Below are 57671 nucleotides of genomic sequence, written 5' to 3'. Positions count from 1 at the left end.
AATACCAGTCCGCATAGGTCATTACCCACTCAGTGGGCAATTATCTACGCGGACTGATATAACAGCGTTAATGATAACTGGGTATTTGAAAAATGACGGATAAGCGCCAATTTCAACGGGTGTCACTGAATGTAAATGGCACACTGGCACACAATGACGTTAGTATTGATGTGGTAGTCAGCGACGTATCGCTTCAAGGCATTAAACTTCAAGCTACCGAAACGGCGTTGTCACACTTACCTTTTGACAGTCACGACCCTTACACTGCTACCTTCCAAGCAAATGAAGACAGTCCTGTAATAACCCTTTCTATTTCGCAGTTGTATCGTCATGCCGACAGTAGAAAAGAACGGGTTTCATTAGGCTGTAAAGTTGAGCGAATGGATGTAGACAGCATTAGCGCCCTTCGCCGTTTAATTACTTTAAACAGCGACGACGCCAGTATTGAAGAGAAAGACCTGAATGCATTAGTTGATGCGGTTTATCAGGCGCCACATTAACCTTTAAAAAACGCGTTTCACTCGTTTAATGCAGGAAAGGCCCATTTAATAGGCCTTTCAATTTAACAGGCACCGTCAACACTTTACTTAAATGTTGAGCCTTCCGCATTACTCAAGCGCGTCTAACGCCTCAGATAAGCGCGCTACCGGCACCACTTTCATACCATTAATGGCTTGCTTAGGCGCATTGGCTTTTGGCACGATCGCCCGCTTAAAACCATGTTTCGCTGCTTCGATAATGCGTTCCGTTCCGTTAGGAACCGGGCGAATCTCGCCGGCTAGCCCGACTTCGCCGAATACAATTAAATCTCTGGGCAGCGAGCGATTTCTAAAGCTTGAAATCATGGCCAATAATAAGGCTAAGTCTGCACTGGTCTCTGATACTCTTACACCGCCTACCACGTTGACAAAAACGTCTTGATCGTTCATTTGCACATTGCCATGGCGATGCAAAACCGCGAGCAGCATCGACAAACGGTTCTGATCCAACCCTACAGCGATTCGCCTTGGGTTCGACATCTGTGAATAGTCTACCAACGCCTGTATTTCTACAAGTAACGGGCGGGTGCCCTCCCAGATAACCATAACGCTAGACCCTGGCGTTTCATTGTCACCTCGACTTAAGAATATGGCCGATGGGTTGCTTACCTCTTTAAGGCCTTTTTCTGTCATGGCAAACACGCCGAGCTCATTTACCGCACCAAAGCGGTTTTTATGACTTCGAAGCGTACGGTAGCGACCATCACTTTCTCCTTCCAGCATCATAGAGCTGTCGATACAGTGCTCAAGAACTTTCGGACCCGCCAAGTTACCGTCTTTTGTTACATGGCCAACAATGAACATAGCAATATGATTTTGCTTGGCAAAGCGTGTTAAATACGCCGCGCTTTCTCGTACTTGCGACACACTGCCTGGCGCAGACTGAACGTCTGACACGTGCATCACCTGAATAGAGTCGATAACCATAATTTTAGGCTTTTTCGTAAGGGCTAAATCGCAGATAGTTTCCACGTTTGTTTCGGCTAACATCATCAGCTTGTCGTCAGGTAGATTTAAGCGCTTTGCTCGCATGGCGACTTGCTGAAGCGACTCTTCCCCCGTGACATAAAGCGCGGTTTCACTTTTTGCCATCTGACACATTACTTGAAGCAGAAGCGTACTCTTACCCGCTCCTGGCGATCCACCAATTAACATAGCTGCCCCAGGGACTATTCCGCCCCCTAACACTCTATCTAGCTCTTTAAATGTTGACGAGAAACGCGGTAGTGATTCGAGATCTATTGCATTTAATGTCTCAATTTTGGCAGCGGTTTGCCCAGCATAGCCTGACGTGGTTTGGCGTGCGACACTTTTGGCACTTGCAACCACAAACTCACTTATCGTATTCCACGCTTTACACTCTGAACATTGACCTTGCCAGCGAGGGAACTCTGCACCGCAGTCAGAACACACGTAAGCAGTTTTACGTTTTGCCATATTCCAGTTTTATCCATTGCTTAAAAAGAGTATTCTAACACTTAACAACGGTGAATTAAGCACAAACCTAAGGTCAGTTCTCCTCCAGTAAAACTGGTACAAAAGTATAACGATTTTACGGGTTAATGAGTTTTGCTGATTTGCCGATAACAACTAAAATAATGATACTAAACAACAAAGTTGCGCATTCATGAGTCAAGATTTAAAGCAATATGCTGATATTATTGAACAGCTAAAGCCCATGGTTAATGAGCCTGAGTTTAACCAGGTATTGCTTCAAACTGCATCTGATGTGCCGAAAGAAAAGCGCTTCCTCATCAAAATGGAAGTGAAACGCCTAGCCAAACCCTGTATGCGCACCATAGACTTGCGTGGTCATGTTGACGGAAAGTGCAATAAATATGTACACGAAGGACGTAGCCATTACATGGATGACGTCGCTGTTGACAAGTTTGAAGAGCAGTTGAGGGTATTTGGCCGATATACTTACGGTGTTTACGAAGCGGTACAAAACACCGAAAACAACTTTCGCTTAATGCGCGAAAAAGAACTCGCACAAGAACGCGCTGATAAAGAAAATCCTGAACTCAAAAAGCGCTCAGCAGTATTGGAGCAGTTTAAAGTTCCTACCGTAAACCTGCTTGATTACAGACAGCGCAACACTGAACGCATGAACTTCGCTGTGGCGGTAGAATTATTTAATAGCGCCAATCAATCAATGCGCGGTTTGAGTGTTGATATATCTCTTGAAGGCTTACAGGTAAAACTCTCTAAAGACGCGTTTTTCAAAAAAGGAGAAACGCTGTTTATATTCTTTAGGGGCTTAGAGAATGAATTTGCCATGGACAAAAAGAATGGCATTGCATATAAGCTCGTAAAGATAATAACTAAAAACGATGTTAACTATCTTGCCTTGCAACGAGATAAAGAAAAGCCAAGCCCCGCATTCGACAAATTCTTAGAAAGCTTTATACACGGCAATAAACGCCGATATAAAGTTAATATGAGCAATACGATTGAGGCGATTACCAGTAAGATTTGTGAGCAGTACTTTTCGCCGCGTAGCCCCACGCTGCCGGTGTATATAGACGTCATTAATAAAACGCTGGTTCCCCGGTTTGCTATGGTTAACGAAGTGAACCGCGAAACCGTGCAGTATTGGCAAGACGAAGACGATAACTGTCGATTGAACTTCTTACTCACCCAGGAAAGGCTTATGCGCGTATTGCAGAAGTCAGAAGAAGTAAGAGAGATTTTCGTATTTAGTTTTACTCATTTGCAGAACGACAAGGTCTACTTTTACTCAGCGTCTTACGAGGAACTCTTGCAAAAAGACGTACTAACCCGAGTATTTTTAGGGTTTGGCTCTAAAAAAGCGAGTTGGCGGGTATTTAAAATAACCTTAACAGAGGTTGACCCTGAGCAGGCCCATATTCCGCTTTCCATTCCGGATTCTGTAGGTAATAAAGTTAAAAAACTGAACACTCCGCCATCGGCTCGACTAATGTCAAAGCTGAAAAACCTGCGATTCTTGGCACACGTAACCGATGTAACCTCAGTAACAGGGCAAGAGACCTACAACGAGTTTAAGTTTAATCGAGAAAACCTCTCTCATCTGCGAAATTTTGGGCATCCGCGCAATCGCGCTCCTTCGAATGTTCAGGTTGTCAGGTTTAAATATGAAGAGCAACGCATTGAAAGTCGCTATCAGCTGAGAACCCAAATTGAAGCTCGCTTCAATAATGAAGAACTGGTGCACAAAGGGATCAGCGAAGATATTTCGGTGCATGGACTTGGACTTCGTATAGAGTTGAGCAAAGAATATAAAGGTAATTTAGAGGGCAAAGTAGAAGTCGCCTTCCCTCGTCTGCAAGAAATTGCCAGTTCCTTTGATGTCATGCATTTGCAATACGAAATCATTTATCACAACGTCGACAAGAACATTCTTCATTTAAAAACTATGCCGGGCGACGAAGGCAAAAGTGCTAGAAACTTCTTTGAAGAACTGATTAAAAAGAACAAAGGCAGCCTTAAAGTAGAGAACGACGAAGAAGAAGTACCAGGCATGGGACAGGCGCTTCGTTGTATTAATGCGCGAAACGCTACTTCCCTATCCTTCTTAATGAGTAAGGAAGGTGTTCGCTACACTCCACAGGCTTGTATTGTCGGAAAGCAGGACGAACGCATAACCACCCTAACCACGCAATACGCCGAACGTGGGCAAGTGAATTTAGAGTTTCTCTTTAGAGACAGAAAACAAGATATACCTTTTGTACAAAGTGGCATTAAGGCCGTTAAGCTTGAAAATATGCCGTTGCGACAGGAATTATTTATCTCATTCGATGCATCACAAAAAGAGCCGCGAATGGCGATCATTCCTCGCTATTCCGATAAATTCGAAAATAACGAGCAGCGCCGAGCGTTTATTAGAGAAGCTATGGTTCGCGGCCAGTTCGTAGCTATTCATGTCATGCTAACCACAACTGGCAAGCCAGACATGACCATGCTGCAAACGGAAATCAATTACGTCACCATGTACGCCATGCACCGGGCCCGTGAGCTAGAGAAGAAAATGTGGAGTATTGCAGCGTGCTCTCACCTAGTCGATGTCACAGATGAAGTACTTATAAGATACGGCTTTACAGTGGAAGACATCACGGCAAATAAAACGTTAAAAAGTGCGGTTCAACCTAAAGCTATTGCGCGCAACGCGTAGTGAAATCGCAAAGCCTATCAATTTAAATGAGCCCGTAGGTTAAGACCCATCACGGGAGGATTTTAATCACAAGATTTTGGAAACTTGTGGCTGGTGAAAGGTAACCGATAAAGTGTGAAGCGCTAGTTTTATTGCCCCAAAACTAACGCTTGTATTACAGACTCTCGCTAACTACTTGTCTAGAAAATACAGAAGGCTATGTAAACTGCCAATGCGGATTGCCACATCCGCCTTTTCATTAACCAGTGGCTTACCGTGACACGCCACGCCTAGCGCTGATTCAGCCATCATGACCAAATCGTTAGCTCCATCACCCATAGCAACGGTTTGTTTGGCTGAAATTTGCCACTTCTCGGCAAGGGCGTTTACGGTTCGCGCCTTAACGTCTGCATTGACAATTTCACCCTCTACTTTTCCAGTCAGCTGCTCGTTTTTCACCGCAAGCGTGTTAGAAATGGCAAAATCGAGTCCAAGCCTTGCTTTTAGGTGGTCAGCGAAAAAGGTGAATCCACCTGAGGCGATCGCTAATTTCCAATTATGCTGTTTCAAGTGAGTAAGCAAGGCTTGAATGCCGGGCATGATAGGTATGCTGTCACGAATTTGATTAAGGTGACTAACTGGCACGCCTTCCAAGCAGGCCACTCTATGCGTTAAGCTATCATTAAACGCAATTTCTCCACGCATTGCCTTAGCGGTAACTTCTGCCACCTGCTCGCCAACACCCGCCAATTTAGCTATTTCATCGATACATTCAATCGCGATGACAGTGCTATCCATGTCCATGACCAGTAGTCCTGGCTCAGACAATGAGGGGCGAGAGCCCTGCAAACCAACATCAACATTATATGCCTTGGATACGTCGCCCAGCAGTGGCTTAATCTGCTCAAGTTCAGTGTTTTGCAAAGCACCTCTAATTTCTATTACATCATCCCCCATTTGCTTGTGTAAATGATGGAACGCAGCGCTAGAAGGAGTAAACACATCGTTGAGTTTAATTAAAACGCTGTGCAGTAGATAAGGTGTTACAGCTTGACCAATAACGGTTAACGTATGTGAATACGCACTGTCGTTGTGACTATTGCTAACTACATGAGACAAAAAAGAAGCTAAATGGATATCGTCATTATCGATATTATTAAGAAGAGTGTCTTTCATAACGCACACAGAAACTGCGGTGATTGGCAAATGGTGCTCTAATGCTAACCAATTAGGCTAACTAATAAAATATCTCCTTTTAAATTATTTCGAATTATCCTACTGTTAGGCAACCCTCGTGACTTTATGGAAAAGCGAATTGGTAGACGGGCTAAGCAAAGCAGCTTCACAAACAAAGAATGACTCGCATTCGTTGTACACAGTTCTAAAGCGATTGTTCCACACAATAGTAGTGAGTGCGGTGTTTGCTTTGATAGTGGTATTGCTTCTGTTATTCCAACAATACCAAAACGACTGGCTTACCGTGCAAACTCGCTTCTCTGGTGAGAGCATAGCAAGGCAGTATGCAAAACTGCTACAACCTGCCTTTATCGCTGACGCACTTTCGAATCAGGAAACTGAGAACAATGTAGATTCCGCGCTATCTGATACTCTCACTCAACGGGAGTATATTGAAAGTGTCGCCTCTATTTTGGTCGACGAGCCACACATTCTTGCCTTGTCTGTGTTTGATAAGGACGGGAGGTATATTGCTCCTTTGCCTCAAATTGCCAGTGTGGTGTCGATGAGTCAGTCGCAAAGTGTAACGCCGCTAACCTATGTTGGCGTTATCACTGACGATAATGAAAATTTACTAGGTTATGTGAATATTCACATGAACACGCAGGCTGTCCTCGAAAGTCCACTGACATTGCGTTACCAGCTTGCTCTTATTGCGTGTATTCTCGTCTTTTTAGCGCTCATGCTAGGTATTTACCTAACCCGGGCCTTTTATAAATCTCGCCCATGGTTTATTCAGGTAATCGAATCAAAAAGAAATAAAGAGAAGCGCTAGATAGCTAATTTGGAAGTCTATGCTTCACTTCCAGCATCAATATCAAATAGTCGAGTGTAGTTCGCTGTGGTGGTGGACACTATTTCTTTATGTGACATGCCATAGCGGTCGCTTATAACATCAACGACATCTGATAAATAACGAGGTTCGTTTGCTTCTCCTTGTCTACCGCACATGGGCATATCAGGGGCATCCGTTTCTAAAAGCAATTTATCAAAATGATGTTCTAACAAAAAACCAAGGGTGTTTCGTGTTTTTTGAGCACGCTCATAGGTAATCGTACCGCCTATACCTAGGTAAAACCCTCTTTCAATATACTCTTTGGCCGCTTCAATACTTCCTGAAAAAGCATGTACAACGCCTATACCTTGGTATTTGGTTTGCTTCAATGCTTCAACTAGCAGATGATGACTTTTTCTGTGATGTAAAATTACGGGTAACGATACTTTATCGGCAAGTTTCAAGTGGTTATGTAGCGCTTCCTTTTGAAGCGCTAATGGCACGCTTATATGCCCATCGAAACCTGTTTCCCCCAAGGCTTTTACCGAAGGGTGCAACTTAGCCGTAGCGTCTTCAAGTTGACGAAGACTCTCCTTGAGTGTTTGCTCTGGCTTTTCAAGCTCGCTGCCAGTCAAAAAATAAGGGTGAAGCCCAAGCGCAGTATCTATAGATAAAAGACTTTCGTAGCGTTCACTGAGCGCTTGTAACGCCTGCCAAGATTCGGGGTTAATGCTAGGCGCCATGATGCGAGTAATCCCTGCGGCTTTGGCACTTTCTAATGCAACTCTAAGATCTTTCTTTTGTGCAAGCAAGTCGAGATGGCAATGGCTATCAATCACGATTTAGACGCCTCCTTGTTACTTATCTCTCCGCACGCTATCTACAAGCTCAATAGTTAAACGGGCTCATATTCTAGAGAAGTAATTTAGCGGGAACGAAAGGTGAACTTATTCCCTACGGCATAAGGCGCTGTGTTACCCACGCGCCATCTTCAGTTTTGTTGTATTCAAAGCGGTCATGTAGCCTATCTTCTCCACCTTGCCAAAACTCAATTTGATGAGGCACGATCCTGAAACCGCCCCAAAAGTCCGGCACGGGAAGCTCTTTGTTAGCAAACTTATCTTTTAATTGCTTAAACTGGGTCAGTAGAAGCTCCCTGCTGCCAATAGGTTTGCTTTGTTTTGACGCGTACGCTGCTAGCTGACTGTCTTTCGGTCGCGAAAAGAAATAAGCAGCATTCTCAGAAACAGAAAGCTTTTCAACGCTTCCACATACACGAACCTGACGCTCCATAAAAAACCAGGGAAAATGGCACGACACTTTAGGGTTTACCGCTAACTCTTGTGCCTTACGGCTGCCTAAGTTAGTGAAAAACACAAAGCCCTTTTCACTGACATCTTTTAACAAAACGATACGCTGAGAGGGTTGGCCGCTGGCATCGACGGTGGCAACCGTCATTGCAGTAGGATCAGGAATTCCGGCGTCTATGGCGTCTTTTAACCATTTATCGAACATGATAAATGGACTTGAAGTAATATCTGACTCACTCAAACTGCCCTTTGAGTACTGCCTGCGCATATCTGAAATTGCCATATACCGCTCCTAAAAAGAAGTTGTTGTGCCTGCTAGAGATGTTGAAACCGAGTAAATAAACCACCGTGTAAATGCTCACATAAGCGCATCTAACTGAGGTAGTTGCCCACAAACCATACGGCTACGCCACTTGGCGAAAATGCTGACTCACTATCTTTGCTAATATAACGTGCTAATATAACGCCAGTTACAGCTAACTAGCGTTATAAAGATAATATTAGCGTGAACTAGAAGTTACTGTCGTCACCGTAACCTAGAGAGCGTAGAGCACGTTCATCATCAGCCCAGCCTTGTTTCACTTTCACCCAAAGTTCTAGAAATACTTTGTTGTCGAACAAGTTTTCCATATCTTTACGCGCTTGCTCACCAATGGTTTTCAAATGCTTTCCGCCTTTGCCGATGATCATGCGTTTTTGGGTTTCACGCTCTACCAAAATCAGACCGCTGATACGATAAACACCATTGTCTGCCATTTTGAATTGCTCAATTTCCACAGTAGTAGAGTAAGGCAATTCATCGCCAGTAAAGCGCATAAGCTTTTCGCGAATGATTTCAGCAGCCATAAAACGGCTTGAGCGGTCAGTAATGTAATCTTCTGGGAAGAAAAACTCACTTTTAGGTAGCGACTTGGCCACCAACTCTCTAATTTCGTCAACCATTCGGCCCTGTTTAGCACTGATAGGGATCATGTGCTCAAACGGGTGCTTTTCGCCAAGCTTTTTAAGGTGAACCATAAAGTTTTCTTTATCTTCAACCTTATCCATCTTGTTTACGATGAGATAGCAAGGAAGGTTTGCTTGTTTAACCTTACTTAATACCATTTCATCTTCGGCGTTGAATCGATCGCCTTCGACAACAAAAAGCACAAGGCCAACTTCAGCCAAAGAGCTTGATGCCGCGCGGTTCATGTAGCGATTAATCGCGCGCTTTTCGTCTTGGTGAAGCCCAGGGGTATCAACGTAAATCGCTTGATAATCACCGTCGGTGTCTATACCAAGAATACGGTGGCGAGTAGTTTGCGGCTTACGCGACGTAATACTTACTTTTTGACCTAGCAAGCGATTGAGCAAGGTCGATTTACCCACATTAGGGCGACCGACTATGGCAACTAGGCCACAGCGAGTTTGAATATCGGGCATTTCAGGCAAATTCGATTCATCATGCGTTGTCATCAAGCTTCTCCAATGTTAAACGAGCAGCTTCTTGTTCTGCTTTTCGGCGGCTATTGCCAGATGCCACTACGGCTTCTGGTAAGCTTTCTACCTTGCAGCTAACTTCAAATGTTTGTGCGTGATCTTTCCCTGAAATAGACAACACCTCATAGGTTGGCAGCGCTTGTTTACGACCTTGTAAAAACTCTTGAAGACGAGTTTTGCTGTCTTTAGGGTGGGCATTAGGGTCTAGTTTGTTTATGCGGGTTTCCCATAAACGGTCTATAACACCGCGTACCTCATCCATACCGGAATCGAGGTAAATAGCCCCTAAAATAGCTTCAACTGCATCGGCTAAAATCGAACTTCTACGATGACCACCGCTTTTGAGCTCACCGGGCCCTAAGTTAAGTAGTTCACCCACACTGGCTTCCTTTGCAAGTTCTGCCAGTGTGTCTCCTTTAACCAAAGTAGAGCGCATTCGTGTGAGTTTGCCTTCTGGCACAGTTGGGAATCGCTTAAACAGCGTTTCCCCAACAATCATGCCTAAAATAGCGTCACCTAAAAATTCTAGTCGCTCATTGTGCTGTTTAGCCGCACTGCGATGAGTAAGTGCTTGTTCCAATAAAGCTTCATTGGTAAATGTGTAGCCTATCGCCTTGTACAGACGACGATATTTATCAATTCCCTGCATTAATGAATGCCACCTGCTCGCTCAAATCGAACACCTGTTGGTACCCAAGTTGGAAGGAAGTCTGACGGACTGCGCTCAAATTCAAATGAAATCCAAATCGCCACCGCTTTTCCAACCAAGTTTGCATCTGGCACAAAACCCCAAAAACGGCTGTCGCGGCTGTTGTCACGGTTATCGCCTAGCACGAAATACTGACCTTCTGGCACAATCCACTCATTGCTGCGCGTTCCAGGCTGGGTATAAAAATTAACCGGCGATATCTCGCGTACTGGGTGGCGCAAAATGTCGTGCTCTACTGTGCCTAAATCTTCGGTGTAACGCATAAGCTGCGCCATGTCCTGTACGAACTCACCACGCTCTTGGAACGTAAGCGGTACGGCTTTCAATTTAGGACAGTTGTTGCCAGTCTCACACTTCGGTTTGATATAAACCTGTTTGTTTTGATAAACCACAGTATCGCCCGGTAAACCGATCACGCGCTTAATGTAGTCTATTGAAGGCTCTTCAGGGTACTTGAAAACCACCACATCACCACGCTCTGGAACGCCAGTTTCAATAAGCTTACTTCTGAAAACCGGGTCTTTCACGCCATAGGCAAACTTTTCAACCAAAATGAAGTCACCCACTAACAGAGTGGGCATCATTGAGCCTGAAGGAATTTGAAATGGTTCATATAAAAACGAACGCAATACCAATACGAAAGCAATAACAGGAAAAATCTGTTGCGAAGTATCAACAAGGTACGGCAGTTGAGGATCTTCTCCATAGCCCGCTCCTTCTGCGGTTGCCGCAGCCTGTAAACGTGCTTTTCGCTTTGGTGCAAACACTAGGCTATCCACTAGCCAGATTAATCCTGTTATTAAGGTGAGTGCCACCAAAATCAAGGAGAAGTAATTCGCCATTATTTGCCCACCTTCAATACTGCAAGGAACGCATCTTGTGGCAATTCAACATTACCCACTTGCTTCATTCGCTTTTTACCTTCTTTCTGCTTTTGAAGTAGTTTCTTCTTACGGCTTACGTCACCGCCGTAACACTTCGCGATTACGTTTTTACGTAGCTGTTTAACTGTACTTCTTGCAACAATATGGTTACCGATAGCCGCCTGAATAGCGATATCGAACATTTGTCGTGGAATAAGCTCGCGAAGCTTTTCGACCAGCTCACGACCACGGCCTTGAGAGTTTTCTCTGTGCGTAATTACTGCTAACGCGTCTACACGTTCACCGTTAATTAGAATATCAACACGCACCATGTCTGAGGCCTGGAAACGCTTAAAGTTGTAATCAAGCGATGCAAAACCACGGCTCGTAGATTTCAAACGGTCAAAGAAATCGAGCACCACTTCTGCCATTGGCAGCTCATAAGTTACCGCCACTTGCTTACCGTGGTATGTCATGTTGGTTTGCATACCGCGCTTTTCAACGCAAAGTGTAATTACGTTGCCTAGATACTCTTGTGGCACAAGAATATTGGCTTCAACCATAGGCTCACGAATTTCCGCAATATCGTTTACCGGAGGTAGCTTAGCTGGGCTATCTACGGTAAGGGTTTCGCCCTTGGTCGTTTCTACTTCGTAAATTACCGTTGGCGCAGTAGTGATAAGCCCCAAGTCATATTCACGCTCTAAACGCTCTTGAATGATTTCCATGTGTAGCATGCCAAGGAAACCAATACGGAATCCAAAACCTAGCGCTGCAGAGCTTTCCGGCTCATAGAACAGTGAAGCGTCGTTCAGACTTAGTTTCGCAAGGGCGTCGCGGAAGTCTTCATAGTCATCAGAGCTTATTGGGAAAATACCGGCATAAACCTGAGGTTTAACCTTTTTAAAGCCAGGAAGCATTGCGTCAGCTGGCTCGCGAGCCAAGGTAATGGTGTCGCCCACAGGCGCGCCTTGGATATCTTTAATTCCTGCGATGATAAAGCCTACTTCGCCGGCTCTTAATGTGCCCGTATCGAGTGGCTTAGGCGTAAATACACCAATTTTGTCAACCTGATGCGTTTGACCATTTGACATAATTTGAATTTTGTCTTTCTTAGTCAACTGGCCTTCGACAATACGTACCAGTGAAACAACGCCTTGATAGTTGTCAAACCAAGAATCGATAATCAACGCCTTAAGTGGCGCTTCGCGGTCACCTTCTGGCGGCGGGATTTTATTTACAATAACTTCAAGTACATCTTCAATACCGATACCGGTTTTTGCTGAGCAGCGCACAGCGTCCAGCGCATCGATACCAACAATATCTTCAATTTCTTCTGCAACGCGGTCTGGTTCAGCCTGAGGCAGGTCGATTTTATTTAGTACAGGCACCACTTCCATATCCATCTCGATGGCGGTATAGCAGTTTGCCAATGTCTGTGCTTCTACGCCCTGACCTGCATCAACAACCAAAAGCGCACCTTCACAGGCAGCAAGAGAACGAGATACTTCATAGGTAAAGTCAACGTGTCCAGGAGTGTCGATGAAGTTAAGCTGATAAGTTTCACCGTCGCGCGCTTCGTAGTTCAGCGTTACGCTTTGCGCTTTGATAGTAATACCGCGCTCTTTTTCCAGGTCCATTGAGTCGAGAACCTGTTCAGCCATTTCACGGTCTGTTAGCCCTCCACAATGCTGGATTAGACGGTCTGACAGCGTAGACTTACCGTGGTCGATGTGGGCGATAATACTGAAGTTACGAATGTGCGATTGTTGCATAATGCTGGAAATTACCTGCAGAAAAATTCATTAAACAAAAAATGCTGCTTGCCTTGCTTAAAGGGTTATACGCAGCGCGTGCGGATTTTACCCATTTCTTGCGCGAAAAGCGAATTGGCGTGGTGGAAAATTTATTACTTTCAAGAAACATAACGAATGGAAGTGGCAACCTGACGTGACTTCCTCGGCCTATCTCAAAACTTGGCTACATTGATGAGCGTGAGTTAACACTATAATCTCGTATAAATTGGCCTCGTATAAAACGGCATGTATGGAGCAGTCCCGTATTAAACCATTGAGCAGCGTAAAGCCCTTCAAAAAATCAATGTTCTACTGCACTGTGATCTTGTTGACCCAATAGGACAGGTTGATATTTCGTACGTTCTACACGACGCAACTTGTAAGCAATTAGCTTATAGGTAAAGAAGGTTACTAACCCACTTGGCAGCATGGCCCATAACTCGTGAGTAAATCCGTTACTACTAAGTAATGATATAGACACCGAATATGCCCCGATAAACGCTATGAGCGGTAGTAAATACAACCAAGCCGATGCACTTAAAATACCTGCTTCCGGTATGCCTACAGTCACTTCTTGGCCAACCCGCACAGGCATGGGAGTGCGCAGCGTCAACTGCTGCGTTTTCGGTGCAAGCGCACGAGAAATAACGCCGGTACCACAATCACTTTGTGCTTGGCATGCGTTACAGGTCGATTTAATCGCTGCTTCTACGGTGACCGTATCGCCATTAACGGCAACTACGGTGGCGGTTTCTCTTATCATTGTTACTCAATTGCGCGGTTATTCACTTACACTGCTGACGGGGCGTAAAGACGTAGCAATAGCGTTAGCGGTTTGCAAAGGTATTTCTCCCACCACTGTCACCTGGGCTTTGCCGTCTGTTAACGTTAAGAACGTACTCACTTCATTGCGCAGCGCCAGCGTTTCACCTAACGCATCTTCCGCAGGCTGAACATACACAGATACGTCAACCAATCCATCTGAAAAGAGTTTATATTCTACAATCTGTCCTGTTAAGGCCAATCGTCTTGTATCTTGCTTTATTTCTCGCATGCCAGCCGGCAAATAGGTGACATCCCATTTGTGTGCACGATTTGGCGTATTGCTCAGCGCCATGGGCGCGGGTAACGACGCAGAATTAATTCGTGAGAAATAATCAGCAGGCTCTGGCGATATCGCAAATGCCGTGACCTGAATCTGCTCTAATAGCGCCCCTTGCAAATCAAGCATATTCAGTTTGAGCAACATACCAGACGACTCATCCAGCCACAGTTGATAACCAAATCGCGTGTTATCTCGGCTGACTATTCGAATTTGTTGCGCTGAACGTCCTGCCACCCGCGCTCTTCCCACAGCGACGAACTCATAGGCTTCGGCAAGCTGTTCAGGATGATACAATAATACGCTTGGTATTGGGCCGTTGATATGCTTTGAACGCAAGCTATAGGGTTGTACATCTGGCTCAAATACACTCACCACATCGTTCACACGAATAAGCTCGCGGCCTGGTCCATTTTGAAGATTTAACTGCTCTAATTCAGAGCCATCTTCCATAATCCCGTGGCGCCATAAATATGGAACGGTTTCCTTTCCTGCAATAGTTTGCACAAAAGACACTTGGAAATTGGCATTGGTTATAATGTTTTGAAGTTCAGCTAGCCACTGATTGGCCGATTGAGGCTCTCGTGTGCGAGAAGCAGATGCATTTTGCTCGCTTCGACTTTGTTCAAGTTGCTCTTGAATCACGTCTTCTCGCACTGCTTCTTCTTGATCAGCTTCATCTAGTCGGCCAGCTCTCGTGTTTGATTCTGAGTTAGCGTCTAATTCAACGTCGCCATCATTCACGTTTTGGACTGGGGCAATAGGAGCTTTCGTTTCTTCGCTCAGCGAAGTAGTTTGGGCAATAGTGGGCTGAATAGCCGCGCCCGAAATGAAAAAAAGTGCAAGGATAGAACTACAGCGCATTTTTTCCTGCCTTAAAACAAACATACCAGCAGTATATGCTGGTATGATTAAAATATGAAATGTATGTCAGTCGCAATTTACTTGCGAAAGCACATTCCAACTAATGTTGACTGGCTGCGATAACTTATGGGCGCTCTGGTCCACTTGTTTCGCTTTCACCTTCGTCCTCTTGCGCTTGCTTAAGCTTTATTTGCTGCTCATGATCAGCAATCAATGCATTAATTTTGCGCTTCTTCTCAAGCATTTCATTCATGTCGTTACGTGGTAACGTTCTGGTTTGTTCCAAACTCACTGGAGACAATCCACCTTGAGGAGCAATCGTTGGCGCTGTCATAAATGGCTCGGTAGGCGCTTCTTGATTAGTGTATTGAACACCAAAGATAACTGCCACTGCCACCGACGCAGCTACTGCAAACTGGCCTGACTGCTTCGCAAAAGGAACAACATTGCCAATCAATGGTATCGACTGCCAGCGCGAGCGTTTAGGTGCGACTATAGCTGGCTCGTTTTCAAGCGCAGCTGCTACGCTTGCGGTGATGTCCAACTGTGGAGCAACACTTGCTTCTTTTCGCATTGCACCGCGATACACATGGTAACGTTGCCATTTGGCCTGAAGCGCTTCATCTTGCTTAATCGCATCGATGATGTCATTGCCTTCTATCTCACCATCCATGAATGCGGACAATTTTTCTTGCTGTTGCGTCATATATTCATTTCCAGATCAAAGTGATCGTTAACTACCCTAACACAGCTGTTAGTCATCGTGGAAAAAAGAAAGTTCATCTTTTTTTGATTTTATTTCTTTTTAATTTTCTAACAACGGTTGAATAACTTTATCAATCGCCTCGCGAGCCCTAAAAATACGGGATCTCACCGTACCCACAGGACACGACATTACGTTCGCGATTTCTTCATAGCTCAACCCTTCAATTTCACGCAGCGTTATCGCCATACGTAAATCGTCCGGCAGCTTCTCAACTACCTTAAACAGGGTTTCTTCAATTTCCTCAGATAACAGGCTTCGCTCGGGTGTAGATTGCTCTTTTAATGCATCACTACCCTCGTAGAAATCTGCTTCGTCAGCATCGACATCGCTTGCAGGCGGCTTGCGACCTTGAGATACAAGATAGTTCTTGGCACTGTTTACCGCAATGCGATAAAGCCAAGTATAAAATGCACTGTCGCCACGAAAATTAGGTAAGGCACGGTATGCTTTGATAAACGCTTCTTGCGTTACATCAGCAACGTCACCGGTATTTTTCACATAGCGAGAAACGAGATGCATCACTTTATGTTGATAACGAGTTACCAACAAGTTGAACGCATTTTTATCGCCACGCTGTACCTTTTCGACCAGTTGTTGGTCGGTTATCTGCTCGCTCATTCGAGCCATTACTCCCTACTTCAACTACACAATAGCTCTAACAAGCATGTGTATAGACGCGTTCTTTTTACAAAAGTTCTGTAAAAGCATTAAATATTTTAAAAAATGCTTAGGCCAGGGGGCAAGAATGATTGTGTTTTGCTACTCATCCTTTAGACTTGCCGAACCTTTGCTCGTTTGAATTGATATAAAAATACATGAAATCTGTATCGTCTTCACTAACTTCCACATCAAATGCAATAGAACACCGTTGTGACGTATTGATTATTGGGAGTGGCGCGGCAGGATTGAGCTTAGCGCTTAAGCTTGCCGACCATTGTCAGGTTATTGTACTTAGTAAAAGTGACCGCAATGAAGGCTCTACCCGCTATGCACAAGGTGGTATTGCCGCAGTATTCGATGAACAAGACTCCATAGACGCACACGTAAAAGACACGCTTGCTGCAGGTGCTGGGCTTTGCGAAGAGCCAGCCGTAAGATTTACTGCAGAACGAGCAAAGGCGTCACTTGAGTGGCTTATCAGCTACGGTGTACCGTTTGATACAGAAAAAAGTGAATCTGGTGAGGAGCGCTTTCACCTTACCCGCGAGGGTGGACACAGCCACCGGCGAATTCTTCACGCTGCAGATGCCACAGGCGAAGCGCTTCAAATTACATTAAACGACGCGGTATCGACCCATCCAAACATTCACATATTTGAGCGCTATAACGCCATTGATCTCATTCCTTCAAAGGAAGAAAAGAACAGCGTGGTGGGTGCTTATGTTTGGAATAGACAACAAGAGCACGTTGAAGTAATTCGCGCCCCTTTCGTTGCGCTAGCGACTGGCGGTGGTAGCAAGGTGTACCAGTATACATCGAACCCCGATGTGTCGAGCGGTGACGGCGTTGCCATGGCATGGCGAGCGGGTTGTCGCGTGGCCAATATGGAATTCAATCAATTTCATCCGACTTGCTTATTCCACCCGCAGGCACGTAACTTTTTGATTACAGAAGCGCTGCGCGGCGAAGGCGCAAACCTCTGCCACGCCGACGGTACCCGCTTTATGCACAAATTTGATGAGCGTGGCGATCTTGCGCCGCGCGACGTAGTCGCTCGCGCAATCGATTATGAAATGAAGCGATTGGGCGCTGACTGCATGTACTTGGATATCAGTCATAAGCCTGCTGACTTTATCGTTAAGCACTTCCCTAATATTTATCGAAAGTGCCGCTCGCTTGGTATCGATATAACCCGTGAACCTATCCCAGTCGTGCCTGCTGCGCACTACAGCTGTGGCGGAGTGATGACCGACTTTAATGCCAAAACCGACTTGAATAATGTATACGCAATCGGTGAAGTGGCCTACACAGGTCTGCATGGCGCCAACCGCATGGCATCTAACTCTTTACTTGAGTGTGTGGTTTTTGCCAGCGCTGCAGCGGAAGATATTATTAAAAATCTTCCCAGTGCAGACTGTGAAGAGTCTATTGCGCCTTGGGATGAGAGCCAAGTGTCTAACTCTGACGAAGAAGTCATCATTCAACATAACTGGCACGAACTTAGGCTGTTTATGTGGGATTACGTAGGTATTGTACGCACTGATAAGCGCCTTGAACGAGCCATGCGCCGCATTAAGCTATTAGAGCAAGAGATTACTGAGTATTACTCACACTTCAGGGTAAGTAATAACCTGCTAGAGCTTCGAAACCTTGTTACGGTTGCAGAACTCATTGTGCGATGCGCGATGGAGCGAAAGGAAAGCAGAGGGTTACACTTTAATTTGGACTATCCTGAACAGTTAGACAACCCCGTTCCTACAATACTTATTCCCAGAAAACAGCTGTCAGGCGCTGACGTTGGCTCGCTAATTACTCAAGACAGCTTCGCCGATGCCGACTAGTGCATAAAGTAAGATCTGTATCAGTCTAAAGAAGGCGCTAATGTTAATGCGCCTTTTTTTAATAACTGGACAATACATTCACACAGCATCATTTAGCGCTCAATAAAACACGTCAAACAAAAAGAGAGCATCACAGCATGCTCTCTTTTCACCGTCCACAGTATTATACCAGTCTATTCCCTTTCAAATTCACACGCTTTGCTAGGAAACTTGCCAGCGACTTCTGAGTGAGCAATGATCTATGCGGATTGTTATAACCTTAGGTTATCTCCCGCTTATCTTTTGCTTATCTGCACCTGATTAAACGTTAATTCAGGCCTGATTAAACACTAAACTAGCAGATAAGTGCACAAGGCTGTCATTACTATCGGTAACGTCTATTAGCACACTATTATCTGTTTTACAGTGTTGTTGAATATGGATGTCACAGGGCAAAAACACGGGTTTTCTAAAGCGGCAATTTACTTCTTTTACGCTCATAGATTGTCTGAAGTCTTGATGACTTACAAACGCCGACACAGCGCGTGACAATGTCCACATGCCGTGCGCTATAGGCTGTTTAAACCCAAATGCTTTGGCAGATATTGCAGACAAGTGAATAGGGTTATAGTCGCCAGAAAGCTTTGCATAGCGGCGACCTGTATTAGCCGAGGCACTAATTTCGCCGATGAGCGCCCTATTCTCTAATTCACAATCGTCATGTAAGTCATTTTTAGCACCAAGTGGAGCTACATGAACGGCTTTCACCTTCACTAAGTAACTACTTATCGCCCTGTAAACCAGATTCCCTGCCTGCAGCGCCTCTAACATCACATCCACTTCCCAACCTCGGTTATGCGGTCTCACATCGTGAAAGCGCACGCGACATTCAAAGGGTTCGCTTAAATCGCAATGGTCTATTACCGATACTTTGTTAGCGGCGTGAATAAGGCCAAGCAATGGAAATGGGCTTTGTTTGTCCAGCAAACACTGCATTTGCAATGGTAAGGAAAGCATCTGCAAATAAAGTGGATGGCTATGCTCATTTGCCGGCCAGTCAACTTCCTGACAAAAAGAAGCGTAGTGCACATTGTCGACATTGAGCGTTTTGGTATAGATGCGCTGAGGCAACGTAGGCGGTTTAAACTGCATAAGCTGCCTGGCGTCAACGCGTTTAAATAACGCTTTGGTATACTCACGAAACATCTTTTTAATTCCTTTAAGGCGTTGCTTTTCGGGCCAAGATAATGGCTCTAGCCAACCGGCGATAGTCTGCTTCGCAGCACTCACCTTTTAAGATCCAAGCGAGATGGCTATGATCTTTTTCAAACCATCTACGTTTTTGGCGCAGCACATTGATACACAGCCCCCAAGTAAAGAGCTGGGAAGAATGATGAATGTTCATTGATGTGCCGTCGACCTGAGCATCAACTAACAAGCTACCTTTTGGCATGCTTTGCAAATCCAGTGGGAGCGTGCTGTCGTTAACAACCCGGATAATACCATCGCTGGTCAAAGAGAGAGCGTATTGAGTAGCAGAAATTTTGTTACTAAACGCGTCATAAAGACGCCAGAAAATAACTAACGTAGTTGCAGCAGCAACAAGCGCTATCAATTTTGAGAAGCTCAGCCAAGACCACAAGTATTGAGGAAGGCTGCACAATGCTGCGAAAAGACAAACAGCAACGCATACTTCCCCAAATAACCTTCTAAACCTATTGTGCGTAATGCAAATTCTATACTTTGACACGGTTGACGATAGTCGCCACCATGGCGGCTAGTTCAGGGTCTTCGCACTTTTGGTGTCCCATGATCCATGCAAACAAATCAGGGTCATCACTGGTAAGTAAACGTTCAAATGTTTCTTGATCTTCATAACTTAAAGAATCGAAGGCTTCTTCCACGAAAGGAAGTAAAAGTACGTCTAATTCTAGCATGCCTCTGCGACACGCCCACTTTAATCGCGCTAATCTTTTTGGTTCAAACATATGTCTTTCATACCGTTTTTTATTCGCTAACAATAATACCATGCCCTATGCGTGGGGATCACTGCTCTTTTGGTCAGATAGGCAAACTAAATAGAACTTAATCTGCGCACATTCCCATGTATTGCCCTTGAATATTGGTGGTTTTACCATACCTTGAGTACATACAGCGAATTTTACAGTGGTGAATATGACATCTATCGCATCATTACAAAGTCTTCCAAGTGAATTTGTGGTCAAGCTTTCAAATGCCATGATAATTTCTTTGGAAGGAGAACAGGCCGACAGTTACCTGCAAGGGCAAATTACGGTCAACATTAATAAGCTAACCGAGAATACTGCCAGGCATTTCGCCCATTGTGATAATAAAGGCAAAACGTGGTCTACCGGGTACGTAACTCGCCACCAAAACAAATTATTGTTGGTTACCAATGAAGATGCGGGTAGTCATTCATTAGCACAGCTTAATAAATATGGTGTGTTCTCTAAGGTTGATATTCTCGACGACACACAAACATACAGCGCTTATTTTATTTCGCTTGATGCAGTGAAGACTAACGAAGTAAAGGCAGCGTTAAGCCAGCTTTTCTCCGAAAACGAAGTGGAACGCCTTCTAGAGAGCGATACTCCTGACAATGGCTCTCTTGAAAAGGTCGAGAGCGAACACGGCGTCGCCTATTTTGCCAATACTAGCTGCAAAGGAATTATTGTTCTTTTAGATGATAATGGCGCAAAGCAAATAAATTCGTTAATAGAGGCGCAAACCCTTTCTTGCTATCCCCAAACCGTGTTTGACGCTATACAAATTCAAAGCGTACACGCTTTAGTGCAAGGCGACGCAGTGGCGGAATACGTGCCCCAGATGATTAATGTGCAGGCGCTCAACGGTATCGACTTTGATAAAGGCTGCTATATGGGGCAAGAGGTGGTTGCGCGAACCCGCTTTCTGGGTAAAAACAAACGCGCCGCCTACAGCTTTAAGCTTGAAGGTAACGCAGATATTAAACCTGGCGATGCATTAGAAAAGCAGTTGGGCGAAAATTGGCGTATAGCGGGCAAAATACTCAATGTTGCATCGCTTGATAATGAAACCTGGTTTATTGCAGTGCTCAACAACGATACCACCAGCGAAGATTTACACAGATTGGCTGATAATAACGCCATTACCTGTTACCCTAATACTTTGCCGTACAGTATTGAGCAGAAAGCTAGCAATATTGTGAAAAAACGTCGATAAGCAGTTTTTACTGCATTACATTTATTGCCCTTTTTTAAAGGGCCAAGATAGGATTTGTTATGACAATTACTTCTGACAGCGTTGTAACGCTACACTACACCGTATCTACCGAAGACGGCACAACGCTAGACTCTTCAGAAGGGAAATCGCCACTAGTAGTACTACTAGGCCGTCGCTTCTTAATTGAAGGACTAGAAGATGCACTTATTGGTAAATCGAAGGAAGATAGCTTCAACGTTTCAGTAAACCCTGAAAAAGCTTACGGTGAACGTGCTGACGAACTTGTACAAACTGTACCACGCTCAATGTTTGACGGTATGGATGTTGAAGTGGGTATGTCTTTCCGCGCAACTACGCCACAAGGTGAGCAATCGGTCATTATCATTGAAACAACTGACGAAGAGGTTGTTGTTGACGGTAACCACCCTCTTGCCGGTATTCCGCTAACTTTTGACGTAACTGTTGTTGACGTACGAGAAGCAACGAAAGAAGAGCTTGAGCACGGTCATGTACACAGTGAAGGCGGTTGTGGTCACGACCACTAAGTCACGTTGCTATTAAGCTTTAATAAATACTTAATATATTAAAAAAGGAGCCATTGGCTCCTTTTTTTAATAAACACCATTTAATTAAATCGCGTCTTCGTTTTGTTCACCGGTACGAATTCGTACGGCGGTCTCAACGTTGTAAACGAAGATTTTCCCGTCGCCAATTTTGCCTGTCTTAGCTGACGTTTGAATAGCTTCAACCGCTTGCTCAACGCGGTCATCGTCCAATACAAGCTCAATTTTGATCTTGGGTAGGAAGTCAACTTGGTACTCAGCACCGCGATAAAGTTCAGTATGGCCTTTTTGACGACCAAACCCTTTCACTTCTGACACTGTCATCCCTGCGATACCGACTTCAGCTAGCGCTTCCCTAACATCGTCCATTTTGAACGGTTTAATGATAGCTTCAATTTTTTTCATGACTACAACTCATCGTAAATTGTTGGAATTGGCACACGTTTATGCTGTGTACGCTCATAAATATAGAGCAATTTCTCTTCCACTTCCGCAGAAACTGGCTTTCCTTCCAAAAAGTCATCAATTTGGTCGTAAGACATGCCCAATGCTTGCTCATCGGCTTTTTGCGGAGACAGGCTTTCCAAGTCAGCAGTTGGCGCTTTAGTGATGACGTTATGTGGTGCACCCAAATGGGCTGCCACTGCACGTACTTGGCGCTTACTGAGACCAAACAACGGCGCAAGGTCACATGCACCATCACCATACTTGGTATAAAACCCTGTAATATTTTCAGCCGAATGATCGGTACCTAAAACGAGGCCATCAACCATCCCAGCAATTTCATACTGGATAACCATACGAGTACGTGCTTTAACATTTCCTTTCACAAAGTCTTGTTTCGCTTCATTGTCGGGAAGAAGGTTAGCACTGGCAAGCGCTTGTGAAGTAGACGCATGAATAGCATCTGCGCCAGGTTTTACATTCACTGCAAGAGAATGAGAGGGCTGGATAAAGTCGATAGATTTCTGTGCATCGTCTTCATCGGCTTGGGTATCATAAGGTAAACGAACCGCGATAAATTGGTATTTTTCGTGGTGCTCATCGTTTAATTCATTTACTGCTAATTGAGCTAACCGACCCAATGTGCATGAATCAATGCCGCCACTAATACCCAGTACCAGCGAATTTAAACCAGAAGTAAGTAACTGCTTTTTTATGAACGAGACTCGACGTGCGACTTCGTACTCTACGTCAATTTCAGGCAGCACTTTCATTTCATCAATAACTGCTTGTTTTTGCATCATTATATCCACGTATTTTTGGGGCGTCCTGGAACTTGATTCTACGACAATCTGACCGCAGATGTTAGTGGTATCCGCGCATCTATTTGGATTTACTCTTCTGGTATTGCAGTTGTGCAGCACTTAAGGTCAGCAATTTATTTATTATTAAGTTGAGATTCAAGCACAGCAGAACGACAAGCCATTAAACGTAAGGCGTATGGCCAAATATGCGGTTGCGCGGTAAAACATACCTTTGCCAACTCAAATTAGTTTACCCTAAAATATGAGTAAGTAGCGTAAAATTATGGCGCTACAACATTACATTGGAGAAAGGCGGCGCAAAAGCAAACCCGCCTGTTTCTCTTTATAGCAACGCGTGGAATCGAATACCGTTTATGACAAACACTAGGCTTACAGCACGACTATCCATAATGTCGAGACAGCAAGGATTAACCCTTCTAGAAATGCTTGTTGCCGTCGCTATTCTTGCCATTATTCTCACCACAGTTGCGCCTGGCATTCAAAATATCGTAATCAAAAATAGAATTACCTCTGACTTAAACAATTTAAGTGCAGTGGTTCAACGCGCTCGCTTTTCTGCGGTAGACGAACAAACCAACGTAGTGCTCTGCCCTACGCAAAACTATACAGCCTGCACGTCGAGTTGGCGCAATGCAAAAATGGTGTTTATAGATGCAAATGGAAACGGCGGCCGGGATAACAATGAGGTCTTAATTGTAGCAAGCGATCCACTTAGTAATGCCAATACCATCTCCGGTATAACCGGCAGCCTTATCTTCGACGAGCAAGGCGGGATAGACCGTGCCGCAACCATCACCTTATGTCCCAATAACAACGATGCAAACTATGCATCAGCACTTTTATTATCGCTTTACGGAAGAATATCTGTTGCCGTAGACAGTGATGACAACGGCAAAAAAGAAGACCTAGAAGGTAATGAGTTAAGCTGTAGCTAACCGTTCACTTTTCGTATCGTTAAGTTTCGAGCATTTTCTTACCAACATTCTGTGGGCGTCAGTGCGTCTTCACGTATTTTTATTACTCTACAGCTGTCCGTAGAGGCTCTAGATGTCAGTGTAGCACTAATTTCATACATTCCCGTGTCGCTGATGGTTTGTGAGATGCGTACGCTGGCTATTCCAGAGGGTGGCAACGCATCGTGCGTTACGTACTCGCCTGTAAGTAGCCAACTTCGCGACTGAATTGCTTGGGCAGACAGAAGGTACGCTTTGACCTTGTTGAGCTGACTTAGTTGTTTGCTAGCGGTAATTGCCGACGTACTCGCAACGCACAATATGCCTGCTATAGCCGTTGCAACCAGTATTTCTACAAGCGAAAACCCTTCAGTCAGATGATGTTGTATGTACGCCTTATCATTCCCTTCCATGGTACAGCTATCTCTCTAATTGAATTTCGGTACATTGAGATTACCAATATGAACTAAGCAGGGTAACTGGACTTACGCATGGCTTTTCACGCTTACACATCCAACAACAAGCTAAGCATTCCACAACGGAGATTGAATGGGTTTACGCTTTTAGAAATGCTAGTTGTACTGGCAGTAATCAGTCTCCTATCGTTAATTGCTATTCCTTCATTTGATGCATGGAATGAGCGAAATGCCTTTAAACATGCTGCCACCGGAATAGCCTCACTCGCAAAACAGGCGAGAATGAAAGCATTAATAAACAAAAAGAACATGTTCCTGATTGCGCAAATTGAACATAATAGCTGTGTACTCGTGAGCGAAGAAAACTCGTGCTCTTGCGCCACCCGCCAAAGCTGTGCCTTGACTGAGTCGAGTTTCTTGTCACTGCCTTCGCGGTGGAATACAGAATTGAGCACAACCAATAATGAGGACAAGATTGTCGCGTTCAATAAAAACGGTACCCTCAATTTTGCGAGTAATACGACGCTAACGCTTTCAAGCCAGCGTTTCAGGGCAAAGTTAGTTATTAATACATTGGGACGGGTAAAGCTATGTAGCGTTCCGTCTATTTCTGGAATAGCGCCATGCTAAAACATGTAATGCGTCGTGGCGCAATCAAGCCGTATTGTGGATATAGTCTCACCGAACTGCTGGTGGCCTGTGGCTTGGCAAGTATAGTGATTTCAGCCGTTGCAACTCAAGCGGCGCGGTCGCACATTGCACACTCATCAATTCAACACGCTACCAGCGTAGAAGACGACATACGTGCGTTACAAAGTACAATTACACAACACCTAAGCAAAGCGGGTTTTGTTTACTCCCCTAACACCCTATCACCTTTCGGTGCGACCACAATCGAAAATACGATATTCGAAGTAACCACTGGCCACCGCGCAAATGAACCTGAAAATAGCTGTGTTACCTTTTCTTATGATAAGAACAAGGACGGCGTGGTATCGCAGGCTCAGGGGGAGTTTTTTGGATACCGATTGCACGACAATGCCATCGAGTACCGAGTAGCGGGACATTCCTGTATACAAAGCGGTTGGTACGACTTAACCGATACGCAAACTACCGTTGCCACCAAATTCACGGTTAACCGAAGGCACAGCAGTAGCTGGGGAAGTGCCTATGAAATTGAAATAGAGTTGCACAGTAAAGTTGATCCTACCGTCAAAAGCGCCAGAACGTTCATAGTTGAGGCTGTCAATGCCTACTACTAATTCCGAAATGCAGTGCCCTCAAAGAGGCAACAGAAAAACTGAGTTTAGAACAAGCCATGGAGGGGTTGTACCTACACGCCATACTGCACCGCTTCGTTTTCAGCAAGGCATCGCCGTGTTGGGAATTGTGGCCATATTATTAAGCGCTATTACCTTCTCAGCTATAAGTACATCACAGCAGGTTCAACAATTTTATACGATTGAAAAGACAAAGCGGGATACCGAGAAGGCGCATGTTACACACATGCAGCAAGTCAAAGAAATCGCCACGTTGTTACGAAGTCATTCGGTCTCGCAAACGTTGAATAGGATAGACACATCCAATGCAACGATACTTATTGAGCAGACCGATTTAGTTGGTGAAGAACAGCAGTCTTTGCAACACTTTGACGTGCGGGTTTCCCAAGACGAAAGTAATACGATTTTTACAGCTAAATTTCTGCGCTATCCGTCACTGTTAAGGCTACCTACTTCAACTCAACAATTATCATGGGACAATCAGCTTACCGAATGGCTGTTTAATCGAAGCATAGAGCACCTGAGTGCGACGTATTTTCCTCAAAGCGTTGCTAAACAGGATTGTGTGAACCTTCCGCCTGCCAGTATTTTCTGGATAGAGGGAGATTGCCAATTGAATAACGAAGATATAGCACACTCAGACGAAAACCAGCCTTTAATGCTACTGATAGTGGATGGCGACCTTTCACTTCACGCCGATACGCAATTCCATGGTTTGATAGTTATGCTTTCCACCACGCCATATACGCACACTTTGCATGTTTCACCTGAGGCATCTATAAAAGGCGCTTACGTTTCCAACCACCCCTTGAACACGAATCTTGATGGGCCATTAACACCGTCCACCGCGGTGCTAAAAAACCTTCAATCGCACACTACACTCGCTAAAATTATCCCTATCCCGGGTTCATGGTATAGGAATAACTCACCAAACGATTGAGCTGAATATTAGGTAAACGAAAAACCAGAAATAGAGGATCCTCAAAGATGCCTAAATTGAAAAATACAGGAAGTATTTTAATTGAAGTGTTGCTGGCACTGCTTATTTTAACAAGCACTACCACCTATCTAATTGCCACTCGCATTGATTCTAGGCTTCTCTTTCAAGTGACTTTGGATGAAAACGCTGAGCACAATGGCTCATTGAATTCGGATCGACTCGCTCTAGTTAACGACCCGGTTGACCAACGTTGGGATGACATCGCAATATTTGGTGAACCGTCATTACTGGTAATTTCAGCCCAATAGCACATCAACGCCACGTTTTTTTTAAGGCGTCAAAACGACCTGTGGCATTAATCGCTTAACGAATATCTACCAGTATTAATAATTAGCATGACCAGCAATATTCATCGGACTCAAGGGAGCCATTGTTATTTTTATCCCAACCCTTTCTCCCATCACTGAAGTAAAACAACGTGCCATCTGATGCTTGACCTGTGCCGCTGACTGGCGTTGCCCTCAACTCATAAGCTGTTGCGCTGGCCGCTTGTATAGTTAAATTATAACGGCGATTTGCTTGGGGCTCAGAAGACGGAGAATAAGTAGAAAAAACGGCTGGCGCGCCGGTGTTTGCGCCACCACTTGCCGCACCTTCATAACTGAAAGAACCACTGTGATGACGTTCCATTGCAGATGCGAACCCCAACAAGTCAGCCTGCCCTGTGCCGCGGTATCCATCGGCAATAACACCTTGGTAAGAAGGGTATGCAATGGCGGCAATAATGCCCACTATCGCCACAACTATCATAAGCTCAATTAATGAAAATCCGCTCTCTGTTTTTTTATGCTTCACAATTATTCCCTCTCTGTTTCTGAGTGCCAACTACCACGCTGAATTCGCTCGAATCTTCCGTAAATATTTTCAGCTAAACACTCAAATGCGTTAGTACATGCCTCGTCGTTGCCATCTTCATCAACGTCAATCACTGCTGAGACACATTCAGTACCCAAGCAAACCACTGGACTCACAATATCTTCTATAAGAATTTTGGTCTCTGGTGCGATGCCAGTTTGTTTTAATTCTGCTGAGCGGTCAGCGTCGTTAACTTCTCCGTCATTATTTACATCTGTGACGGCGTTGCCATTAAACATACTGACTAAATAAGCGCGACTATTACCCGTGGGCGGAGCACATGCACTGGTACTACTCACCGCCGGAACATAGGTCGTAAAGAACACCTTGTAATCGATAATTAGCGGAGAAGACAGTACCTTTTCACCGTTAGTGGTTAAATTCAAATACCACCCAGCCTTGTTAGCAAAGTCCTGTGAAGCCAACTCGCGCTCCCCCTCGTCACTACTATTTAAGGCATGACTCGTGGCGTTGTACATTCCACTCTCATAAACCGTTTGCATAAATGTGTAATTCCCATTTACATCACGGTTAAATACGCCGCTGTCTTTAAGCATATAAAAGTTGTCTTCAACTACGGTATCTAGCGGAGATGCACGCCATCCACTGCCAAGGGCTATGCCATAATACAACTCATCGCCTAGCGCTATCTCTGTTACGTCTGGCCCATAGTAGAAATGTCGGTTGGTTTCTGCTGTGTCGCCACCGAAGTCGGCAATGCGCGCGCCTTTTATAAAATTCGTACCTGAATTTCCATTATAGATGTCTAACCTGAATAACTGGCCGCCCATATCGGCCACATACATATGGTCCGCAAACCCATCGTTATCCCTATCAATAACTGAAATTCGCCCTGGAACGCTGTATGTCATATTCGTTAAGTTTAAATCCGCATCTTCATTACTTGCATGCCACAAGAGGCTGCCAGTATCAGCGTCGAACATAAACACAGCATTGCCAACGACATCATTTGCTCGAATAGCACGATCATCTTGTACGTCATCGTAGCCACCGCCAACAATCATGACATTTTTAACTTGTCCGCCCATGTTCACTTTAGTAATTGTTGGTCTCGACCACGTCTGGCCCAACTTTGTCAGCGTCCCCGCCCCGCCTTCAATTTTGAATTTCAGCGTGGGTGAGGTCTTTTGCGTCACATCAAAGACATAATAATTACGTCCCCCCCTGCGCATACCAACATAAAGGTACTTGTTGTCTCCAACTGTTCTTAGAATCATGTCACCATCTAAGCCATATTTGTGCTCTAGCGATGATGTGTCTTTATAAAAATGATGTAGATTCTGCAGCAATGTTTTAGGCATGATGGCAAAGTTCTCTTCGCCTGTTGAAGTGTCGAATGAATGCAACATTCCTTGGTTGGTGGCGACAAAAATGGCCGAGTCGTCAGTACCGTAGTTAACAATTATAGGCTGAGAGTGAATGGGATCGCCCATTTGAGAGCGATAGTCAGTTGTACTTCCATCGCCGTTACTGTCTTTTACGTCCACGCCTCGAGTCCACTTTAAGATGGCATCTCTTAGTGCATTCGCGTCAGTTTCATCCTGAATGGCAAGGTCAGCATTCGTTATATTCGTATTGTTTTCGTGTAATTCATTGGCACTTCTTACAATGCTACCCGTATCATTGAACACGTATATATTTCGGTTCCCGCCCAAGCGACTGGCTGCTCCACCTTCACTCACCTCGCTGCCGTCAGCAAGGGTTGACCAATAGCTGTGTGCATTTTCAGCGAAGAATCCCGTAACGCTATCCACCGCATTTAGGCTGTTTTTGTCGAGAATTTCATCACCACTTAAGCGATAACGTTTAAGGTTCCCAGGCCAAATCGCCCCTTCGCTCGGCTTAAACAATGCGAAGTATAATTCATCTCTATGGGTTAGACGGTTTAGCTGGTTAACCGCCACACCAGGCGACACAAAGGTTGCATTAATATCTTTTACAGAACGCAAAATAGTATTAAACGCCTCGAGCAAATCCGTACTGTTATCTGCCTGATAGAAACCACCACCACTTTGCAAAGCAAGCTGATTAAGGAAGTTGTTGGCGTTATTGTTCGCCGCAAACCCGATGGTGTGTGTAATAACCCTTGGGCCTATTACTGACGTTGACGCTTCACTGATATTTCTCACTAAATCTAGGCCGCACTTCTCACCGCTACTTCCGGTACAGCTTTTACCAAGTAACGTCTGAATTTTCGAAACACTGTGGTTGTTGTTCGCTTCACCGTCGGACAATAAAACAATGTGGTTGTTCGTTTGGCACTGTAGGTCAGACACTGGCGAAATGTAACTTGCCGGTGTTGGGATCTGCTCAGTGATACAGTCGCTGTCTGACAAGTTGTCTTCCGAGCAGCCCGAAGGCAAAATTGAATCTGCACCTATATAAGAGCTTCTGTGGCTCACACGAGTACTTCTTCGCACAGAGCTGCTAACGTCACTTTCCCCACGTTTTCGCCCATAATCTACGTCTCTACCGCCATAATAGTTAGCCGCTTCCAACAATGTGTCTACTATAGGGGTTAGACCGTTGGCGCTAAGCTCATCTATTTTGCTGATCAAATGTTCACGGACCGTTGCTGAAGCGCCCGGTGTCGCCGAGCCGTTAAACTTCACAATAAGCTTCGGTGCTTTAGATGGCGAGTTGTTATACGTATGCGCACCGCGGTACGACACAAAATCATCAAGAACAAATGCCATATCGTTACCTGACTGCCACCCTGAACGATCAACAATTTGCTTAACAATGTTGCTCACGTCAGGCGTACGGTAGGTATAATTGTTGTAAAAATCAGGCATGGACCAAGTAATACCCGATGTTTTAGGCAAATTTCGTAAGCGGTTACGACGGTCTGGATGAAAATCAGACGCATCATCATCAGCTACGCCCCTAATACGCATGCTCGGGTTACCATAGGTCACCGTACTGTAAGCAGTAAACTCAAGATACGCTTCTGTTACTACCGCCCCTTGAGGAATGTTCACATTGCGAAATCGAACGCCTATGTAATCATTGTAAGATGGGTGGAAGGTCAGTTCACTGCCGGTATTCGGGTAGCCGTTTACGTTCTCTTCCAAGTTATCTCGTGAACTGGCTACTTGATAAATTGCTTCGCCTTGAACACAGCCCGTAGCGGTAGAGTCATCATAAGTTACCACCAACTGTGGCGCACCACTTTGGCCTACGTCGCTGGCTCTTACCTCACGAGAGCTTGCTGAATCGGTGCTTGAGCCTTCTATTAAAATGTTAAGGTTCTTGCCGCCACACCATGCCGATAAATCGACGACTTCTTGAATGACTGCGCTTATGTCAGGTGTAGTTATCACCTCGCCTGAGGCGGGAAAGCTATTATCGGTTACCCACTCAACGTTAGCCGCGGTCTTCGTTCGCGCACTCAAATTGTTCGAAGACGAAGCAAAGGCTGTACTTGATGCAGATGCTTCAGCTGATATGACAAGGGATGTACCCGCCACATTGAATTTTTCTGAAGTAAACCTAATACTGGCATTAACGATTGTCGCGCCTTGAGGTATGTTTAACTCGGTAAAACGCAGACCAGAGGTTACGGTTTGGGTACCGCTGCTTAATACAAGGTCATTGCTGTCAGTGGTAACGCTACCGTCTATTTCATGTGCGTCGTGATCGTCGTCGTTGGTTGAAATGATAATTTCAGGTCTTACCGCTTCATCTATATTGCGAACCGGATAGAGGATTGGGCCACCGTAATCCGAAAAACGCATCAAACCTGCGTTAATATTGGTCGCCGAACCGAGCGCTTCTTTTAGTGCATTCTGTACGCGCAACATTCGAGTTTGGCTGGTGTTATCGTACGATCCCATACTTCCCGATGAGTCCATGATAAACAGCACATTCGGGTTATAGGTTACGGCGTTATTTGCGTTGCCTAGGTAAATATCGAGGTCGTCACCAAATGCAGAGAAACCGATACAGCTAAATAGTGTAATAGAGGCAAGGTAAGTCGAGAGTTTCTTCATATTAATACCTATTGAGACGCAGGGCCAAATACAGAGGCAGCCAAGCTGTTCGCCACAACAGAAGATTTACCCGCCACTTTCCCACATCCTCTGATAATGAATACATGGCAATTGACGTTGCTTCCACCAATCACGTTACTCGAGCCTCGACAAGCCTGCTCTCTGATAAAGGCAGTGCGCGACCAACTCTTTGACGAGGCCTCACTTTGATACGTGCCATCCACCACATGTCTGTCACCAACAGCAAGGCCGCCTTCAGTCATATATCTGTCAGTCCACTCCCCGTCATCGAAACAGCTCATTGAATCTGCTTCAGGGTCAAACACGTTACCCTGCCGAGCTTCCGAGAGCGGGTCTGTCTTGTTCGGATCGGTAAGTAAGGTTTCATCTTCAGATTCAAAGAAAACGCCCGCGATCGCCGCTTCAGCAGCATCAAAAGCCAAACCACTTTGCTGCATAGACACTGCCATTTTAGACTGAGACAAGCTACTGGTTACCGCGCTTACCCCTAAAACAGTGATTGAAAGCAACACAAGAAGTGCGAATACCATCACTAAGCCTTGTTGTTTCATCGCGAACTCCTGACAAAATTTTTCATATTTCGAAGTGCCAACGTTTTTGAGAACACTTGATAATAATGGGCCGTGTCCATCGTTTTAGATGCTTCGTTTAACAGCGCATATTTCTGAGACTGTGTTTGTCTCACTTCATTTTGATAGCTTTTAAGCATTAGCGCCCAGCGCAGTGACACAACTTGTTGATTTAGCGCCCTTAAATCTTCAATTTCATCTGCGGTTACATACGAAACAGCTTGCCCTTGAGAATTGGTAATGCTGCTTGAAACGCCGAACTGCACTTGGAAACTTTCGACGTTATCGAGCAATGTTACGGTAAGGGGCGACACTGTCTGCACCTTTAGGCCACGAAGTACACGACCATCATATCCTGTGCACTTAAGTGTACTGCCGCTTACAAAGTAGTGATTAACAACGTGAAACTCGAGACCGCCATAGCCGTGCTGGTTTCCAGTACAATCTTCGTCACTTAGTAGGCTTACAACCAGCTTATCACTGCCGCCACTAGAGGTTTGTATGCTGCCTAGTGTCGCGTTGGTAGCGAAATCCCCTGCTACAGCGATGGGGTGATTTTCCACATAGGCCGCTTCAGCAACGATATCAACGGATGTATCCACATCCGCGATTATCTGATCATAACGGCCGACTTCATAGAATTCTGCAGAGAGGCGAGCCATGATAAAGCGGCCTGACTCTTGAACTTGAGCCACGGCTTGATTGAGCTTATTCGTCACGCTACTACTGACGAGCACTTGAATAATCGCGCCTGATATCACTAACCCCAGCGTTAACGTAATCATTAACTCGACAAGGGAGAAACCCTGCTGTGGGCGGTGGCGACGTGCATTCATAATGTAATGTCCTTAAACACACATGCGTTACTGTCACCTTCAGATTCGTTACATCGCGCATTAAGGGTATAGGTCTGATTTCCCGAAGAAGCGACAGGCCACGTCAACAACACTTCTACACGAGAACCTGCACTACAGCTGTAAATATCTGCCGTATTGTTGTCGTCACACGATACCGACACTTTAGTTTGAGGATTGGTTTGTACCGCTGAACACGATAGCGCCCAACCATCGTACTCAGCCATCTGTGCTTCAGTACAAGCCTGGCCTTCGCAATTTGGGATCCCTGCCGGCCTTGCCAGACAGTAGCAGTGATAAGGATGAGACGAGCCAGAACAACTTAACGTGGCAAAATTATAGGTATCGCTAGAGAAGTACGCATTGTTGACTACCATGCCGTCTCCCACTGTTGCTGGGCGAGCGGCGGCTCTCAATCGTTCTGCAACTTGTGCTGCCACCATTTCGGCCTGAGTTCGGCTTATTGCGTCTTTATTGGCAAAAGAGCCCGTAAACTGGAGCGCAGCAACACCCAGTAAGCCCACAGCTAATATAAATAAGGTGATTAAGATCTCTATAAGACCTGCACCGCGTTGTGCGCGAATATGACTTCCCTTCACTCGCTTCATTATCACCTTTTCAGCAATCATCTTTTTTTGCCATATACCTAACATTCAAATTGGTGTTATCACCAATGTAGTATAGTAAGACAAAAGCGTATAACACTGGGTATCAATGGTTATTAAAACGTATAATTTTCTGTGACCTGTTCTAGCAAGCAAATACAAGGCAGACTGTTCAACCATTTTATCTTTAAAGTAACAGGCTCTAAATGGTTAGCGTGCTATAACACCGCTTTACAATGTACGTTTACGGCACAAAAGGTGCTACCTTAAAGCCGAACCGTGTAGCCTGTTCATGTTAAAATACCCAGTTCTAAAGGTATTATTATCCATTCGCAACTTGTTGAATTTCCAGTAGACAAAAGCATAAAAAAACACCGCAACTAAGTGCGGTGTTTTTTTATTTTGATAGTGCGGATAAATTAAACGACCTGTTTAACACGCAGCTCTTTAGGTACAGCAAATTCCACATTCTCTTCGCGTCCAGCACGCTCAGAAGCTGAAACAGCACCCCACGCTTTGAGCTTGTTTACCACACCTTGCACTAACACTTCCGGTGCAGACGCGCCTGCAGTAACGCCAATATGCTCTACACCTTCTAGCCATTCCTCTTGAATGCAATTAGCGTCAGCAATCAAATACGCTTTTGCGCCAATTTTTTCAGCCAACTCGCGAAGACGGTTCGAGTTTGAGCTATTCTGTGCCCCAACAACCAGTAAAACCTGACAATCTTGGGCTAGGTCGCGAACCGCGTCTTGGCGATTCTGCGTGGCATAGCAAATGTCGTCTTTTCTCGGACCATTGATTTTGGGGAACTTAGCGCGAAGTGCATCAATAACATCGGCGGTATCATCAACAGACAGCGTAGTTTGGCTGCAATAATAAAGGTTGGTCGGATCTTTAACTTCAAGCGTTGCCACATCAGCTTCAGATTCAACTAAATAAATACCGCCATCTTCATTGCTGTACTGCCCCATGGTGCCCTCTACTTCAGGGTGACCAGCATGACCAATCAAGACACATTCAGTGCCCGTTTTGCTAGCGCGGGTAACTTCCATATGTACTTTCGTCACTAAGGGGCACGTGGCATCAAAGACCTTTAAACCGCGATTTTCCGCTTCTTTTCTTACCGCTTGCGATACGCCATGGGCAGAAAATATTACTATGCTGTCGTCTGGTACTTCGTGAAGCTCATCAACAAATAGCGCACCACGCTCACGTAGCCCATCTACCACAAATTTATTGTGTACCACTTCGTGGCGTACATAAATGGGCGGCTCGAACATTTCAAGCGCGCGTTCAACGATGGTGATAGCTCTATCAACGCCCGCGCAGAAGCCACGAGGGTTAGCTAAATGAATTTGCATAACTAGTTTCCACCTTGTGCTGACACGCCAGGTTTAACATCAATAATTTCAACGTCAAAGATAACCGTTTGCCCTGCTAGCGGGTGATTGAAGTCTACCGTAACAGAGTCTCCAGCAGCACTTCGAATAATCCCCGGAATCTCTGAACCGTCAGGCTGAGCAAACGCTAAAATCATGCCTTCCTCAACCTGCAAATCTGCACCAAAGCGGCTTCTATCCATATAGTGAATATTATTCGGATCAGACTGGCCGAATGCATCTTCAGGGCCTAATTTAAATGACTTTTTGTCACCTTTTTTAAGCCCAAGTAAACACGCTTCAAAATTCGGCGTAAGGCTACCGTCACCCATCACCATTTTGGCAGGTTTGTTGTTTACACGAGTACTGTCAGCGGCAGAGCCATCTTCTAGCTTTAAATCAAAGTGAAGAATAACTTCGTTATCAGCACCAATTATCAATGAGTCTGTCATAACCTTTCCGAATACTACTTAATGGTTTCGCTACTGTCTGCCGCGCTTGTTTGCGCGTCTGCACCGTTGCCTTCGCTTTTTTTATCGCCATTTTTAAACATGTCGATAATAAGTAAAGCCGCGCCTATAAATATTGCGCTGTCGGCAATGTTAAACGCTGGCCAGTGGTAATTGTTTACGTAAAAATCTAAAAAGTCGATGACATAACCATGGACTAAACGGTCGTAAACATTGCCTAGTGCACCACCTAGAATAAAGGCAAACGCAACGGGCAGCATTTTTTGCGAACGGGGTGACTGCTTCAGCCACCACAAAATCACTAGACTTACTACAACAGCAATGGCAGTGAAGAACCAGCGCTGCCAGCCACCTGCATTTTCTAAAAAGCTAAATGCGGCGCCGTAATTATGTACGTAAGTAAAGTTAAAAAACGGCAATACCTGTATCGACTGATACAAAGACATACTGTCGATAACCGTGTACTTACTCCATTGGTCGAGGATAAACGCAATTGCGCTTATCCACAAAAAACGCAAGCCTGTTTCGCGAAAAAGCTTAAGCATAGTGGCGCTCTTCTCCATCACCATCAATGTTTGTCACACAGCGACCACAAAGCTCTTCGTGACCTTCATGTGAGCCTACATCTTCACGGTGATGCCAGCAGCGAACACACTTTTCACCGCTTGCTTTATCAACGCTCAACCATAAACCTTCAACGTCTGTAGCTTTCGCATCAGACGGTGCACTGTCAACTTTCGTTAGCGTAACGCCTGATGTAATAAGTACGAAGCGTAGCTCGTCTTCAAGCTTTGCAAGTACGTTGTACAACGACTCGGTAGCATAAAGCGAAATACTCGCTTCTAGTGAGCCACCTAGCTCGCCATCTTTACGCGCCTGTTCCATCGCCTGGTTTGCGGCATCTTTTACGCTTAGCACTTGATGCCATAGGGCATCGTTAAACGTATCGCTTTGCGTGAAGTTATTAAACCCTTCGTACCAGGTTTCAGTGAATACAAACTCGCTGCGCTCACCTGGTAACGTTTCCCAGATTTCTTGAGCAGTAAAGCTGGTAATAGGCGCCATCCAGCGAACCAATGCTTCGATAATATGATACATCGCCGTTTGGCATGAGCGACGGGCAAGGCCATCTGCTTTTGCCGTGTACTGACGGTCTTTAATCACGTCTAAATAGAACGAACCTAACTCAATTGAGCAGAAATGCGTAAGCTTCTGTGACACTACCAGCAAGTCGTAGTTGTCATACGCTTCGATAAGCTCTTCTTGAAGTGCCTTTGCACGAGCAACAATCCAGCGGTCGAGCGCGACCATATCTTCTTCTGCAACCGCATCTTCAACAGCGAAACCATTCAGGTTCGCAAGCAAGAAACGTGCGGTGTTACGTACGCGGCGATAGCCATCTGCAGCACGCTTTAAAATTTCATCCGATACCGCAATTTCACCGCGATAATCAGTAGATGCCACCCATAGACGAAGGATGTCTGCGCCTAATTTGTTAGTCACTTCCTGAGGTGCTACAACGTTACCTACCGACTTCGACATTTTTCTGCCGTGGGCATCTACCGTAAAGCCGTGTGTTAGCACTTCTTTATAAGGCGCGTGACCGTGCATGGCAGTTGATGACATAAGCGAAGACATAAACCAACCGCGATGCTGGTCAGAACCTTCAAGATATAAATCGGCAGAGGCCGGAATGTCATCGCGACGATCGACAACGAAGTAATGCGTTACACCCGAGTCAAACCAAACGTCTAAGGTATCGGTCACTTTTTCATAGTTGTCTAATTCGCTACCAAGCAGGGCTGCATCGTCGAGATCCCACCACGCTTGAATGCCTTTAGCTTCAACTTCTTGTGCCACCTTTTCCATTAACGCCGCAGACTCTGGGTGGATTTCACCGGTAAGTTTGTGCACATACAAAGGAATAGGCACGCCCCACGTACGTTGACGAGAGATACACCAATCTGGACGACCTTCAACCATTTTCTCAATGCGGTTTTGGCCCCAGTCTGGGATCCATTTGGTTTGCTTAATTTGTTCAAGTGATTCAGCGCGAAGGCCTTTTTTATCCATGCTTACAAACCACTGAGGCGTAGCGCGGAAGATGATTGGCGTTTTGTGGCGCCAGCAATGCGGGTAGCTGTGCTCGTATTTTACGTTTAGAACAAGGTTACCCTTCTCTTTAACCGTTTCGATAATTTCATCGTTGGCTTTAAATACAAACTGACCTGCAAACAGCGGTGTGTTTTCAAGGTACACGCCATTGTTGCCTACCGGATTGTACACTTCGATATCGTATTGCTTGCCCACGTTAAAGTCGTCAACACCATGGGCTGGCGCTGTGTGTACACAACCTGTACCAGACTCAGTCGTAACGTGGTCGCCTAGAATTAACGGAACTTCAAGGTCTAAGAATGGGTGATTAACTTTAAGCTTATCAAGCGCAGCACCAGTGCAGGTTGCCACTTCACGGAAATCTTCAACGCCGTAACGGTTCATGCAGCTTTCAAGCAGGTCCTGCGCTACCACTAGCCATTCATTTGAAGGCTGAACTTCAACAATCGCATAGGTAAGCTCTGGGTGTAAGCTGATTGCACGGTTGGCTGGCAGTGTCCACGGTGTGGTAGTCCAAATAACTACACCTGCTTTGTGTGTGGTTAAATCACCTTCAGACACACCAAACGCTTCTGCAATAGCAGCCACATCAGCTACTGGGAACTTAACGTCGATAGCAGGTGATACTTTGTCTTTGTATTCAACTTCTGCTTCAGCAAGTGCCGAACCACAATCTGTACACCAGTGAACAGGTTTGAAGCCCTTTTCTAAGTGACCAGAGTCTACAATTTTACTTAATGCACGAATGATGTCGGCTTCAGATTTGAAGTCCATCGTTTTGTATGGGTTATCCCATTCACCAAACACACCTAAGCGTTTAAAGTCAGCCATTTGGCCGTCAATTTGCTTTTGTGCGTATTCGCGACACTTCTGGCGAAATTCAGCCGCAGTAACTTTCTTACCTGGCTTACCAACTTTCTTTTCTACCATCAATTCAATCGGCAAACCGTGACAGTCCCATCCAGGAACGTACGGAGAATCGAAGTCAGAAAGGTTTTTCGACTTTACAATAATATCTTTGAGAATTTTGTTAACCGCGTGACCAATGTGAATATCGCCATTTGCATAAGGAGGGCCATCGTGAAGAATAAATGGCTTTTTGCCTTTTTTCGCTTCACGAATTTTGCTGTATACCCCTTTTTCCTGCCAGTCTTTAAGCATTTTCGGCTCGCGCTGAGCAAGGTTACCGCGCATAGGAAACGCAGTTTCTGGAAGGTTCAGTGTGGCTTTGTAATCACTCATAAAATTGTATTATCCGGTTACCTTAATTTTCACCCAATGCACTAACACATTGTGAAGGCGATATTCATTTTGCGATGTTCAAATTAAAACGCTGAATGTAAAAGGTTCAACGTAAAACTGTGTGTCGTTCTTACTAGCGCAAGGCTGACGTTAAATGTTCTAGCACAGTGACTTACTTACGCGTTTCGCGAACAAGGATCCACGTTTAAAAAAATCGAGCTCAATAAAACTGATACGCGCAAAAACTTTTCGTGACTTTATCACGTTTAACTATGCTAATAACAGACGCGCTTGTGCTGCATCTGCTTGAATTTGATCTTTCAACGCCTCAAAAGAATCAAATTTAATTTCATCTCTTATTTTTGCCATCGGAAACACCGTAATGGGCTTGCCGTAAAGGTCAGATGACAAATCAAAAATATGGACTTCTAACTGGTTTCTTACCCCGTTAACAGTAGGACGGGTACCAATGTTCGCAACGCCGTTATAGTGTTTACCATCTACGTCGACACGAACTGCGAACACGCCGTGAATTGGCGTTTTTTGGCGTTTTAGCATGACATTCGCGGTGGGAAAACCAATGGTGCGACCTTTTTTCTCGCCGTGAACCACCCTACCGTGAATAGCAAACGGGCGCCCTAGCATTTCGGTAGACAAACCGAAGTCGCTGTCAGCCAACGCTTCTCGCACCGCGGTAGAGCTTATTCGATGGGCATGCATGGTAAAACTGTGGGTGCTTACTACTTCGAAACCGTATTGGCGACCTGCCGCCTCGAGCATTTCGAAATCCCCTTTGCGGCCATTGCCAAAACGGAAATCGTCGCCAACAACAAGAAATTTAACACCCAGTTTGTCCACCAATAAATCGTGAACGAAGGTATCGGCACTTTGCTTAGCAAACTCCGCGTTAAATCGCACAGCAAGCAGTCTGTCGACACCTTGTTGGCGCAGCAACTCGTACTTTTCGCGAAGAGGGCTTATACGCGCTGGCGCTTTGTCAGGCATAAAGACTTCTTCAGGCTGAGGTTCGAACACCATTACGGTGGCAGGAAGTGATAGCGATTTCGCTTTTTCAAGCACGTTAGCCAACACAGCTTGATGACCACGGTGTACGCCGTCGAACTTGCCAATAGTGAGCACACACCCTTTATGGTGCGGTTTTACATTGTTTAGCCCGCGGATAAATTCCACTGTTAGCCACTACCTTTTAACTGCTAGAAAATCAAAGCTCGCGATTATAGCCGACCGCGAGCACAATACCAAGCGCACACGCCATTCTCACATGCCGCCTTTAGTTATACTGAAAATTACTCGCCGCCGCTTTTGAAATGCCTGGGTCGCATGCCCAGCACAACCATGGTGGTCATGAACAGTATGACCGACAGCGATATGGTTATTCCTACTTCTAACATTTGGGCGGAAAGAGACAAATCAAAGAAAGCTAAGCCTTGATCTCGATAATAAATGAGCCCGCCCATGGCTGCACTTGCAATAACTACACGCACAATAAACAGAACCGATGTGCGGCTTAACGCAAATACACCTTGTTTATGCAGCGTAATATAAAGCAAAGCGGCGTTAAGCGTAGCTGACATACTGGTAGCAACAGCAAGCCCTACATAACCAAACGGAATCGCTAAAATAAGGTTAAACACCATGTTAGCGACCATACACCAAATACCAAATTTCACTGGTGTCTTAGTGTCTTGACGGGAGTAAAACCCCGGCGCGAGAATTTTTACCAGCATAAAGCTGATTAAGCCAAATGAGTATGCAGTAAGTGAGTAAGACGCCATGATGGCTGTTTCAGCGGTAAACGCGCCGCGCTGAAAAATAACGGTCAGAATAGGCCTTGCCATCACGCCAAGCCCCACAGCTGCGGGAATACCCAATAAACAGACCATGCGAAACGCCCAATCAATGTTGGCAGCAAACGCTTTGGGATTGTTACTAACGTGATTCCGGGAAAGCGTAGGTAAAATGACTGTTGCGATGGCAATACCAAACAACCCTAGGGGAAATTCAAGCAGCCTGTCTGAATAGTATAACCAGCTAATAGAACCGGTAACTAAAAAGCTGGCGATGAAGGTATCAAACAACAAATTGATTTGCCCTACTGACACACCGAATAAGGCAGGGATCATCAGGGTGCGTACTTTTACCACGTTTTCGTCATGCCAGCCCCACTTTGGCTTTACCAAGAGCCCTGCCCTGAACAAAAACGGTAGTTGAAACAAGAACTGTACGATACCGCCGATAAACACACCCCACGCTAGCGCGTATGCGGGTTGCTCCAGCGTAGGTGCTAAGTATATTGCGCATGCAATAATGCACACGTTAAGTAAAACAGGGGTAAAGGCAGCAACCGCAAACTTATTGAGCGTATTGAGTATCGCCCCTGCCAACCCAGTCAGAGAGATAAACGCCAAATAAGGAAAGGTAATTTTTAACATGGTCGACGCGAGCACAAACTTATCTCCGGCCTCGTCCCCTTCGAGCCACGCCACAAACCAGCCTGTACCAAATAAAGCCGCCAAAACAGGAGATGCTATTACCCCTATAATAGAAACTACAAAAACAATAGCGCCTAATGTACCGCTGACTTTTGCAACGAACTCTCTAAGCTGCTTTTTATCGTCGTTCTCGTGGACTTCGGTTAATACCGGAATAAACGCTTGTGCAAATGCACCTTCAGCGAATAGACGACGAAGAAAATTAGGGATTTTGTTAGCAAAGAAAAATACGTCAGCGGCTGCCCCATCCCCCATAAGCTTGGCAACAACAACATCACGTACCAAGCCTAATACTCGCGAGACCAAGGTCATAATACTGACGATAAGACCAGATTTTATTAACTTCCGTGACACGTCACACTTCCAATAAGAGGTAAAGAATAGGCTGAATTGCATCAGCCATTTGAAAGATAGTCAAAGGCGTCTGCCAAGCGCAAAGCGGCAACGCTAGGTTGCAAGCGAGCCATAATAACTAAAGGCTATCGCAGGTGAAACGATTTCTTCAAAATAGTTGTGCATCTTTAACAACTTTCTTGTTATAATCCGCGCCCGGTATGGGGTGCTGTCGTTTATGCATGTCTATCGCTAAAATGTCTTGAAAGGATATCACTACGAATCTCTTTCAAAAAATGTCGCAGAGAAATGTCGCAAAGAATGTGCAACGTGTTGAGCATACTTTGTGTTCAATAGCTTGCGCGTTTTAACGCGGAACGATTTAAGTTTTAAATCGTTTGACATTTGGGCGTTTGGTAGGCACAATCCGCACCCTCGTTTTTGACATGAATTTATTTTGGGAGTTACACCTTGGCTAACATTAAGTCTGCTAAGAAGCGTGCAATCCAAGCCGAAAAGCGTCGTCAGCACAACGCTAGCCGTCGTTCAATGACTCGTACAAGCATCAAGAAAGTTATCGCTGCAATTGCAAGCGGTGACAAAGAAGCGGCACAAGCTGCACTTACTGCTGCTACTCCAGTACTTGACAGAATGGCTACTAAAGGCTTGATTCACAAGAACAAAGCTGCTCGTCATAAGAGCCGTCTAGCTGCACAAATCAAAGCACTAGGTTAATCTTTACGATTAGTAGTTAAAAAAGCGCCCTTCGGCGCTTTTTTTGTATCTGTAATCGACGCTAATTAGCATGGGTTACTGATTTCAAATTTAGACTTAAAAGCATAAAGCCCACCACTAGGCGAGCTCTGTTACAGTCTTTGCGGTGTGTTCACATCCCAGCTATCCGCTTATCAGCTCATTTTTCTTATTGAGCTTGCCGGTGCAATACGCATGATCCAGTGAAGGATGGCCCAAGGCCAGCTTGGCACAAACGCATTCGCTTTTTCTTTATTGATTGCATTGACCATCGCGCGACAGCCCACATCGGTATCAACAATAAACGGTACTTTCTCTACTTTTTCGTTTATTTCGCTGCGAATAAAACCGGGGTGAATACAGGTGACGTTAATTGGCGTATTCATTACATCCATTCGAATGCCTTCGGTCATTGATGTAAGCCCTGCTTTTGTTGCCGCGTATACAGTCATGGCGCGTCTAAACCCGCGCACCGCGCTTATAGATGAAATCGTCACAAGATGACCACTATTTTGTGCCCTAAAGATAGCCATTGCCGCTTCACATTGTGCTAGCGCCGACACAAAGTTAGTCACCGCCGTTTGCTTGTTAGCGTGGAAATACCCAGTGCCAATAGACGCGCCCTTGCCCATGCCTGCGTTTACAATGACTCTATCAAGGGTTCCCATGTCGGCTTTGAATGCGTCGAATACTTCAAAAACCGCATCGTGATCATTGACATCCAGCGAGCGAATATACACATCAATGTTTGGGTTAATTGAATGCAATTCGTCTTTCAATTTTTCTAAATTCTCAAAGCGTCTTGCGCATAGGGCTAGGTTACAACCCTGTTTGGCAAACTCAATCGCCATTCCCTTGCCTAGGCCTGAACTCGCGCCTGTGATCAGAATATTGCGTCTTGTTGTCATTATCGTTTTCCTGATGCTTTTATGGCCTTATTACAACGCCACATTAAGTAATGAATGAAGATCCAAAAGTTTTTGAACGCTGGATTATTGGTTTGCTTGTGGTGGTATCGATAGTAGATTTGCTGGGCAATACCGGCTAAACGGAAAAGCCCGTATACCTCGTAAAAGGTAAAATCATCTACATCTATTTCCATCTCTTTGCAGTAGTACGCAACCACCTGCATTCGAGTTAGCATACCGGGTAAGTGAGTAGGCTGGCGGCGTGTTGATTGGGCCAAAAAGTCATCATCCGCTTGTACCCAATACGCCAAGGTATTACCCAAGTCCATAAGCGGGTCCCCCAAGGTCGCCAGTTCCCAGTCCAACACACCAATAATTTGCGTATAGTTATCTGGCTTTAACACCACGTTGTCGAATCGGAAGTCATTGTGGGTAATACAAATGCGTTCATTAGCGGGCATGTGGTTTTCTAGCCAGCGCATTATTTTTTTACCCGAGGGGACATTCCAGGTTTTTGCTTTACTATAGCGTTCGCTCCACCCGCTTATTTGGCGTTCTATGTAGCCAGCACCTTTACCTAAGTGCTCAAGCCCCGCTTTCTTATAATCCACTTTATGAAGCTCGATTAAGCTATCAAGTACATTAGTGCAGAGCTGTTTGGTTTGCTGCTCAGACGTGGTTAAGCCTTTGGGTAAGTTCTTACGTGGTATCACGCCGGTAAACTTCTCCATTACGTAAAACTCTGTGCCTATAACGCTCTCGTCTTCACAAAGTCCAAGCATTTCTGGCACATAGCGGTAAACAGGTTTTAACGCATGCTGTAACCGGTACTCCCGCCCCATATCGTGAGCACCTTTCGCTTTAGTACCTGCCGGTGCCCTTCGCAAAATTAACGACGTTTGTTCGCTCTGGTTTTGTTTACTGCCTTGATAGTCCAAGCAATACGTCCAATTAGACGCGCCCCCAGAATACTGGGTGACTTGAGGCAAGCTATCGCTACTTTGTATCGTGGCCTTCAATGATGGACTCGAGGCACTAATATTTTCCTTAAGCCAATTGTGTACAGCGCTGACGTCTAGCTCTTCGCCTGCACGTACGCTGTCAGCTTTATCTACGACCTGTTGTTGCATATCTCATTCTTCTTGTAATTCTGTTTCAAAGGGCCTATTCAAAGTGCTAACTCACAATCTTTGGCTAGAAGATACTTCTGTTTGTGCCTGTACAAGAGCAGCTCGACAATTATCTTCAGATAGCTTGGCGACAAACACAGGTGAGCGCGTTTCCGTTTTACCTAATTTTGCTTTAAATTTGCTTTAACTTTGCTTTTCCATTGCACGCTTCATCATCTTCGTTTGATTGAGCATATTTTTGATATAGCGCTGGGTTGGCAGCAGCTTCTTTAACAAGAAAGCGCGTTTACCCAGTTTATGGGTAAGAATAAGAAACTGCTTTTTATCGACTTGCTGAAATATGGACTCAGCCACGTCTTCTTTCGTCATGTCTGCTTTGGCAAAGAACTTATTGAGCATTTTGTGCGACGCTGGATTGCTGCTTCGCATCGACTCATCTAAATTCGTTTTGAAGAAGCTTGGACAAACTACACTAACGTCAATATTGTCAGGTGCTAATTCCAACTTCATGGTTTCAGAAAACGACACGACTGCAGCTTTAACCGCGTTATAACTTCCCATATAAGGAATAGGCGTTAGCCCCGCTTGCGATGCAATATTAATGAAATAGCCACCGCCTTGCTCTCGCATTAACGGTAAGAGTGCACGACTGACTCTCACCATGCCTAACACATTAATATCAAACACCCACTGCCATTGCTCAATGCTCTCATCTAAAAGGCTGCCACCAGAAGCAACGCCCGCATTGTTAAACACAGTGTCAACACCGCCCCAGCGAGTTTCCAAGGTGTTCGCTAACGTTTGAACATCATTTTCAGAGGTTATATCGCAATGGATGTAAAACGCATTGGCACCTTGGGCGGATAGCGTATTTACTGTTTCATCGCCTCTTTCTTGGTTAATATCGGCAATGCAAATATCTAACCCCTCGTCTTTGCCTGCCCACTTTTCCGCCCACTTAAGGGCAATGGCCTGACCTAAGCCGGTAGCGCCACCGGTAATCAATACGCGCATGATGTGTTTCCTAACTGTTCTTGTTTCATTATTCTTGTATCGGCGTTTATGTTTAGTTGCGCTTTATTGTGTTAAGCGCTAATCAGTACTTCACTATTCTCTCGAATTGACCGCCTTATCAATCCAATCAAACTGATTCCGTCTTTTGCAGTGACACTGATAGCTGTTCGTTACGCATTTTTCGTTTTGCCCACAGGGCCAATAGTGCGGGCCCGATGTACATTGCTACGCCGTATACACCAGGTGCAATCGCGTAATCAGGCGCATCTAAAAAGGTAATACATATCAGCATTGCAAGCGCCGCGTTTTGCACGCCTATTTCAATGGCCAGCGTGAGCGAGTCTTTAAATGCTAGGTTTGAAAGTTTAGCAAGCCCGAGTCCTAACAATACCGATGATAAATTTAACGTTAAGCAAACCAAAAACGCGCTTTCAAAGGACGCGGCTAAATTGTTTCTTTCTGAAACCAGCACGCCCACAATCATAAGCAACATGAAGTACATAGAAAACTGCCGGAAGAAGCTTTCAGTTTTAGTGGCAAACCTGCTGTTAAAGCGACGAATGGTCATGCCTAAAATGACCGGTACAATTGATATACCAACCAGCCCGATCACTGTTTGAATAATAGAAAAGTCTGGCGCGTTTTCTTTTACAAAGTAATCAAGAGCAAATTGAATGATAAAGGGCGTTGAGAAAACGCAAGCGATGGTAGAAATAGCGGTTAAGCTTACTGAAAGGGCCAGATTTGCTTTTGCAATGTGGCTGATTAAATTACTGGTCGTTCCGCCTGGGCATGCCGCTAAAACCATGACACCAACCGCAATATAATCGGGTAGACCAAAAACAAAGCACAGTCCTAGCGCCAACATAGGCAGCAATATAATTTGCCCTATAAAACCCGTTATTACTGCTTTAGGTGCTTTAAGTAGTCGGGCAAAGTCTGCAAGGGTTAGCGTTAGCCCCATACCAAACATAACAAATGCCAACGCTAGAGGTAACAACACCTCGGTAAGTACAGATGCCTGCATGCACACGCCCCTTACAAAAGAAGCCTCTATAAAAGAAACCTTTTATTAACATTTAAGCCAGTGTACTCTGTTTAATAATAAATAAAAATGATGCCTTATTATGGAAACCCATAAATAATATGCATGGAAAATTAGACCTAAATTTGTTTGTTGTGCTGCGCGCGGTCTACGATCAGGGCAGCATTACGAAAGCCGCCAACGCACTGCATATTACTCAGCCTGCGGTGAGTCACGCCTTAGGTCGTCTACGAGAGAAATTTGATGATCCGCTGTTTATTCGTCATGGACGACAAGTCGTGCCTACCCCATTTTGCCAAGGCATTATTGCATCGGTTGTGAAATCAATCGAAACCCTTGAAAGTACGTTAAAAGGTAAAGTGGGCTTTGATATAAGTGATAAACCCCGTCAGGTGAACCTTGGCTTAAGAGATGTTTTAGAATCTATATTTTTTCCCGTGCTTATTCCTGAGCTTGTAAAACATACTCCCAATATCACGGTGAATAGTAGACAGGTTACCTGGCCCGAGCTTGCTCCCGCGTTAGCCGCTAAAGAGCTTGATATCGTAATTGACGCGTTAGTTCCCACCAGCCGTGACATTCGTTCACAGTTTATCTGCGAAGAAACGTTTGTCGTGGTATGCGCGCCTAGCAATAGCTACGTAGATAACCCGTGTATCAAGAGCTACTCAGTTGCACAGCATGCGCTTGTATCTTTAAAAGACTCTAAATTAGATACGGTAGATCTAGCCCTTGCTCAGCACAATTTACATCGCAACATCGCATTGCAGTGTGAACACTACTTTGCCGCCGTTAACGTAGTTAGCCAATGCGATCTTTTGCTGACCATGCCAACGCGATTCGCCCAACAATTCAGTAATAAATTCGATATCGAAATTCTGCCCCTTCCATTTGACGTCCCCCCACTCCCCGTACACATGTACTGGCACAAACACGCCGATGAAGACTTAGTGAATGTATGGATGCGAGATAGGCTTTTAGACGTGGCGAGTAAGTTGGGGTTATAGCGCGTATTTGTGTTGCTGTAACACAATGGTCAAGCAAGCGTCACGGTAGTGTCAATTTGCAAACCTATAGTGACGATCCAAGGCATCGCTTTGGGAAACCGCTATGAAAAAGACACACTATCGAACACTTTGGCTTTCAGATATCCATTTGGGTAATCGCGACTGCAAAGCTGAATACTTACTTTCCTTTCTTAATAGCATCACTGTAGACACCCTCTATTTGGTGGGAGATATCGTTGATATGTGGCAAATGTCCAAACAATTTCGCTGGCCACAGGCGCACAATCAAGTGATGCACAAATTCATGCAAATGAGCCAAGACGGCACGCGTGTGGTGTACTTACCCGGCAACCACGATGAACCAATTCAGTCTTATTCTGGTATGGCCTTCGGTGATATAGAAATAGAGCGAGAGTTGGTTCACACCACAGCACAAGGGAAGCGTTATTTAGTCTTACATGGCGATCAGTTCGATGGCGATGTAACTATGGGCAAATTCCATGCGTGGATTGGCGATAAAGGTTACGACCTTTTGCTTTTTCTAAATAGAGAGTTTAATCGCCTACGCGCGTGGCGCAAGCGAGAATACTGGTCACTTGCGGGCTATATTAAAAAACACATTAAAGGAGCGAATGAAGCCATCGCCCGTTATCGAGAAGCATGCTGCAGGCGCGCCGATGAAATGGGGCTCGACGGTGTTGTGTGTGGCCATATTCATCACCCTGAAAGCAGCTTTGAAAACGGCATTCACTACATTAATGATGGGGACTGGATAGAAAACTGCAGTGCACTGTCAGAAGACGTGAACGGTAACTTATCTCTTATTCATTACCTTGATTCATTAGAGTCAGCCACCGTAACACCAATTACAACCAAAACCTCTCGCTCAGAAGCAGCATAGCTGACATTACACAAATGGGGCTGTAACGGCCCCTGACTTTTGCTACTCACCAAGCAACAGGTGAATTCCAAACCCATCCATAAAGGTTAGGGCCTGCTGACCTGTGCCCCACATCATAGGTTAACAGGTCATAGTTACAACTTTTTAACACTGTCAAATAACTGCCATGAAACTGTGTGAAAAGCGTCACATTGCCCTGCTATTGTTCGCCAAAACCAGAAGAGAAACAGGTTCTATGTTTACTGTAAACGACGTACTGAACAAGCATTACCCTCAAGTAGCAAATAACCCCATTCTATTTAAGTCGCTGTCATTCGTCTTAAGGCACCTTCTTCACGAACGTGAAATTACCGAATTTGGTGAAGCATATCCGCATTACGAAGATATCGATTTCGTAGAGCAAGTGCTGGAATATTTTAATATCAGCTACTCCACCCGCGATGTAGAAAAAGAGCGCATTCCAAGTGAAGGTAGAGTGGTGATTATTGCTAACCATCCGATTGGCTCACTCGACGCACTTGCGCTTATAAAGCTGGTTAGTGAAGTACGTCACGACTTGAAAGTGGTCGCCAATGAAATGCTTATGGCCATTGAACCGCTTCACGATATGCTGTTACCTGTAAACAATATGCAGGGAGGCACACCAAAACAGCATTTATCGGCAATTCAAAAACACCTTAACAGCGACGGCGCCATACTGATTTTTCCTGCCGGTGAAGTTTCTCGATTACGCCCACAAGGTGTTCGCGACACCAGATGGCACACAGGTTTTTTACGCATTGCAAAGCAAGCAAAAGCACCGATATTGCCGGTTTATATAGACGCGAAAAATAGCCCGCTTTTTTACGGCGTGTCCATGGTGTACAAGCCATTAGCCACCGCGCTGCTCGTCAAAGAGATGTTCAAACAGCGTAAGAAGCATTTACCTATGCGCATTGGCGAACTTATTCCATTTGAAGCGTACCAGCAAACCAACATACCGTTAAAAGAGCAGGTAAAGCTGTTTAAGCGCCACTTGTATCGCATTGGCAGTAACAAGAAAGGCGTATTTGAAACCCAGGCTTCCATTGCCATGCCAGAAGACAGAAAAGAACTGGCCCGCGCTATGCGAGACTGCGAACATTTAGGTGAAACTGGCGACGGAAAATCTATTTACCTATACCAACACAAAAGCTGTTCACCGATTATGCGAGAGATTGGCCGCCTGCGAGAAGTGGCGTTTCGAGCCGTGGGCGAAGGTACCAACAAGCGTAGAGACATCGATCAATACGACTCCCACTATTATCACCTTGTACTTTGGGATGACAACGATTTAGAAATTGTGGGTGCCTACCGCTTTGGCGATGCTGAGCTTTTGACAGCGCCAGACCACCCTACCGGGCTCTACTCTGCGACTTTATTTAATTACGGTAAGGACAACGATAAACTCTTCAAAGAAGGCTTAGAGCTAGGGCGAAGCTTTGTCCAGCCTCGCTATTGGGGAAAGCGTAGTTTAGATTATTTGTGGTTTGGTATCGGGGCATTTTTAAGCCGCTACCCAAAGTATCGCTATCTGTTTGGTGCGGTGTCACTCAGTAATGCCTACCCTGAACCCGCTAAAGATTTATTGGTACAATTCTATTCCACGTACTTCCCTGCCAAGTTTGGCGAAGCGACCTGCAAGCGACCTTATCAAATGGCGAACGACGCGTTACATCAATTTACAGGTAACGATTACAAGGCAGAATTTACGCAGCTAAAGCATTTACTGGCTAACATGGGCGTAAACGTACCAACGCTGTATAAGCAGTATTCTGAAGTGGCTAAAGACGGCGGGGTGGCATTTTTAGGCTTTAATGTCGACCCAGATTTTAACGACTGTATCGACGGACTGGTGGTGGTTGACATGCAAACACTTACTGAGAAAAAGCGCAAACGCTATCTAACCGATATTCAGCTTAAAGCCACAGCCTAAGCGAAGAGGGAGCTTCTGACAAACGCTCCCTTTCTCATTCTACGGCCTTCCGCTTTACTGAAAATTTCAGAAGTCGTTATCGCTCGCCAACATACTTAAGAATGTCGGTATAAATATCTTCAAGAGTGAGCAAATCAGACACGTGAATGTGTTCGTTTATTTGATGAATGGTGGTGTTTGGCACACCCACTTCAACCACTTGTGTGTGCTCACTAGCAAAAAAACGCCCGTCAGAAGTACCACCAGATGTACTGATAACAGGGTAACGCCCTGTAGCGCCCTTTATCGCTTTTTCTACGCAGGCAATTAAGCAATGCTCCGCATTACTGTTAGGCTTGCTCAAGTAAGCTTCACAGGGTCTTGAAAAGCTAACTTCGGCTTCTGTATCAATGCTATTGATAATACTGCGCAGCAATACCGCTAAACTGTTTTGATTAAACTGCCACGAATATCTGACATTAAACTCTATACGAACAGCACTAGGCACTATGTTATCAGTGAAGCTTCCCGTGTCCATATGTGTTATTTGAAGCGTAGTACCAGGGAAATCATCACTCCCCTTGTCAAATGGATACTGTGTTAGCGCATTAATCACGTTACTCGCTTTGTGAATAGCATTTACCGCTGTCTTTGGATAAGCCACGTGACCTTGCTTTCCTGCAATATGGATAGTGCCGGAAAGTGAGCCTCTGCGTCCAATCTTAATCGTATCGCCGGTTGATGCAGATGCAGAAGGCTCACCGACTAGGCACATATCAAGCTGGACATTTTTAGATGCCAAATACTCAGCTATCCATTTAGAGCCCCACTCCGCCTCCCCTTCTTCATCACTGGTGATTAGCCACCAGAAAGAGACCTTTTCCTTATCTAACGAGGCAATGGTTCGCTCTGTGGCCGCTAGCATGGCTGCGATGCCTGTTTTCATATCGGCAGCACCACGTCCATATAATTTATTTTTGCTAATTACGGGACTAAAAGGTGGTGACTTCCACCTATCAAGAGGACCTGGGGGCACTACATCAGTATGGCCGCTAAATGCAAAGTGATTCGGGCCCTGCCCCCACCTGGCGACGAGGTTGCTCACGCCATTAATTGTGTATTTTTCACAAAAGAAACCGAGCTTTTCGAGCTTGTATATCAGGTAACTTTGGCAACCAGCGTCCTGTGGGGTAATCGACGCTCTTGCCATAAGCACTTCGGAAAAATAAATACTGCGAGCTGGCGCTATGGAAGGTAAAGGCTGAATTGACATGCATAAGAAACCTTTATGAAACGTGAGTCTATTACACAAATGTAAAGTGACACGGCAATAACAGATTTACGACAATGCCATGACAGCGGACAAAGTAACCTGAAGCTAAAAATAATAAAGGGTGATAACAAGGAAGGCGACAATGGGTGAGTTGGCGACTAGGACTGGCTCGTTAAGATTTGTCTAAATCAACGCGCGTTGTTATAACTAGAACATAACTTAAAGAAAGGCATTACTGTGTTAAAAATCATTGTTTTAATACCCCTTATTTTGTCACTACTCTGGTTTGGCTATTTACAAGCCAACAAATACACTCTGGAGCAAGGCAAGCAAGGGTTTCTGTACATATTCGTGTTATCTGGTGTTATTGCGGCATTTTATACACTGATGCTGTTCTTAACGAACTAACGCACTTCAAATAAATAGCCAATCACTGTGTTGTAAAAAAAAGCCAGCATCTATGAAAGAGGCTGGCTTTTTAGTATTTACCGGTGTCACTGTTAGTCGCAGCGACAGCTTTTACGCAGCAGTGCTTATAGCGTCTGTGAGATAGTCACTTCTGCATTTGCGCGAAGCGCATCAATATATTGTTGATAAACGCGCTGGCCTTGTACCTGAGCAAGGCGCTGCTTCAGGCTTTCACCCAACTCATTCTCAAGCTCTGGTGCTGCGTTAACGTTTTCAAGCATAACAACAGCAACGTCACCGTTTACCGTTGTTGCAACATCAACTTTATCTTCGCCTTCAAGGGCAAGAGAGAAAAGCGTGTCAACGAGTGCACGTGCAAGTGTACCGCCCGCTCTCGGAACAGCAGCTGCTGTCTCCCAAGACACAGACTTTTCAGCTAGCTCGCTTTCAACGCTTTCTCCAGCACGCACTTTTTGTGCGATATCAAACGCCCAAGCTTCTGCAGCTTCTTTTGACTTTTCAGCCTTAACAGAGGCTTCGATGCCTTCGCGTACTTCTTCAAGAGATTGAGTACGCTGAGGCTGATGCTCAATAACACGCGCAACAACAACGGTTTCGTCGTCTAGTTCTATAATATCGCTATTAAGCCCTTCATCAATAAGTTCAGAAGAGAAAGCAACGTCTAGTAAACCAGGGAAGCTTAGATCAGCAGGTGCGGTGTTACGACTAAATACCACTGACTCTTGCACAGGCAAATCAACCGCGTTCGCTGCATCTTCTAGCGTATCAGGTACTTCAAACGCAATTTCAGCTAACGTATTTTGAAGCTCAAAGTACTTTTCCATAGCCGCGTCATAAAGAAGCGTATCGCGAATCTCACCCGCTACTTCATCGAAAGATTTAACTTGTGCTTCTTTTAAGTCTGTTAACTTGATGATGTGAAAACCAAACTCGGTTTCAACTACGTCGGATACATCGCCAACATTTTGTAAAGCAAAAGCTGCTTCATCAAACGCTGGGTCCATCATTTCTGGTGTAATGAAGTCTAAGTCACCACCGTTTTCGGCAGAGAATGTGTCATCAGAGTTTGCTTCTGCAAGAGCCGCAAAATCTGCACCGTTGTCGAGTTCTGCTTTTAATGATTCTGCTTTTGCTTTCGCTGCATCGGCATCATCGCCCGCTTCGATAAGAATATGAGAAACACGGCGCTCTTCTTCTTTGCCGTAGCTTCCCAGGTTATTTTCGTAGTACGTGCGAACCGCTTCTTCATCAACCGAAACGCGATCTTTCAAGTCATCGACACTTAACTTAACGTAAGCAAGTTTAACCTGCTCGTCAGTATCGAAAGAGGCGATGTTGTTATTATAAAAAGCTTCAACATCCGCATCTGTCACTTCGATTGAGCCGGCAAACTCATCAGAGCTCACTAGCACGTATTTCGCATCACGAGTTTGGCGCTGTAGCGCATTCGCTTGCTGTACTTCACCGTCCAACGCAAATGAAGAATTCGTTAGCGCTGCAGCCAACTGGTTTTGTGTCATTTGAACGCGCAGATAATCGCGGAAATCGGCTACTTGAAAACCGTTTTGACGAAGAATGGCTTGGAAACGTTCGTTATCGAACTGACCTCCAAACTGGAATTCAGGCATTTGTGTTATGGTTTCGCGAATTTGTTTATCACTTACGCGCAATCCCATGTCCGTCGCTTGTTGCTGAATTAATTTTTCAGCAATAAGTCTGTCCAGTACATTTCTTCTGAAATCTGCGAGGTATTGCTCACTAGAGAAAAGCTGTGCGATGCTTTCGCCGTATTGTGACTCCATTTGTGCACGCTGATTCTGATATGCACGCTCTAGTTCTTGTGCCGAAATTTCTTCGCCATTAACAGTAGCTACTGCAGTAGTACCTGATGATGTTAGGTAGCTACCTACACCTGCGAATACGAAACTTAAAACGATAAGCGCGATAATCGCCATCGCCCATGGGCCTTGAGAACCTTCTCTGATTCTTTCTAGCATGATTGTTCTTCAACTCCGTTGCTTACTACAGTTACCTCAAACCATCACAAATCCGTGAGTGCGAGATAAAATAAGCGCTGATTATAACCCAATGCTGCCGAATATAAACGACCAAAACACACTATTTGTACTGTCTTTCGTTAAGTTCGAACGTTGCGAGGACATGTATAAAACTCATCAAGCCTCGTAGGGTTATTTCTACTCTTAAAATATTGGGGTCAGAGTCATTACTCTGACCCCAATATTGAATTCTTTGTTTTAGAAATAAAAAAGGCGATGGACTAGCCATCGCCTTTTTCTATAATTTTTGTGCTTAGTTACAAGCGTCTTTCAGTGCTTTACCAGCTTTGAAAGATGGAACTTTCGCTGCTGAAATCTGAATAGTCTCACCAGTTTGTGGGTTGCGGCCACTGCGAGCTGAACGTTCGCGAACTGAGAAAGTACCAAAGCCTACTAGTGCAACTTGGTCGCCGTCTTTAAGCGCCGCAGTTACTGAGTCAGTGAATGCGTCAAGAGCGCGGCCAGCAGCTGCTTTAGAAATGTCTGCACCAGCAGCGATTTGGTCGATAAGTTGAGACTTGTTCACAATTATGATCCCCTTCGATTGTTATTATACTGTTTGTCCAAAACGATTTTGCTTGAACGTTATAGCAAGCTTGATTGTTAACATCAAGCTTCAGTCACAAATAATTAACTTTATTAATGAATCGCTGCAATCCCTTTTGTGGCAAGGCTTCAAGCGAATACCACTTAAAGGTAACACAACTTTTGCGACTTGAAAGCCCTAATTTTAAAAAAATCAGGTTTTCTTTCGCTCAATGCGCATTTTTTGTTCAATTATTGCAATTTTATAGCAAAAAAACGGCTACACGCCTTTAAAAACAAAGGATTGTAGCCCGTCGATTAAGTTATTTTTTAACCACCTTGACGCTTTCTACAGGTTCCTGCAGTGCAATATCAAGAACTTCATCAATCCACTTAACCGGATGGATTGATAAATCTTTCTTCACGTTGTCTGGAATTTCTTCCAAATCACGCTCGTTATCTTTTGGAATAACGACAGTTTTAATACCGCCTCGATGCGCAGCTAATAGTTTTTCTTTAAGTCCACCAATAGCAAGCACCTCACCACGTAGGGTGATTTCACCGGTCATGGCTACATCGCACTTCACAGGGTTACCCGTAAGTGACGAGACAAGTGCAGTGCACATAGCAATACCTGCGCTAGGGCCATCTTTCGGCGTAGCACCTTCAGGTACGTGCACGTGAATATCACGTTTCTCGTAGAAGTCATCGTTTATGCGAAGCTTTTCTGCACGACTTCTTACCACCGTCATAGCAGCCTTAATAGACTCTTGCATGACATCACCTAACGAACCCGTTGATGTCATTTTGCCTTTGCCCGGAACCGACGTTGTTTCAATGGTCAGTAAGTCACCACCTACCTGCGTCCAAGCAAGTCCTGTAACTTGGCCAATTTGATTGTCTTTGTCCGCTTTACCGTAGTCAAAGCGTTGAACGCCAAGATAGTCCTTAAGGTTATCCTGTGTTACTACTACTTTGTCTTTGCTTTTCTTAAGCAAAATATCTTTCACCGCTTTACGGCATACTTTCGACACTTCGCGCTCTAAGCTACGAACCCCGGCTTCACGGGTATAGTATCGAATCATACCGATAACGGCAGAATCGGTAATTTCCAACTCCTTCGCTTTAAGCCCATTGCGTTCCATTTGCTTACCAATTAAATGGTTCTTTGCAATGTTGAGTTTTTCATCTTCTGTGTAGCCAGATAGACGAATCACTTCCATACGGTCAAGTAATGGACCTGGAATATTCATACTGTTAGAGGTGGCTACGAACATAACGTCTGACAGGTCGTAGTCGACTTCCAGATAATGATCACTGAAGCTATTGTTTTGCTCTGGATCTAGTACTTCAAGCAGCGCTGACGCAGGGTCGCCTCGCATATCTGATGACATCTTATCGATTTCATCAAGTAAGAAGAGCGGGTTTTTAACCCCTACTTTCGCCATTTTTTGAACTAGCTTACCTGGCAATGAACCAATGTAAGTACGACGGTGACCACGGATTTCAGCTTCGTCACGTACGCCACCTAGTGCCATACGCACATATTTGCGACCTGTCGCTTTAGCTATCGACTGGCCTAATGAAGTTTTACCTACACCTGGAGGACCAACAAGACACAGAATTGGGCCTTTTAGCTTCTTAACACGCTGCTGAACGGCTAAATACTCAAGAATGCGCTCTTTCACTTTCTCAAGGCCGTAGTGGTCTTCGTTAAGCACACCTTCTGCGCGGGAAAGATCTTTCTTAACCGGCGAGCGCTTGTTCCACGGCACGTTAGTCAACCATTCAATGTAGCTTCGAAGCACGGTAGCTTCTGCAGACATTGGTGACATCATCTTAAGCTTTTGAAGTTCAGCTTTCGCTTTATCTTCCGCTTCTTTAGGCATTTTAGCGTCGGCTATCTTTTTAGATAACGCTTCAAATTCGTCAGGTGCGTCATCCAGTTCACCCAACTCTTTCTGAATAGCCTTCATCTGCTCATTCAAGTAGTACTCGCGCTGGCTCTTTTCCATTTGCTTTTTAACGCGGGTACGAATTTTCTTTTCGACCTGCAGCAAATCAATTTCGCCTTCCATCAGCGCCATCAGATATTCAAGACGCTCATTGACGCCCTGCATCTCTAACACTTTTTGCTTTTCAGTAAGCTTAAGAGGCATATGTGCAGCCATGGTGTCGGCTAAACGAGGCGCATCTTCAATGCCATTTAGTGATGTCAGTACTTCTGGTGGAATTTTTTTGTTTAGCTTTACATAGCCTTCAAACTGAGAAACCGCAGAGCGAATAAGCACTTCTTGTTCGCTCTCATCAATCTCTTCATCAGTTAGTTTGTCTACATTAGCAACAAAGAACGGCTCTGATTGCTTATAGCTTTCAATTTCACCGCGTACACTACCTTCTACCAGCACTTTAACCGTACCGTCGGGTAGCTTTAGAAGTTGTAGGATAGTAGCAATAGTACCGACGGTATAGATGTCGTCCGCTTCAGGTTCATCTACGCCAGCGTCTTTTTGTGCTACTAGAAAAATTTGTTTGTCATTATCCATTGCCGCTTCTAGACAACGAATTGATTTCTCACGCCCAACAAATAGGGGTATGACCATATGCGGGTAAACAACCACGTCCCGCAAGGCAAGCACAGGAATTTCAATGCGATTTTCACGCTCAACTGTCATACTTGTTCTCAATTAGTTTGAAATGTCATTTTTATATGGGGATGCAAGAGCAAAGTTCAATCGAAACTTATTAAAGTGCGTTAATTCCTTAACCTTACCTTCCCTGCTCTAGGGCCTGTTGACCTTAGTATAACCATTATCGATTTTGCCTCGAATGGCAATACTAAACTCAAAAATCTAGTAGAAAGGATAGCGAGATTTGTTTTAACCGCTCAAATATCACCCACTTTCAAGGTATACTCTTTGGTTAAACGTAGATCAGATTAGACAGCGAGATCTGAAACCTTGGCTGTTAA

At 45.0% G+C, this 57671-nt stretch carries 52 protein-coding genes; 15 read left to right on the top strand and 37 right to left on the bottom strand.

Annotation, left to right across the window (positions count from 1 at the left end):
• The first annotated feature begins 92 nt into the window (after nt 1–92).
• On the top strand, nt 93–500 hold the full coding sequence (locus tag ACFI6J_RS12720) for a PilZ domain-containing protein (RefSeq protein WP_014950095.1): 408 nt from the start codon (nt 93–95) through the stop codon (nt 498–500).
• Between the two features lie 108 nt (nt 501–608).
• Here ACFI6J_RS12720 and radA read toward each other — a convergent pair whose 3' ends face one another.
• Nucleotides 609–1976, bottom strand: coding sequence for a DNA repair protein RadA (gene radA / locus ACFI6J_RS12715; protein WP_014950096.1), 1368 nt, complete (start codon nt 1974–1976; stop codon nt 609–611).
• Between the two features lie 190 nt (nt 1977–2166).
• Here radA and ACFI6J_RS12710 point away from each other — a divergent pair, with 190 nt between their 5' ends.
• On the top strand, nt 2167–4692 hold the full coding sequence (locus ACFI6J_RS12710; protein ID WP_278345506.1) for a PilZ domain-containing protein: 2526 nt from the start codon (nt 2167–2169) through the stop codon (nt 4690–4692).
• 171 nt (nt 4693–4863) lie between these two features.
• On the opposite strand, the gene serB is transcribed toward ACFI6J_RS12710, so the two are convergent.
• Nucleotides 4864–5847, bottom strand: a complete 984-nt coding sequence (gene serB / locus ACFI6J_RS12705) for a phosphoserine phosphatase SerB (protein ID WP_039231744.1) — start codon at nt 5845–5847, stop codon at nt 4864–4866.
• Between the two features lie 118 nt (nt 5848–5965).
• Here serB and ACFI6J_RS12700 point away from each other — a divergent pair, with 118 nt between their 5' ends.
• Complete coding sequence (locus ACFI6J_RS12700) at nt 5966–6682, top strand: hypothetical protein (protein ID WP_014950099.1); 717 nt, start codon at nt 5966–5968, stop codon at nt 6680–6682.
• 17 nt (nt 6683–6699) lie between these two features.
• On the opposite strand, the gene ACFI6J_RS12695 is transcribed toward ACFI6J_RS12700, so the two are convergent.
• The 10 genes from ACFI6J_RS12695 to rpoE form a co-directional block, all read right to left on the bottom strand.
• Nucleotides 6700–7521 carry a TatD family hydrolase gene (locus ACFI6J_RS12695; protein WP_278345505.1) on the bottom strand — a complete coding sequence of 274 codons (822 nt, stop codon included), beginning with the start codon at nt 7519–7521 and terminating at the stop codon, nt 6700–6702.
• A gap of 115 nt (nt 7522–7636) precedes the next feature.
• Complete coding sequence (pdxH, locus tag ACFI6J_RS12690; RefSeq protein ID WP_014979782.1) at nt 7637–8275, bottom strand: pyridoxamine 5'-phosphate oxidase; 639 nt, start codon at nt 8273–8275, stop codon at nt 7637–7639.
• Nucleotides 8276–8502: 227 nt separating this feature from the next.
• Nucleotides 8503–9414, bottom strand: a complete 912-nt coding sequence (era, locus tag ACFI6J_RS12685; protein WP_014950102.1) for a GTPase Era — start codon at nt 9412–9414, stop codon at nt 8503–8505.
• Nucleotides 9415–9433: 19 nt separating this feature from the next.
• Nucleotides 9434–10120 (bottom strand): ribonuclease III, encoded by a 687-nt coding sequence (gene rnc, locus ACFI6J_RS12680; protein ID WP_101565228.1) that lies wholly within the window; start codon nt 10118–10120, stop codon nt 9434–9436.
• Nucleotides 10120–11022 carry a signal peptidase I gene (lepB, locus tag ACFI6J_RS12675; protein ID WP_014950104.1) on the bottom strand — a complete coding sequence of 301 codons (903 nt, stop codon included), beginning with the start codon at nt 11020–11022 and terminating at the stop codon, nt 10120–10122. Before lepB ends, rnc begins: the two co-directional genes overlap by 1 nt.
• Nucleotides 11022–12818, bottom strand: a complete 1797-nt coding sequence (lepA, locus tag ACFI6J_RS12670; RefSeq protein WP_101565230.1) for a translation elongation factor 4 — start codon at nt 12816–12818, stop codon at nt 11022–11024. Before lepA ends, lepB begins: the two co-directional genes overlap by 1 nt.
• A gap of 322 nt (nt 12819–13140) precedes the next feature.
• Nucleotides 13141–13602 carry a SoxR reducing system RseC family protein gene (locus ACFI6J_RS12665; protein WP_131137719.1) on the bottom strand — a complete coding sequence of 154 codons (462 nt, stop codon included), beginning with the start codon at nt 13600–13602 and terminating at the stop codon, nt 13141–13143.
• Nucleotides 13603–13620: 18 nt separating this feature from the next.
• Entirely contained in the window at nt 13621–14805 is a 1185-nt protein-coding gene (locus ACFI6J_RS12660; protein WP_014950107.1) for a MucB/RseB C-terminal domain-containing protein, read from the bottom strand.
• 124 nt (nt 14806–14929) lie between these two features.
• Nucleotides 14930–15511: a sigma-E factor negative regulatory protein gene (locus ACFI6J_RS12655; RefSeq protein ID WP_014976995.1), complete on the bottom strand. Its 582-nt coding sequence runs from the start codon at nt 15509–15511 to the stop codon at nt 14930–14932.
• Nucleotides 15512–15610: 99 nt separating this feature from the next.
• Nucleotides 15611–16189 (bottom strand): RNA polymerase sigma factor RpoE, encoded by a 579-nt coding sequence (rpoE, locus tag ACFI6J_RS12650; RefSeq protein WP_012518957.1) that lies wholly within the window; start codon nt 16187–16189, stop codon nt 15611–15613.
• 197 nt (nt 16190–16386) lie between these two features.
• On the opposite strand from rpoE, the gene nadB reads away from it, so the two are divergent.
• The gene (gene nadB / locus ACFI6J_RS12645; RefSeq protein ID WP_278347039.1) at nt 16387–18072 is read left to right on the top strand and encodes an L-aspartate oxidase; all 1686 of its coding nucleotides are present in this window, start codon (nt 16387–16389) and stop codon (nt 18070–18072) included.
• A gap of 312 nt (nt 18073–18384) precedes the next feature.
• On the opposite strand, the gene ACFI6J_RS12640 is transcribed toward nadB, so the two are convergent.
• The 3 genes from ACFI6J_RS12640 to ACFI6J_RS12630 all read right to left on the bottom strand — a co-directional run bounded on the left by ACFI6J_RS12640 (nt 18385) and on the right by ACFI6J_RS12630 (nt 20039).
• Nucleotides 18385–19257: a MaoC/PaaZ C-terminal domain-containing protein gene (locus tag ACFI6J_RS12640; protein ID WP_278347040.1), complete on the bottom strand. Its 873-nt coding sequence runs from the start codon at nt 19255–19257 to the stop codon at nt 18385–18387.
• Nucleotides 19258–19270: 13 nt separating this feature from the next.
• Nucleotides 19271–19666 carry a hypothetical protein gene (locus ACFI6J_RS12635; RefSeq protein ID WP_278347041.1) on the bottom strand — a complete coding sequence of 132 codons (396 nt, stop codon included), beginning with the start codon at nt 19664–19666 and terminating at the stop codon, nt 19271–19273.
• 121 nt (nt 19667–19787) lie between these two features.
• Entirely contained in the window at nt 19788–20039 is a 252-nt protein-coding gene (locus tag ACFI6J_RS12630) for an FAD assembly factor SdhE (protein WP_014950112.1), read from the bottom strand.
• Between the two features lie 187 nt (nt 20040–20226).
• Between ACFI6J_RS12630 and ygfZ the strand changes: the two genes are divergently transcribed.
• Together ygfZ and ACFI6J_RS12620 are read left to right on the top strand one after the other, a co-directional pair.
• A complete protein-coding gene (gene ygfZ, locus ACFI6J_RS12625) occupies nt 20227–21273 on the top strand; it encodes a CAF17-like 4Fe-4S cluster assembly/insertion protein YgfZ (protein WP_278347042.1) in 1047 nt (348 codons plus the stop codon).
• 59 nt (nt 21274–21332) lie between these two features.
• The gene (locus ACFI6J_RS12620) at nt 21333–21818 is read left to right on the top strand and encodes an FKBP-type peptidyl-prolyl cis-trans isomerase (RefSeq protein ID WP_014950114.1); all 486 of its coding nucleotides are present in this window, start codon (nt 21333–21335) and stop codon (nt 21816–21818) included.
• Between the two features lie 84 nt (nt 21819–21902).
• Here the strand turns inward: ACFI6J_RS12620 and ACFI6J_RS12615 are convergent, their stop codons facing one another.
• Both ACFI6J_RS12615 and nadE read right to left on the bottom strand, forming a co-directional pair.
• Nucleotides 21903–22241, bottom strand: coding sequence for a P-II family nitrogen regulator (locus ACFI6J_RS12615; RefSeq protein ID WP_014950115.1), 339 nt, complete (start codon nt 22239–22241; stop codon nt 21903–21905).
• A 2-nt stretch (nt 22242–22243) separates the two neighbouring features.
• Nucleotides 22244–23080 carry an ammonia-dependent NAD(+) synthetase gene (gene nadE, locus ACFI6J_RS12610; RefSeq protein WP_014950116.1) on the bottom strand — a complete coding sequence of 279 codons (837 nt, stop codon included), beginning with the start codon at nt 23078–23080 and terminating at the stop codon, nt 22244–22246.
• 413 nt (nt 23081–23493) lie between these two features.
• Between nadE and ACFI6J_RS12605 the strand changes: the two genes are divergently transcribed.
• On the top strand, nt 23494–24039 hold the full coding sequence (locus ACFI6J_RS12605) for a GspH/FimT family pseudopilin (protein ID WP_039228301.1): 546 nt from the start codon (nt 23494–23496) through the stop codon (nt 24037–24039).
• Between the two features lie 38 nt (nt 24040–24077).
• On the opposite strand, the gene ACFI6J_RS12600 is transcribed toward ACFI6J_RS12605, so the two are convergent.
• A complete protein-coding gene (locus tag ACFI6J_RS12600; protein ID WP_278347043.1) occupies nt 24078–24470 on the bottom strand; it encodes a type IV pilin protein in 393 nt (130 codons plus the stop codon).
• Between the two features lie 78 nt (nt 24471–24548).
• On the opposite strand from ACFI6J_RS12600, the gene ACFI6J_RS12595 reads away from it, so the two are divergent.
• Genes ACFI6J_RS12595 through ACFI6J_RS12580 form a run of 4 tightly spaced genes read left to right on the top strand, consistent with a single transcriptional unit; the run spans nt 24549 to nt 27001 of the window.
• Entirely contained in the window at nt 24549–25103 is a 555-nt protein-coding gene (locus tag ACFI6J_RS12595; RefSeq protein ID WP_168463235.1) for a prepilin-type N-terminal cleavage/methylation domain-containing protein, read from the top strand.
• Complete coding sequence (locus ACFI6J_RS12590) at nt 25097–25735, top strand: potassium:proton antiporter (protein ID WP_156078591.1); 639 nt, start codon at nt 25097–25099, stop codon at nt 25733–25735. Before ACFI6J_RS12595 ends, ACFI6J_RS12590 begins: the two co-directional genes overlap by 7 nt.
• On the top strand, nt 25722–26693 hold the full coding sequence (locus ACFI6J_RS12585) for a hypothetical protein (protein ID WP_278347045.1): 972 nt from the start codon (nt 25722–25724) through the stop codon (nt 26691–26693). The genes ACFI6J_RS12590 and ACFI6J_RS12585 overlap by 14 nt, the downstream gene beginning before the upstream one ends.
• Nucleotides 26694–26740: 47 nt before the next feature.
• Complete coding sequence (locus ACFI6J_RS12580; protein ID WP_278347046.1) at nt 26741–27001, top strand: hypothetical protein; 261 nt, start codon at nt 26741–26743, stop codon at nt 26999–27001.
• A gap of 82 nt (nt 27002–27083) precedes the next feature.
• Here ACFI6J_RS12580 and ACFI6J_RS12575 read toward each other — a convergent pair whose 3' ends face one another.
• From ACFI6J_RS12575 to murJ, 11 genes are all read right to left on the bottom strand, one after another.
• Nucleotides 27084–27548 (bottom strand): type IV pilin protein, encoded by a 465-nt coding sequence (locus ACFI6J_RS12575; protein WP_014950123.1) that lies wholly within the window; start codon nt 27546–27548, stop codon nt 27084–27086.
• Nucleotides 27549–27550: 2 nt separating this feature from the next.
• Entirely contained in the window at nt 27551–31621 is a 4071-nt protein-coding gene (locus ACFI6J_RS12570) for a PilC/PilY family type IV pilus protein (protein ID WP_462586190.1), read from the bottom strand.
• An 8-nt stretch (nt 31622–31629) separates the two neighbouring features.
• Entirely contained in the window at nt 31630–32193 is a 564-nt protein-coding gene (locus ACFI6J_RS12565; protein WP_014950125.1) for a PilX N-terminal domain-containing pilus assembly protein, read from the bottom strand.
• On the bottom strand, nt 32190–33047 hold the full coding sequence (locus ACFI6J_RS12560) for a PilW family protein (protein WP_156078597.1): 858 nt from the start codon (nt 33045–33047) through the stop codon (nt 32190–32192). Before ACFI6J_RS12560 ends, ACFI6J_RS12565 begins: the two co-directional genes overlap by 4 nt.
• Nucleotides 33044–33694, bottom strand: coding sequence for a PilV family protein (locus ACFI6J_RS12555; protein ID WP_080590400.1), 651 nt, complete (start codon nt 33692–33694; stop codon nt 33044–33046). Before ACFI6J_RS12555 ends, ACFI6J_RS12560 begins: the two co-directional genes overlap by 4 nt.
• Before the next feature lie 395 nt (nt 33695–34089).
• Complete coding sequence (ispH, locus tag ACFI6J_RS12550; RefSeq protein WP_049586577.1) at nt 34090–35034, bottom strand: 4-hydroxy-3-methylbut-2-enyl diphosphate reductase; 945 nt, start codon at nt 35032–35034, stop codon at nt 34090–34092.
• Nucleotides 35035–35036: 2 nt separating this feature from the next.
• The gene (gene fkpB / locus ACFI6J_RS12545; RefSeq protein ID WP_014950129.1) at nt 35037–35504 is read right to left on the bottom strand and encodes an FKBP-type peptidyl-prolyl cis-trans isomerase; all 468 of its coding nucleotides are present in this window, start codon (nt 35502–35504) and stop codon (nt 35037–35039) included.
• Nucleotides 35505–35518: 14 nt separating this feature from the next.
• The gene (gene lspA, locus ACFI6J_RS12540) at nt 35519–36067 is read right to left on the bottom strand and encodes a signal peptidase II (RefSeq protein WP_348670739.1); all 549 of its coding nucleotides are present in this window, start codon (nt 36065–36067) and stop codon (nt 35519–35521) included.
• Nucleotides 36060–38879 carry an isoleucine--tRNA ligase gene (gene ileS, locus ACFI6J_RS12535; RefSeq protein ID WP_283614773.1) on the bottom strand — a complete coding sequence of 940 codons (2820 nt, stop codon included), beginning with the start codon at nt 38877–38879 and terminating at the stop codon, nt 36060–36062. The genes lspA and ileS overlap by 8 nt, the downstream gene beginning before the upstream one ends.
• A 270-nt stretch (nt 38880–39149) precedes the next feature.
• A complete protein-coding gene (gene ribF / locus ACFI6J_RS12530; RefSeq protein WP_014950132.1) occupies nt 39150–40070 on the bottom strand; it encodes a bifunctional riboflavin kinase/FAD synthetase in 921 nt (306 codons plus the stop codon).
• Nucleotides 40071–40186: 116 nt separating this feature from the next.
• The gene (gene murJ, locus ACFI6J_RS12525) at nt 40187–41746 is read right to left on the bottom strand and encodes a murein biosynthesis integral membrane protein MurJ (RefSeq protein WP_348670910.1); all 1560 of its coding nucleotides are present in this window, start codon (nt 41744–41746) and stop codon (nt 40187–40189) included.
• A gap of 450 nt (nt 41747–42196) precedes the next feature.
• Between murJ and rpsT the strand changes: the two genes are divergently transcribed.
• Complete coding sequence (rpsT, locus tag ACFI6J_RS12520) at nt 42197–42460, top strand: 30S ribosomal protein S20 (protein ID WP_014950134.1); 264 nt, start codon at nt 42197–42199, stop codon at nt 42458–42460.
• A gap of 173 nt (nt 42461–42633) precedes the next feature.
• Here the strand turns inward: rpsT and ACFI6J_RS12515 are convergent, their stop codons facing one another.
• The 4 genes from ACFI6J_RS12515 to ACFI6J_RS12500 all read right to left on the bottom strand — a co-directional run bounded on the left by ACFI6J_RS12515 (nt 42634) and on the right by ACFI6J_RS12500 (nt 46557).
• A complete protein-coding gene (locus ACFI6J_RS12515; RefSeq protein WP_039216949.1) occupies nt 42634–43386 on the bottom strand; it encodes an SDR family oxidoreductase in 753 nt (250 codons plus the stop codon).
• Nucleotides 43386–44516, bottom strand: coding sequence for a phosphotransferase family protein (locus tag ACFI6J_RS12510; RefSeq protein WP_348670909.1), 1131 nt, complete (start codon nt 44514–44516; stop codon nt 43386–43388). Before ACFI6J_RS12510 ends, ACFI6J_RS12515 begins: the two co-directional genes overlap by 1 nt.
• A gap of 183 nt (nt 44517–44699) precedes the next feature.
• Nucleotides 44700–45530, bottom strand: coding sequence for an SDR family oxidoreductase (locus tag ACFI6J_RS12505; RefSeq protein WP_039228324.1), 831 nt, complete (start codon nt 45528–45530; stop codon nt 44700–44702).
• Between the two features lie 127 nt (nt 45531–45657).
• Nucleotides 45658–46557, bottom strand: a complete 900-nt coding sequence (locus tag ACFI6J_RS12500; RefSeq protein ID WP_156078603.1) for a bile acid:sodium symporter family protein — start codon at nt 46555–46557, stop codon at nt 45658–45660.
• Between the two features lie 119 nt (nt 46558–46676).
• Here ACFI6J_RS12500 and ACFI6J_RS12495 point away from each other — a divergent pair, with 119 nt between their 5' ends.
• From ACFI6J_RS12495 to olsF, 3 genes are all read left to right on the top strand, one after another.
• Nucleotides 46677–47582, top strand: a complete 906-nt coding sequence (locus ACFI6J_RS12495; protein ID WP_156078604.1) for a LysR family transcriptional regulator — start codon at nt 46677–46679, stop codon at nt 47580–47582.
• 103 nt (nt 47583–47685) lie between these two features.
• The gene (locus ACFI6J_RS12490) at nt 47686–48483 is read left to right on the top strand and encodes a UDP-2,3-diacylglucosamine diphosphatase (RefSeq protein ID WP_156078605.1); all 798 of its coding nucleotides are present in this window, start codon (nt 47686–47688) and stop codon (nt 48481–48483) included.
• A 235-nt stretch (nt 48484–48718) separates the two neighbouring features.
• Entirely contained in the window at nt 48719–50437 is a 1719-nt protein-coding gene (gene olsF / locus ACFI6J_RS12485; protein WP_049586632.1) for a bifunctional ornithine lipid synthase OlsF, read from the top strand.
• A 76-nt stretch (nt 50438–50513) separates the two neighbouring features.
• On the opposite strand, the gene dapE is transcribed toward olsF, so the two are convergent.
• The 4 genes from dapE to lon form a co-directional block, all read right to left on the bottom strand.
• Nucleotides 50514–51689 carry a succinyl-diaminopimelate desuccinylase gene (gene dapE / locus ACFI6J_RS12480; protein ID WP_348670908.1) on the bottom strand — a complete coding sequence of 392 codons (1176 nt, stop codon included), beginning with the start codon at nt 51687–51689 and terminating at the stop codon, nt 50514–50516.
• Nucleotides 51690–52222: 533 nt separating this feature from the next.
• Nucleotides 52223–54115, bottom strand: coding sequence for a SurA N-terminal domain-containing protein (locus tag ACFI6J_RS12475; RefSeq protein WP_049586561.1), 1893 nt, complete (start codon nt 54113–54115; stop codon nt 52223–52225).
• A 313-nt stretch (nt 54116–54428) separates the two neighbouring features.
• Nucleotides 54429–54701, bottom strand: a complete 273-nt coding sequence (gene hupB / locus ACFI6J_RS12470; RefSeq protein WP_012518978.1) for a nucleoid-associated protein HU-beta — start codon at nt 54699–54701, stop codon at nt 54429–54431.
• A gap of 322 nt (nt 54702–55023) precedes the next feature.
• On the bottom strand, nt 55024–57375 hold the full coding sequence (lon, locus tag ACFI6J_RS12465; protein ID WP_039228334.1) for an endopeptidase La: 2352 nt from the start codon (nt 57373–57375) through the stop codon (nt 55024–55026).
• Nucleotides 57376–57671: the final 296 nt, after the last annotated feature.

It is taken from the genome of Alteromonas sp. G4i13 (genome assembly GCF_054960505.1).
The sequence above is the reverse complement of the archived record's forward strand: the minus strand, read 5'-3'. Positions and strand labels throughout refer to the sequence as shown.

Excerpts from the sequence above, each read along its gene's own strand:
- ACFI6J_RS12665 (WP_131137719.1), bottom strand. The coding sequence starts at position 13,602 with ATGATAAGAGAAACCGCCACCGTAGTTGCCGTTAATGGCGATACGGTC.
- ACFI6J_RS12620 (WP_014950114.1), top strand. The coding sequence starts at position 21,333 with ATGACAATTACTTCTGACAGCGTTGTAACGCTACACTACACCGTATCT.
- ACFI6J_RS12600 (WP_278347043.1), bottom strand. The coding sequence starts at position 24,470 with ATGGAAGGGAATGATAAGGCGTACATACAACATCATCTGACTGAAGGG.
- serB (WP_039231744.1), bottom strand. The coding sequence starts at position 5,847 with ATGAAAGACACTCTTCTTAATAATATCGATAATGACGATATCCATTTA.
- ACFI6J_RS12630 (WP_014950112.1), bottom strand. The coding sequence starts at position 20,039 with ATGTTTGAACCAAAAAGATTAGCGCGATTAAAGTGGGCGTGTCGCAGA.
- ACFI6J_RS12585 (WP_278347045.1), top strand. The coding sequence starts at position 25,722 with ATGCCTACTACTAATTCCGAAATGCAGTGCCCTCAAAGAGGCAACAGA.
- ispH (WP_049586577.1), bottom strand. The coding sequence starts at position 35,034 with ATGCAAATTCATTTAGCTAACCCTCGTGGCTTCTGCGCGGGCGTTGAT.
- ACFI6J_RS12565 (WP_014950125.1), bottom strand. The coding sequence starts at position 32,193 with ATGAAACAACAAGGCTTAGTGATGGTATTCGCACTTCTTGTGTTGCTT.
- ACFI6J_RS12475 (WP_049586561.1), bottom strand. The coding sequence starts at position 54,115 with ATGCTAGAAAGAATCAGAGAAGGTTCTCAAGGCCCATGGGCGATGGCG.
- ACFI6J_RS12605 (WP_039228301.1), top strand. The coding sequence starts at position 23,494 with ATGTCGAGACAGCAAGGATTAACCCTTCTAGAAATGCTTGTTGCCGTC.
- pdxH (WP_014979782.1), bottom strand. The coding sequence starts at position 8,275 with ATGGCAATTTCAGATATGCGCAGGCAGTACTCAAAGGGCAGTTTGAGT.
- dapE (WP_348670908.1), bottom strand. The coding sequence starts at position 51,689 with ATGTCAATTCAGCCTTTACCTTCCATAGCGCCAGCTCGCAGTATTTAT.
- lspA (WP_348670739.1), bottom strand. The coding sequence starts at position 36,067 with ATGCTTAAGCTTTTTCGCGAAACAGGCTTGCGTTTTTTGTGGATAAGC.
- nadE (WP_014950116.1), bottom strand. The coding sequence starts at position 23,080 with ATGCAAAAACAAGCAGTTATTGATGAAATGAAAGTGCTGCCTGAAATT.
- fkpB (WP_014950129.1), bottom strand. The coding sequence starts at position 35,504 with ATGACAGACTCATTGATAATTGGTGCTGATAACGAAGTTATTCTTCAC.
- ACFI6J_RS12720 (WP_014950095.1), top strand. The coding sequence starts at position 93 with ATGACGGATAAGCGCCAATTTCAACGGGTGTCACTGAATGTAAATGGC.
- ygfZ (WP_278347042.1), top strand. The coding sequence starts at position 20,227 with ATGACATCTATCGCATCATTACAAAGTCTTCCAAGTGAATTTGTGGTC.
- ACFI6J_RS12560 (WP_156078597.1), bottom strand. The coding sequence starts at position 33,047 with ATGAATGCACGTCGCCACCGCCCACAGCAGGGTTTCTCCCTTGTCGAG.
- olsF (WP_049586632.1), top strand. The coding sequence starts at position 48,719 with ATGTTTACTGTAAACGACGTACTGAACAAGCATTACCCTCAAGTAGCA.
- ACFI6J_RS12515 (WP_039216949.1), bottom strand. The coding sequence starts at position 43,386 with ATGACAACAAGACGCAATATTCTGATCACAGGCGCGAGTTCAGGCCTA.
- nadB (WP_278347039.1), top strand. The coding sequence starts at position 16,387 with ATGAAATCTGTATCGTCTTCACTAACTTCCACATCAAATGCAATAGAA.
- ileS (WP_283614773.1), bottom strand. The coding sequence starts at position 38,879 with ATGAGTGATTACAAAGCCACACTGAACCTTCCAGAAACTGCGTTTCCT.
- ACFI6J_RS12710 (WP_278345506.1), top strand. The coding sequence starts at position 2,167 with ATGAGTCAAGATTTAAAGCAATATGCTGATATTATTGAACAGCTAAAG.
- rnc (WP_101565228.1), bottom strand. The coding sequence starts at position 10,120 with ATGCAGGGAATTGATAAATATCGTCGTCTGTACAAGGCGATAGGCTAC.
- ACFI6J_RS12595 (WP_168463235.1), top strand. The coding sequence starts at position 24,549 with ATGGCTTTTCACGCTTACACATCCAACAACAAGCTAAGCATTCCACAA.
- lepA (WP_101565230.1), bottom strand. The coding sequence starts at position 12,818 with ATGCAACAATCGCACATTCGTAACTTCAGTATTATCGCCCACATCGAC.
- ACFI6J_RS12590 (WP_156078591.1), top strand. The coding sequence starts at position 25,097 with ATGCTAAAACATGTAATGCGTCGTGGCGCAATCAAGCCGTATTGTGGA.
- ACFI6J_RS12500 (WP_156078603.1), bottom strand. The coding sequence starts at position 46,557 with ATGCAGGCATCTGTACTTACCGAGGTGTTGTTACCTCTAGCGTTGGCA.
- ACFI6J_RS12490 (WP_156078605.1), top strand. The coding sequence starts at position 47,686 with ATGAAAAAGACACACTATCGAACACTTTGGCTTTCAGATATCCATTTG.
- ACFI6J_RS12660 (WP_014950107.1), bottom strand. The coding sequence starts at position 14,805 with ATGCGCTGTAGTTCTATCCTTGCACTTTTTTTCATTTCGGGCGCGGCT.
- ACFI6J_RS12510 (WP_348670909.1), bottom strand. The coding sequence starts at position 44,516 with ATGCAACAACAGGTCGTAGATAAAGCTGACAGCGTACGTGCAGGCGAA.
- ACFI6J_RS12655 (WP_014976995.1), bottom strand. The coding sequence starts at position 15,511 with ATGACGCAACAGCAAGAAAAATTGTCCGCATTCATGGATGGTGAGATA.
- ACFI6J_RS12505 (WP_039228324.1), bottom strand. The coding sequence starts at position 45,530 with ATGCGCGTATTGATTACCGGTGGCGCTACCGGCTTAGGTCAGGCCATT.
- ACFI6J_RS12580 (WP_278347046.1), top strand. The coding sequence starts at position 26,741 with ATGCCTAAATTGAAAAATACAGGAAGTATTTTAATTGAAGTGTTGCTG.
- ACFI6J_RS12495 (WP_156078604.1), top strand. The coding sequence starts at position 46,677 with ATGCATGGAAAATTAGACCTAAATTTGTTTGTTGTGCTGCGCGCGGTC.
- rpoE (WP_012518957.1), bottom strand. The coding sequence starts at position 16,189 with ATGAGCGAGCAGATAACCGACCAACAACTGGTCGAAAAGGTACAGCGT.
- ACFI6J_RS12615 (WP_014950115.1), bottom strand. The coding sequence starts at position 22,241 with ATGAAAAAAATTGAAGCTATCATTAAACCGTTCAAAATGGACGATGTT.
- ACFI6J_RS12640 (WP_278347040.1), bottom strand. The coding sequence starts at position 19,257 with ATGTTTCGTGAGTATACCAAAGCGTTATTTAAACGCGTTGACGCCAGG.
- radA (WP_014950096.1), bottom strand. The coding sequence starts at position 1,976 with ATGGCAAAACGTAAAACTGCTTACGTGTGTTCTGACTGCGGTGCAGAG.
- ACFI6J_RS12570 (WP_462586190.1), bottom strand. The coding sequence starts at position 31,621 with ATGAAGAAACTCTCGACTTACCTTGCCTCTATTACACTATTTAGCTGT.
- ACFI6J_RS12555 (WP_080590400.1), bottom strand. The coding sequence starts at position 33,694 with ATGATTGCTGAAAAGGTGATAATGAAGCGAGTGAAGGGAAGTCATATT.
- lepB (WP_014950104.1), bottom strand. The coding sequence starts at position 11,022 with ATGGCGAATTACTTCTCCTTGATTTTGGTGGCACTCACCTTAATAACA.
- era (WP_014950102.1), bottom strand. The coding sequence starts at position 9,414 with ATGCCCGATATTCAAACTCGCTGTGGCCTAGTTGCCATAGTCGGTCGC.
- lon (WP_039228334.1), bottom strand. The coding sequence starts at position 57,375 with ATGACAGTTGAGCGTGAAAATCGCATTGAAATTCCTGTGCTTGCCTTG.